The 57671-nt window shown below is 61.8% G+C and carries 46 protein-coding genes (1 of these 46 running past the window's edge); 30 read left to right on the top strand and 16 right to left on the bottom strand.

The window, feature by feature from the left end; all coding sequences use genetic code 11:
• On the bottom strand, nucleotides 1-738 hold the 5' end (the start) of the coding sequence (tssH, locus tag NKJ06_RS16755; protein WP_352634228.1) for a type VI secretion system ATPase TssH. The gene continues 2061 nt to the left of window position 1, outside the view; the window shows 738 of its 2799 coding nt (coding positions 1-738); it begins with the start codon at nucleotides 736-738; its stop codon lies beyond the left edge, outside the window.
• A 311-nt stretch (nucleotides 739-1049) separates the two neighbouring features.
• Here tssH and tssA point away from each other — a divergent pair, with 311 nt between their 5' ends.
• From tssA to NKJ06_RS16665, 18 genes are read left to right on the top strand one after another with little or no spacing between them, the layout of a single operon-like run.
• Nucleotides 1050-2222: a type VI secretion system protein TssA gene (tssA, locus tag NKJ06_RS16750; protein WP_352634226.1), complete on the top strand. Its 1173-nt coding sequence runs from the start codon at nucleotides 1050-1052 to the stop codon at nucleotides 2220-2222.
• 6 nt (nucleotides 2223-2228) lie between these two features.
• Nucleotides 2229-2768: a type VI secretion system contractile sheath small subunit gene (tssB, locus tag NKJ06_RS16745; RefSeq protein WP_352634224.1), complete on the top strand. Its 540-nt coding sequence runs from the start codon at nucleotides 2229-2231 to the stop codon at nucleotides 2766-2768.
• Between the two features lie 3 nt (nucleotides 2769-2771).
• The gene (gene tssC / locus NKJ06_RS16740; protein ID WP_352634222.1) at nucleotides 2772-4277 is read left to right on the top strand and encodes a type VI secretion system contractile sheath large subunit; all 1506 of its coding nucleotides are present in this window, start codon (nucleotides 2772-2774) and stop codon (nucleotides 4275-4277) included.
• 45 nt (nucleotides 4278-4322) lie between these two features.
• Nucleotides 4323-4784 (top strand): Hcp family type VI secretion system effector, encoded by a 462-nt coding sequence (locus NKJ06_RS16735; protein ID WP_023758847.1) that lies wholly within the window; start codon nucleotides 4323-4325, stop codon nucleotides 4782-4784.
• Nucleotides 4771-5526: a type VI secretion system baseplate subunit TssE gene (tssE, locus tag NKJ06_RS16730; RefSeq protein ID WP_352634236.1), complete on the top strand. Its 756-nt coding sequence runs from the start codon at nucleotides 4771-4773 to the stop codon at nucleotides 5524-5526. Before NKJ06_RS16735 ends, tssE begins: the two co-directional genes overlap by 14 nt.
• 1 nt (nucleotide 5527) lies before the next feature.
• On the top strand, nucleotides 5528-7402 hold the full coding sequence (tssF, locus tag NKJ06_RS16725; RefSeq protein ID WP_352810252.1) for a type VI secretion system baseplate subunit TssF: 1875 nt from the start codon (nucleotides 5528-5530) through the stop codon (nucleotides 7400-7402).
• The gene (gene tssG / locus NKJ06_RS16720) at nucleotides 7366-8433 is read left to right on the top strand and encodes a type VI secretion system baseplate subunit TssG (protein ID WP_352810251.1); all 1068 of its coding nucleotides are present in this window, start codon (nucleotides 7366-7368) and stop codon (nucleotides 8431-8433) included. The genes tssF and tssG overlap by 37 nt, the downstream gene beginning before the upstream one ends.
• On the top strand, nucleotides 8430-9902 hold the full coding sequence (tagH, locus tag NKJ06_RS16715; protein ID WP_352634216.1) for a type VI secretion system-associated FHA domain protein TagH: 1473 nt from the start codon (nucleotides 8430-8432) through the stop codon (nucleotides 9900-9902). Before tssG ends, tagH (NKJ06_RS16715) begins: the two co-directional genes overlap by 4 nt.
• A 3-nt stretch (nucleotides 9903-9905) precedes the next feature.
• Nucleotides 9906-10358: a type VI secretion system lipoprotein TssJ gene (tssJ, locus tag NKJ06_RS16710; protein ID WP_352634214.1), complete on the top strand. Its 453-nt coding sequence runs from the start codon at nucleotides 9906-9908 to the stop codon at nucleotides 10356-10358.
• A 39-nt stretch (nucleotides 10359-10397) separates the two neighbouring features.
• Complete coding sequence (gene tssK / locus NKJ06_RS16705) at nucleotides 10398-11732, top strand: type VI secretion system baseplate subunit TssK (RefSeq protein ID WP_352634212.1); 1335 nt, start codon at nucleotides 10398-10400, stop codon at nucleotides 11730-11732.
• 4 nt (nucleotides 11733-11736) lie between these two features.
• Entirely contained in the window at nucleotides 11737-13059 is a 1323-nt protein-coding gene (gene icmH / locus NKJ06_RS16700) for a type IVB secretion system protein IcmH/DotU (protein WP_352634211.1), read from the top strand.
• Nucleotide 13060: 1 nt separating this feature from the next.
• Nucleotides 13061-16597: a type VI secretion system membrane subunit TssM gene (gene tssM / locus NKJ06_RS16695; protein ID WP_352810250.1), complete on the top strand. Its 3537-nt coding sequence runs from the start codon at nucleotides 13061-13063 to the stop codon at nucleotides 16595-16597.
• Nucleotides 16579-17118: a type VI secretion system-associated protein TagF gene (gene tagF, locus NKJ06_RS16690; RefSeq protein WP_352810249.1), complete on the top strand. Its 540-nt coding sequence runs from the start codon at nucleotides 16579-16581 to the stop codon at nucleotides 17116-17118. The genes tssM (NKJ06_RS16695) and tagF overlap by 19 nt, the downstream gene beginning before the upstream one ends.
• 2 nt (nucleotides 17119-17120) lie before the next feature.
• On the top strand, nucleotides 17121-17966 hold the full coding sequence (locus tag NKJ06_RS16685; RefSeq protein ID WP_352634205.1) for a DUF4150 domain-containing protein: 846 nt from the start codon (nucleotides 17121-17123) through the stop codon (nucleotides 17964-17966).
• Nucleotides 17967-17975: 9 nt separating this feature from the next.
• Nucleotides 17976-18410, top strand: coding sequence for a hypothetical protein (locus NKJ06_RS16680; protein ID WP_352634203.1), 435 nt, complete (start codon nucleotides 17976-17978; stop codon nucleotides 18408-18410).
• Nucleotide 18411: 1 nt separating this feature from the next.
• The gene (locus tag NKJ06_RS16675) at nucleotides 18412-18903 is read left to right on the top strand and encodes a hypothetical protein (protein WP_352634202.1); all 492 of its coding nucleotides are present in this window, start codon (nucleotides 18412-18414) and stop codon (nucleotides 18901-18903) included.
• 3 nt (nucleotides 18904-18906) lie between these two features.
• Complete coding sequence (locus NKJ06_RS16670; RefSeq protein ID WP_352634200.1) at nucleotides 18907-19986, top strand: DUF2169 family type VI secretion system accessory protein; 1080 nt, start codon at nucleotides 18907-18909, stop codon at nucleotides 19984-19986.
• An 8-nt stretch (nucleotides 19987-19994) separates the two neighbouring features.
• Nucleotides 19995-21023 carry a hypothetical protein gene (locus NKJ06_RS16665; protein WP_352634198.1) on the top strand — a complete coding sequence of 343 codons (1029 nt, stop codon included), beginning with the start codon at nucleotides 19995-19997 and terminating at the stop codon, nucleotides 21021-21023.
• 2 nt (nucleotides 21024-21025) lie between these two features.
• On the opposite strand, the gene NKJ06_RS16660 is transcribed toward NKJ06_RS16665, so the two are convergent.
• From NKJ06_RS16660 to NKJ06_RS16650, 3 genes are read right to left on the bottom strand one after another with little or no spacing between them, the layout of a single operon-like run.
• Nucleotides 21026-22189, bottom strand: coding sequence for a hypothetical protein (locus NKJ06_RS16660; protein WP_352634196.1), 1164 nt, complete (start codon nucleotides 22187-22189; stop codon nucleotides 21026-21028).
• Nucleotides 22190-22199: 10 nt separating this feature from the next.
• Nucleotides 22200-22625 carry a DUF6484 domain-containing protein gene (locus NKJ06_RS16655; RefSeq protein WP_352634194.1) on the bottom strand — a complete coding sequence of 142 codons (426 nt, stop codon included), beginning with the start codon at nucleotides 22623-22625 and terminating at the stop codon, nucleotides 22200-22202.
• Between the two features lie 7 nt (nucleotides 22626-22632).
• Complete coding sequence (locus NKJ06_RS16650; protein ID WP_352634193.1) at nucleotides 22633-24960, bottom strand: type VI secretion system Vgr family protein; 2328 nt, start codon at nucleotides 24958-24960, stop codon at nucleotides 22633-22635.
• 363 nt (nucleotides 24961-25323) lie between these two features.
• Here NKJ06_RS16650 and tagH (NKJ06_RS16645) point away from each other — a divergent pair, with 363 nt between their 5' ends.
• The 7 genes from tagH (NKJ06_RS16645) to NKJ06_RS16615 all read left to right on the top strand — a co-directional run bounded on the left by tagH (NKJ06_RS16645) (nucleotide 25324) and on the right by NKJ06_RS16615 (nucleotide 38113).
• On the top strand, nucleotides 25324-26379 hold the full coding sequence (gene tagH, locus NKJ06_RS16645) for a type VI secretion system-associated FHA domain protein TagH (RefSeq protein WP_352810248.1): 1056 nt from the start codon (nucleotides 25324-25326) through the stop codon (nucleotides 26377-26379).
• Between the two features lie 401 nt (nucleotides 26380-26780).
• Complete coding sequence (gene tssL / locus NKJ06_RS16640; protein WP_352634192.1) at nucleotides 26781-28286, top strand: type VI secretion system protein TssL, long form; 1506 nt, start codon at nucleotides 26781-26783, stop codon at nucleotides 28284-28286.
• 19 nt (nucleotides 28287-28305) lie between these two features.
• Nucleotides 28306-31878 carry a type VI secretion system membrane subunit TssM gene (tssM, locus tag NKJ06_RS16635; RefSeq protein WP_352634190.1) on the top strand — a complete coding sequence of 1191 codons (3573 nt, stop codon included), beginning with the start codon at nucleotides 28306-28308 and terminating at the stop codon, nucleotides 31876-31878.
• Nucleotides 31879-32046: 168 nt separating this feature from the next.
• Nucleotides 32047-32820, top strand: coding sequence for a PP2C family protein-serine/threonine phosphatase (locus tag NKJ06_RS16630; protein ID WP_352634188.1), 774 nt, complete (start codon nucleotides 32047-32049; stop codon nucleotides 32818-32820).
• Between the two features lie 5 nt (nucleotides 32821-32825).
• Nucleotides 32826-35270 (top strand): serine/threonine-protein kinase, encoded by a 2445-nt coding sequence (locus NKJ06_RS16625; protein ID WP_352810247.1) that lies wholly within the window; start codon nucleotides 32826-32828, stop codon nucleotides 35268-35270.
• 105 nt (nucleotides 35271-35375) lie between these two features.
• Nucleotides 35376-35786, top strand: a complete 411-nt coding sequence (locus tag NKJ06_RS16620; RefSeq protein ID WP_352634184.1) for a DUF1036 domain-containing protein — start codon at nucleotides 35376-35378, stop codon at nucleotides 35784-35786.
• A complete protein-coding gene (locus NKJ06_RS16615; protein ID WP_352810246.1) occupies nucleotides 35783-38113 on the top strand; it encodes a M23 family metallopeptidase in 2331 nt (776 codons plus the stop codon). The genes NKJ06_RS16620 and NKJ06_RS16615 overlap by 4 nt, the downstream gene beginning before the upstream one ends.
• Before the next feature lie 168 nt (nucleotides 38114-38281).
• On the opposite strand, the gene NKJ06_RS16610 is transcribed toward NKJ06_RS16615, so the two are convergent.
• Entirely contained in the window at nucleotides 38282-38818 is a 537-nt protein-coding gene (locus NKJ06_RS16610) for an OmpA family protein (protein WP_352634180.1), read from the bottom strand.
• Between the two features lie 192 nt (nucleotides 38819-39010).
• Here NKJ06_RS16610 and NKJ06_RS16605 point away from each other — a divergent pair, with 192 nt between their 5' ends.
• Nucleotides 39011-39589 carry a DUF6931 family protein gene (locus NKJ06_RS16605; protein WP_352634178.1) on the top strand — a complete coding sequence of 193 codons (579 nt, stop codon included), beginning with the start codon at nucleotides 39011-39013 and terminating at the stop codon, nucleotides 39587-39589.
• A gap of 47 nt (nucleotides 39590-39636) precedes the next feature.
• On the opposite strand, the gene NKJ06_RS16600 is transcribed toward NKJ06_RS16605, so the two are convergent.
• The 4 genes from NKJ06_RS16600 to NKJ06_RS16585 all read right to left on the bottom strand — a co-directional run bounded on the left by NKJ06_RS16600 (nucleotide 39637) and on the right by NKJ06_RS16585 (nucleotide 47006).
• Complete coding sequence (locus tag NKJ06_RS16600; protein WP_352810245.1) at nucleotides 39637-40881, bottom strand: caspase family protein; 1245 nt, start codon at nucleotides 40879-40881, stop codon at nucleotides 39637-39639.
• A 19-nt stretch (nucleotides 40882-40900) separates the two neighbouring features.
• Nucleotides 40901-42010, bottom strand: coding sequence for an OmpA family protein (locus NKJ06_RS16595; protein ID WP_352634173.1), 1110 nt, complete (start codon nucleotides 42008-42010; stop codon nucleotides 40901-40903).
• A 247-nt stretch (nucleotides 42011-42257) separates the two neighbouring features.
• Nucleotides 42258-46052, bottom strand: coding sequence for a beta strand repeat-containing protein (locus NKJ06_RS16590; RefSeq protein ID WP_352810244.1), 3795 nt, complete (start codon nucleotides 46050-46052; stop codon nucleotides 42258-42260).
• A 228-nt stretch (nucleotides 46053-46280) separates the two neighbouring features.
• A complete protein-coding gene (locus tag NKJ06_RS16585; RefSeq protein ID WP_352634171.1) occupies nucleotides 46281-47006 on the bottom strand; it encodes a glycosyltransferase family protein in 726 nt (241 codons plus the stop codon).
• 54 nt (nucleotides 47007-47060) lie between these two features.
• On the opposite strand from NKJ06_RS16585, the gene NKJ06_RS16580 reads away from it, so the two are divergent.
• A complete protein-coding gene (locus NKJ06_RS16580) occupies nucleotides 47061-48650 on the top strand; it encodes a caspase family protein (RefSeq protein WP_352634232.1) in 1590 nt (529 codons plus the stop codon).
• Between the two features lie 185 nt (nucleotides 48651-48835).
• Here the strand turns inward: NKJ06_RS16580 and NKJ06_RS16575 are convergent.
• From NKJ06_RS16575 to NKJ06_RS16565, 3 genes are all read right to left on the bottom strand, one after another.
• A protein-coding gene (locus tag NKJ06_RS16575; RefSeq protein WP_352810242.1) for an IS3 family transposase occupies nucleotides 48836-50025 on the bottom strand; the annotation gives its coding sequence in 2 pieces (ribosomal slippage) (nucleotides 48836-49773 and nucleotides 49773-50025; 1191 coding nt in all).
• A 275-nt stretch (nucleotides 50026-50300) separates the two neighbouring features.
• Entirely contained in the window at nucleotides 50301-51863 is a 1563-nt protein-coding gene (gene guaA / locus NKJ06_RS16570; RefSeq protein ID WP_352629368.1) for a glutamine-hydrolyzing GMP synthase, read from the bottom strand.
• A gap of 55 nt (nucleotides 51864-51918) precedes the next feature.
• Nucleotides 51919-52422, bottom strand: coding sequence for a MarR family winged helix-turn-helix transcriptional regulator (locus tag NKJ06_RS16565; protein ID WP_352629370.1), 504 nt, complete (start codon nucleotides 52420-52422; stop codon nucleotides 51919-51921).
• A gap of 86 nt (nucleotides 52423-52508) precedes the next feature.
• Between NKJ06_RS16565 and NKJ06_RS16560 the strand changes: the two genes are divergently transcribed.
• The gene (locus NKJ06_RS16560; protein WP_352629372.1) at nucleotides 52509-52826 is read left to right on the top strand and encodes a hypothetical protein; all 318 of its coding nucleotides are present in this window, start codon (nucleotides 52509-52511) and stop codon (nucleotides 52824-52826) included.
• Nucleotides 52827-52838: 12 nt separating this feature from the next.
• On the opposite strand, the gene NKJ06_RS16555 is transcribed toward NKJ06_RS16560, so the two are convergent.
• The 3 genes from NKJ06_RS16555 to NKJ06_RS16545 form a co-directional block, all read right to left on the bottom strand.
• The gene (locus NKJ06_RS16555; protein ID WP_352629664.1) at nucleotides 52839-53474 is read right to left on the bottom strand and encodes a 5'-methylthioadenosine/S-adenosylhomocysteine nucleosidase; all 636 of its coding nucleotides are present in this window, start codon (nucleotides 53472-53474) and stop codon (nucleotides 52839-52841) included.
• 4 nt (nucleotides 53475-53478) lie between these two features.
• Nucleotides 53479-53937: a PaaI family thioesterase gene (locus NKJ06_RS16550; protein ID WP_352629374.1), complete on the bottom strand. Its 459-nt coding sequence runs from the start codon at nucleotides 53935-53937 to the stop codon at nucleotides 53479-53481.
• A 140-nt stretch (nucleotides 53938-54077) separates the two neighbouring features.
• Entirely contained in the window at nucleotides 54078-55367 is a 1290-nt protein-coding gene (locus NKJ06_RS16545) for an RsmB/NOP family class I SAM-dependent RNA methyltransferase (protein ID WP_352629376.1), read from the bottom strand.
• 313 nt (nucleotides 55368-55680) lie between these two features.
• Between NKJ06_RS16545 and NKJ06_RS16540 the strand changes: the two genes are divergently transcribed.
• Complete coding sequence (locus NKJ06_RS16540; RefSeq protein ID WP_352629378.1) at nucleotides 55681-56358, top strand: MIP family channel protein; 678 nt, start codon at nucleotides 55681-55683, stop codon at nucleotides 56356-56358.
• Between the two features lie 130 nt (nucleotides 56359-56488).
• Here NKJ06_RS16540 and NKJ06_RS16535 read toward each other — a convergent pair whose 3' ends face one another.
• Entirely contained in the window at nucleotides 56489-57013 is a 525-nt protein-coding gene (locus tag NKJ06_RS16535; protein ID WP_352629380.1) for a DUF8737 domain-containing protein, read from the bottom strand.
• A gap of 103 nt (nucleotides 57014-57116) precedes the next feature.
• On the opposite strand from NKJ06_RS16535, the gene NKJ06_RS16530 reads away from it, so the two are divergent.
• Nucleotides 57117-57671: LysR family transcriptional regulator (locus tag NKJ06_RS16530; RefSeq protein WP_352810241.1), on the top strand; the 555-nt coding region annotated here is incomplete at its 3' end.

The following is a 57671-nucleotide window of genomic DNA, read 5'->3' as shown; positions in this document are numbered from 1 at the left end:
GCCTTCGACGACCGCAGTCTTGCCGACCCCGGCCTCGCCGGTCAGGATCGGGTTGTTTTGCCGGCGCCGCATCAGGATATCGACGATCTGCCTGATCTCCGGATCGCGGCCGACGACCGGATCGATTTTGCTGTCGCGAGCGCGCTGGGTCAGGTCGGTGGCGTATTTCGTCAGCGCCGAATCCCCGCCCAGTGCCCGCTTCGGCGGGGTCTCGGTGGCGGCAGCGGCCGGCGCAGCCCCGGCTTCGAGCGACCCTTCAGTTACGTCGGCAAAGCGCTGGATGACTGCGGCGGCGTCGACCTTGTCAAACTCGCCGCTGATCTTCGACAGCAGGCCTTCCAGCACCGGCGTCTTTAGGCAGGCAAGGAGAACATGTGCGCTACGGACTTCCTCGACGCCGAATTCCAGTGTTGCCAGGTTCCAGGCCTCTTGGATGGCATGAAAGATGTGGTCGGAAAATTCCTCGATCGACGTGGCGCCATAAGGCAGCTTGTCCACCGCGCGGGTCATATCGGCCGTGAGCCGGCTCGCATCCACGCCCGCATCGGCGATTATCATTTGCACATCCGAGCGGTCGGAAAGCACCAGTTGCTCGATGAAGTGGACGAGTTCGACGTAAGGATTGCCGCGCAGCTTGGCGGTGTCGGCGGCGGCCTTGAAGGCGCGCACACCGACAGGATTGAGCTTGCCGACCAGTTCCTTACGCTTGAAGCTCTGCGACGACCGGCGCTGTTCCATCGAACGTGCTCCTGCAATCTGCCAGCCGACAACCTGCCACATAAGCCGCCACTTGACAAAGCGCGTGATGGACGAGGTCTCGATGACCGTTGTGGAGGTCCTGCACCGCCGGCTGCAAACAACCACGGAATTGCGCCCTTGCGCGATGCATTTCTCGTGCGGGATCGGCAATCATGCTACGGATTTCAGCACTCGGGGGCGGTTGCATTTAGCTTCTGTTAATTTTTGAGCAGTCGTTGAATTGTGGTAAAGTGCAGCGGTGTGATAACGTCGGGTCACATCTGGTTTGAGGGCCTTCGCTGGGGGTTGGTGTGATTGATCTCGCACTCTGGCTTACTTCGCTCGACGGTGAGAATCCGTCCGGGGAAGATTTGCGCAACGACCCAGCTTTTCATGAGCTGGAGCGTCTGACGGAAGCCCAGATCAAGGTCGTACACGACGGCAACAACAAGGCCGCCTCGCAAAGCACCATTCCGGTCGACTGGCCTGCGGTGCTCGCAAAAGCCGAGGGATTGCGCGCGCATGGTCGGGACCTGCGCCTGCTCGTCATCGTCACGCGCGCGCTGGCCAATGAAGAAGGGCTGGCCGGGCTCGCGCAGGGCCTGACCCTCATTGCCCGGACCTTCGATCAGCATTGGGAAACCATGCATCCGGCACTGCGGCCCAACGCTTCGCCACGCGATGCCGCCTTGCGCCGTATCAACGCGCTGCTCGACCTGCAGAATGGTCAGGACGGGTTGTTGGCGAACCTGCGGCAAATGACGTTCTTCGCGCCGCGCGCGATCGGCCCGATTCAGGGCAAGGACCTGGAAAAGGGTGCGCTCGACGACCGTGTCATGCTCCAGGAGGCCGCCTCGGGGTTGAATGCGGCGGAGAAGGCCGCGTTGGTCAGTGCGCACGCACAACTCCTGAACCGGGTGCGTGCCGGATGTGCGGCACAGATCGATCAGGCCAATGCGGAGATGATCCAACTCATCGCCGACGCCCGGGCAACGATCGCGGCACTCGATGCGGTCGAGACCGCGCTCAACGCTCGTCTCGGCGGCGGCGGCGCTCCCGTTCCGGACTTAAAACGCTTCCTGCAGCGTTTGCTGACGACGCTCGAACGGAATTCGGCAGCCGGCGCGGTGACGAATGGCGCGGCCACGTCGCCGATGCCGGCGGAACCGGCAACGCCTGCTCGAAACGGTCATGGAGCCGATGCGATGGCAAGTATGGGAAGCTACGCGGACTCGAGCACGGGGCTTCCCGACCGGATCTCCTCGCGCGACGACGTGGTGAAATGCCTCGACCTCGTCGTCGCCTTCTATGACCGCACTGAACCGTCGAGCCCAATTCCGCACCTGGCTCGGCGCGTACGCCGGATGGTGCACATGGATTTCGTTGAACTGATGGAAGATCTCGCCCCGTCTGGGCTGAAGGAATTCAGGCTGCTTGCCGGCGTTCCCGATGCCAAAAAGACGGCTCAGAAGGATGAAAGGTAACAACACATGCCAGCCGAAAGCAAAGCGAAGGTCATCGAACGAAATCGCGCGCCGCGAGTGCAGATCGCCTACGATGTGGAAACCTACGGTAGCCCGACGACGATCGAACTGCCGTTTGTCATGGGCGTGATGGCCGACCTTGCCGGTGCTTCGCAAACCAAGGAAGCGTCAAAGTCGGTGCTGGACCGCTCCTTTGTCGAGACCGACGCAAACCGCTTCCCAAAGTTCATGGAGGCGCTCGGGCCCCGCGTCAAAGCCCGGGTGAAGAACACGCTGCCGCAGGCCGAAGGCCAGGAGCGCGACGAGGAACTGGCGCTCGATCTCACCTTCACCAAAATGGGTGATTTCGCCCCGGACAAAATCGCCGAGCAAGTTCCACAACTGGCCGAGATTCTCAAGATGCGTCGTCAGCTCGAGGAATTGCTCGGCTTCATGGATGGCCGCGTCGATGCTGAAAAGCGCATCGCGCAGCTTCTGAACAACGAACCGCTTCTTGGCAAGATCGCCAGCCAGGCACTGGCCGACGACGACAAGGTTGGGGAATAAATCATGGCCGAACAGCAAAAGACCGCCGCAGTCGCCACCGAGGCCGAGGCCATAGACCTTGGAGAATTCAGCGGACTCCTCGAGAAGGATTTCAAGGTCAAGAAGGACGACAGCGAGAAGTTGCAGCAACTCGTGCGCAATCTCGCGCTCGCGGCGCAGTCCCGTTCCGACACCACGACCATCTCGTCCAATGCGATCAAGTCGATCAAATCGCTGATCGCCGGCATCGACAAGATGCTGACGACCCAGGTCAACGAGATCCTGCACGCGCCGGAAGTGCGTGAAATGGAAGGCACATGGCGTGGCCTCTGGTATCTCGTCAACAACACCGAGACGGATCAGAAGCTGAAGATCCGGGTGATGAACATTTCCAAGGAACAGCTGGCCGATACGCTTGAAGACTATGAAGGCCAGATGTGGGATCAGAGCCCGATCTTCAAGAAAGTCTACACAGACGAGTATTCGATGCTCGGCGGCGAGCCGATCGGCTGCGTGATTGGCGCCTACGAGTTTTCCAACCACCCGCGCGACGTCGGCCTGCTGCGCAACATCTCGGGCATCTGCGCTTCGGCGCACACGCCATTCATCGCGGCCGCTTCGCCGCGCCTGTTCCGCATGGATAGCTGGCAGGAATTGCCGAACCCGCAAGACCTGCAGCAGATCGTTTCCAACCCGGCCTATGCCTCGTGGCAGTCGTTGCGCGAGAGTGAGGACGCTCGCTACATCGGCCTGACCATGCCCCGCGTCCTGGCGCGGCTGCCCTACGGCACCGATACCGTTCCGGTGAAGGGCTTCACCTTCGAGGAAGAGGTGCAGGGCGACCACAACAAATATGTCTGGATGAACGCCGCCTTCCCGATGGGCGTCAACATCAACCGCAGCCACAAGCTGTTTGGCTGGGGCACGCAGATCCGCGGCGTCGAGAATGGCGGCACGGTGCTCAACCTGCCGGTGCACAGCTTCCCGACCGATGATGGCTCGATCGCGATGAAATGTCCGACGGAAGTCGCCATCGACGACCGGCGCGAGGCGGAACTGGCCAAGCTTGGCCTGATGCCCATCCTGCACCGGAAGAATACCGATCTCGCGGCCTTCATCGGGGCACACTCATTGCAGGACGACGAGACGCGAGCGGGGCGGCTGGTCGATCCCGATGCGCAGTCGAACGAGCGGCTGAGCGCCAACCTGCCCTACCTATTCCCGGTCTCGCGCTTTGCGCACTACCTCAAGGCCATCGCGCGCGACAAGGTCGGCTCGTTCAAGGAGCGCTCCGACATGCAGATCTGGTTGACCGAGTGGATCAACCGATACGTGCTGGCCAACCCGGCCTTTGCCGACGACAAGGCGCGCGCCAAGCGCCCGCTTGCCGCCGCCGAGGTTCAGGTGGACAGCGTTGAGGGGCGGCCGGGCTATTACAATGCCCGCTTCTATCTGCGCCCGCATTACCAGCTGGAGGGCATCAACGCCTCGCTCCGACTGGTGTCGGAACTACCGTCCGTTAAGACTTGATTGCAGCAACAACATCCTGGTTTTTGAAAGCGGTGGAGAAACACAATGCCCACGACTACAAAGATTGATGGCTTTCTGAAGGTTCCCGATATCAAAGGCCCCAGCACCCGCGACGGCCACGAAGACGAGATCGAAATTCATGGCGTCGACTACAAGATGGTCGCCCCCTATGATCCGAATTCGATCTCGCGCCGTGGCCGCGTGAACATGGGCATGATCAAGTTCACCAAACACTACGACAAATCCTCGCCCTACCTGAAAAAGGCGTTGTTCGACAACAAGGCCCTTGATGAAGTGGTGTTTTCGGCGCGCCGGACCATCGATGGCGAAAGTAAGGACTATCTGGTCATCACACTGAATGACGCCTTCGTCATGGAATACGACATGTCGCAGGCCGAGGATGAGGAAGACCTGATCCAGGAAGAAGTCAGCTTCGCCTACAAGAAGATCAAGTTCGTCTATGACGGCAATGATGAAGCCGAAATGGATGTCTATGTCGGCAAGTGAGGTTCGGCAGCCCGGCGCGGGCAAGCGGCAGACCACCGGTAGCTTGCGGGCGAAAAGTGAAGCCGTCCAGCCATCGCTTTGGGATCGCCTCGTCAATGACCTGCCGGGTCTGACCTCGGAAATAGAAGGGCTGCGCCATTTCCTGCTCGACGAGCTTGGCGCGGATCGCCTCGACACACTCGTTGCCGGCAGTACGCGGGCCATCGACGCCGATACGGAACTGACACCGGATCAGAAACGCCGTCTGCATCGATTGGCCTTTCAGACCCAGCACCGCGTCGAGATCGAAAGCCGAGGCGTGGTGGTATCGGCCCGGGTGCTCAGGGAAGCGGTACGGCGTGACATCGAGGCACTCTTCAACACGGAGCGCTTCGAGGCCACGCCGCTTCTTTCCGATCTGGAAAATGAACAGGTTTCGGACAATCCACCTTCGCTCGCCGATTTTCCGGAGGTCCGCCGAAGCGTGGTCAATTATGGCGTGCCTTCCTTCTCGGGCCGCTCTTCCCGCGACTTCGATCGCGACGTGCTGGCGCGTGAGATCCGGGCGGTGCTCGCCACCTTCGAGCCTCGCCTCAAGGAAAGCGCAACGAAGGTTACGGTCACTCTTGGCGACAAGACCGTTGGCCTGAAGATCGAGATAGACGCCGTGCTGATCATGACGCCGACGCCCGAACGCATGCGCCTGCGCACCACGATCAATCTCGATAACGGCTTGGCGCGGACCGAAATTAGGGACGCCTGAGATGGATCGAGTCTTCGTCGAATATTACGAGGAGGAACTGACCCATATTCGTGGCCTTGCAGCGGAATTCGCCGACATGCATCCGGCGGTGGCGCGCAACCTTTCCCTCGACACGGTCCCGTGTCCGGACCCATATGTCGAGCGACTGCTGGACGGCGTCGCCTTCCTCGCGGCGCGCACCCGGCTGAAGGTCGACGCCGAGCGCTCGCGATTTTCCCGCAGCGTCCTCGATGTCCTTTATCCCGATCTGGTCACGCCGGCGCCGGCAACGGCGATGGTGGTGCTGAAACCCGGCCAGCAGGTCCAGACCATGCTTGCCGGCCACGTCGTCAAGCGCAAGACGCGGCTGGTCTCCAGCCTGCAGCCCGGCCTGTCGACACGCTGTATTTTCTCCACCGCGCAAGAAATGACCCTGTGGCCGATAGCGATCACTTCGGTCAGCTATTTTCAGGATCGCAGTGCGATGGCGATGGCCGGCATAGGGCCGACCGGCGGCGTGGGCGGCGAGGCGGCACTCCGCATCACGCTGGCCCGGACCGGAAAAGGCAAGCTCGACGAATTGGCCCTAGATCGGCTCGATCTCTATTTTGCCGGGCGCACCAAGGCGCCGCTTCTTTTCGACGCGATTTTCGGCGCCTGTACGGCAGCAGGCGCACGGCCGGAAGGCAAGACCAACCCGTTGTCGTCCTTGCCGGTACCCGAAATGGTCGGCATCAGCGACGAAGAAGCCCTGATGCCGCGTACTCGCCCGACATTCGAAGGATACCGCCTGCTGCGCGAATACTTCATGATGCCCGAGCGTTTTCACTATGCGCGGGTTGCGGGGCTGCAGCCCATCGTGCGCCGATGCGAGGCCGGGCTTGAGATCGTCTTCTTGTTCAGACGTTCGGTGCCCGAACTGGCCGACCTGACACCGGCGGACTTCGAACTTTTCGCGACGCCGATCATCAATCTGTTCGAACGCGAGTGCAACGTCGTCGAAGTCGATGAGCGCAAGACGCGGCAGGTGTTGCATGCGGACCGGACGCGGGCGCGTGACTTCGAAATCTATCGGGTCATCCGCGTCGAGGACGCCGACACGGAAGGCAACGACGCCGAAATCCCCGAACTCTTCAGCCTGGGTCAGAACCGCGGTAGTGGCTGGGTCTATTCAACCGAGCGGCGCCCTCGCCGCGCGACGGAAGAGGAGCGCCGCGACGGCCTGACCCGCACGTCCTACACCGGGGATGACGTTTTCCTGGCCGTATCCCGGCCGCTCGCAAGCCCGGCGAGCCGGCCGCTGAAGCGTCTCGACGTCATGGCCCTTTGCACCAATCGTGATCTGCCGATCCTCGATGACAGTCCGACCTTGACGCTAGAGGCCGGCGACCCGGTCGAAACCGTAAGGCTTCTTGGCGCGCTGCGTCCGCCGCAGCCAGCTATCCCTGCGGCACTGCCGGCTGGGGCCGACGGTGAATCGCGGGCCGACGATCTCGCCTGGCGGCTGGTGGCGCAGCTCGCGCTCAACTTTCTCAGTCTTGCCAAGGAAGGCCGCGGCATCGACCCCCTGCATGCGCTGCTCGACCTCTATGCCGATCGCGGCGATCCGAGCCTTGCCCGCAATGTTCATTCGATCGTGCGTATCGACTCGCAGCCAGTCATCGAACGTCTGCAAATCGATGGGCCGATGTGCTTCGGACGCGGTACCGAAGTGACGTTGCATGTTGATCAATCGGTCCTGGCCGGCCAAAGTACCTTGCTGCTTTCGGCCTTGCTGGCGCGGCTGTTTGCCCGTCACGCCGGGATAAACGGCTTCGTGCGAACCCGCACGCGGCTGCTGCAGAAGCAGGAGGATGTGCTATGGCCGATGACGCCCGGCAATCGCTACCTGATCTAGACAAATCCGGCCCGAACCGGGCCGAAGTTTTATCCGAGACGTTCGACTTTTTCGAACTGCTGCGCCGTCTCGAACAACGGAGCGGTCTGTTCGGCCATTCCGGCCGCCCTGACCGTGAGCCGGCACGGCTTGGCCAGCATGTTCGCCTCGCCTTTTCCGCACGGGACCTGGTTCAATTCCGCGAAGCCAGCGAAAGGGCGCCGGCCCGGGTCACGGTGGCAAATCTCGGTCTGTTGGGACCCGAGGGTCCAATGCCGCTGCATCTGACGCGCTGGGTGCTCGACCGCCTGTCGCAACGCTGGTTCGCCGGCGCCGATGCGCAGCTGACCAGCGACACGACGTTCGTGGACTTCGTCAACATTCTGCAGCACCGTATGATCGCCCTCTACTATCGGGCGTGGGCGGATGCGCATCCGGCCGTACAGGTCGAACGCGCGGTCGGCGGGCGCGTTCGCGCCATGCTTGAAGCCATGGCCGGGATCGGACTTCCCGGCACCCAGGACCCCGATCTCGATACGGTGAAGCTTCGCCAGGCGGCTTCGCTCGCCAATCAGGTCGACGGCCCGGAACGGCTGACGCTGTTCCTGGCCGAAGCGTTCAAGGTGCCGGTACAGATCAAGGAATTCATCGCCGCCTGGATAACAGTACCAACCGGCCTCCAGACCCGTCTTGCAAAGGCCTTTGCAGGGCTCGGCAAGGGGGCGACGATCGGCCCGCGCGTCTTCAGCCGCCAAAGCAGGATTGAACTGCGTGTCGGCCCGTTGGGGTCCGAGGAGTTCAAGGCGTTCCTGCCTGGCGGCCAGCGGCTCAAACTGTTCAAGCAGGCCGTTCGCGATATGGTCGGGGAATCGCTCGACGTCGACCTGCGCATCGTGCTTGCGCGTGAAGCTGTGCCGCCGCCCCGTGTCGGATCGGTTCAGCTCGGGCGGACCGCCTGGCTTGCGCGACCCGCTGAAAGGGGCGATGCTGACGACATGCGGCTGCGGACAATCGTCGGATGGCGGCCGGAAATGACGGGGGTCGCGGCATGAGTCTGCTGCTGACACTGGAGCAAGGGCCACGCACCCAGGCGGTACGGCAGACCCGGCTGGACGAGGGTGAGCTGGTGATCGGCCGCAGCGCGGACGCGGGTTGGCAGATCAACGATCCCGACATGTTCGTTTCGCGAGCGCATTGCAAGATCTCTGGCGGACGAGATGGATATTTCGTCACCGACACGTCGAGCAGCGGATTGTTCATAAACGACTCCGACAGCCCGCTTGGTGCCGGTAAGTCGACGCGCCTCCAAAGCGGCATGCGGCTGAGACTGGGCGACTACATCGTCCATGTCGACCTGCAAACGCCAGCCACTCAAGCACCCGCAGCCGGCCAGCCGGTTCCTGAACGCGCGCCGCCGGCGTCCCGGGCGCCGGTGAGCATCGGCCGCGATGACTTCTTTTCCGCCAAGGTCGAGGAAGAGCCGCGACGGCCACGTCCGGCCGATCTGCCGAACCCGTTCGAGCAGCCGGTTCCGGGCGCATTCGAACGTGCCAACTCCGACCAGCGCAACTCGCCCGGTTTCGATGACCCGTTCAGCCTCGATCCGGTTTCAACGCCCGTGTCGAAAAATCCCGCCCCTTATCGCGAGCCGGACGGCGCGACGAGCCAGGCGGACCCATTCAGCCTCGACCCGGTGCCGTCCTCAAGCCGCGGAGCCGAAGCCGCTCCTGGAAAGCCGTCCGATTTCAATGATGATTTTGGTTTCGGACCAGCCGCGGTGCCCAGTTCGGCGAACGGCGCCAGTTCGACCGGACAGCGCGAGCGCATCGCCAAACGATCCCAATCCGGCAATCCCTGGGATTTGCCGGTGCAGCCGGCGGATGCCCCTCCTCCACCACGTGTGGGCGCTGCTTCCAAAGCCGCCCGCCCGCCAGCAGCGGCGCAGCCGGAGGAGATGGCGCTTCGCGCCGCGTTCCTGCACGGCATGGGTGTCGAGGAAGCCGATTTTCCCGGACGCGACAGCATCGCGGAAATGGAGAAGTTTGGTCGCGAATACCGGCTGATGATGGAAGGCCTGATGCAGCTTCTGCGCAAGCGGGCCGAGGAAAAGGGAAACGCGCGCGTCGCCCAGACCATGGTCGGGGCCTCCGAAGTCAATCCGCTCAAGTTCCTGCCGACGGTCGACGACGCCATCGTGACGCTCATCGCTGAGCGCAGCCCCGGATTTCTCGCCGGCGAAGCGGCAATCGCCGATGCGGTTCGCGATCTCGCGCAACATCACGTGCGCGCCTGGCGAGGCATACAGGCCGCCTTGCGGCGGATGATCGACCGTTTTGACCCGGCAGCGATCGAGGAAGAGCTGAAATCGAATTCCGCGATCGGCACCCTGCTCTCGGGCGGGCGGGGCGCCAAGCTGTGGGAGCTTTACCAGAAACGCCATCGTGAAATCGCAGAGAGCGCGGAAAAAAGCTTCCTTGGCGAAATCGGCGCTGATTTTCGAGATGCATATGAGGAGGAGTGAGACATGATCGATCGACGTGAGTTTGTCGTTGCCCTTGGCGCGACAGGGCTGCTTGCGGCTTGCCAGAGTGGTCCGCCAAAACCATCGGTCATCACCGTCAACATGACCGGCGGCGCCGGCATGAACCCGGGGCCAGGTGGCGGCGACCGGCCGGTGACGGTTCTCGTGATGCGGCTGAAAAGCACCGGCAAATTCAATTCCGCCGACTATTTCGCGCTGCAGGGGGATGCCGGCACGGCGCTGGCAGGCGATCTCATCGGATCCGATCAGATTTCCGTCGGGCCGGGAAAATCCTCATCCAAAACCATCACCGTCGAGCCGGACGCGACGGCGCTGGGCTTCGTTGCACTGATCCGCGAGCCTGGCGGCAGGAACTGGCGGACAACCAAGTCGGTATCGCCTGGATCAAAATTCACGATCAATGTCACGCTTGGCAGCGGCGGCATTTCCGCCTAGCGGCCAGGGCAAGGGGAGCTCAATGCAGAGAGTAGCGGCATGAGCGATGCAAACAGGGTGCTATGGTCCGAAGGGCTTTTCCTGCGGACCCAGCATTTCCAGCAGCAGGATCGCTTCTTCGAGGCGACGGTGCGCGGCGCGTTGCAGGCCGGGCAATTGCATACGTTCGGCTTTCAACAGCTGACGCTGGACCAGGCATCGCTGGAGGCCGGCCAGATTTCGATTCTGTCCGCACGGGGCATCTTTCCGGATGGGACACCTTTTTCCATTCCAGACATGATGGACGCACCGCGCCCCCTGCAGGTCACCCCGGACACGGGCGCCGGGTCGGTGCTGGTCGCCTTGCCGCTGGAGCCTCCCGGCGGTGTCGGCTTCGATCCTGCGCACGCCGCCCCCTCGGGAGCGCGATATCATGGACGGATCGTTTCGGTGCGTGACGCTGTCCAGGGCGGATCAGATCCTGAAGAAATCGAAATTGCCCGTCCGCAAGCGTTGCTGCTGGCGCCCGGCAAGTCGGTCGGTGGCTATACAGCCTTGCCTATAGCTGACCTCAAGGGGGTTCGAGCTGACGGTGGCGTCTCCCTGGACGAGACCTTCCTGCCACCGACATTGGTTACCGGCGCGGTCGCCTGGTATCGGCAATTGCTTCTGGAGGTCGTGACAGGCCTCGATCAGATCGCCGAGGCGCATGGCAAGATGGTCATGGGTGGGCCTGGGCGTAGCGTCGAAGATCTGCTGATGCTCAATCTCGCCAATGCGGCGCGTCCGCGGCTGGCCCACATGCTGGCGCAGGATGTCTTCCATCCGGCCGAGCTTTACCTGGAGCTTGCCGGGCTCGCCGGTTCGATGGCGACATACGGATCGAGCGCACGGCGGTTGGGCGAATTGCCCGCCTACGATCACATGGCGCCAGGCCCCGCCTATTCGGCGCTGGCGGATGCGCTACGCTCGCTCATCCTCAGCCTGCGTTACATCGAGCCGAAATCGCGTGCGCTGCCGGTCATGCGGCATTCGACCAATGTCTGGAAAATCCGCATCGACAATCCGAAGCTGCTGGTGGCCAGCCGGATCGTCATCCGGGTTGGTTCGGAGCTGTCGGAGGACGCGCTGCGCAAGATATTCGTCAATCAGGCGACCGTCGGGTCGGCCGACCAGTTCGAGGGCCTGTGGAAATCGCGTTTGCCCGGTATTCCGCTGAAACCGCTTCATTCCCAGCCGCGCGAGATTCCCTACGATGGCGATCGCTTATGCCTTGAGCTGGACCAGAAAAGTGAGCACTGGGCGTCGCTGCTCGATGCTCCCGGCTTCGTCATCGGCGTTTCGGGCGTGTTGCCAAGCGAGCCGCAGGTGGACTGTTACTCGGTGAACAGGTGAGATCATGAGCCGCGATGATCCGTTCGGACTGTCGGAGGATCGCGAACGCACTCGCATTCGATTGACCGGCGCGCCGATGCCGCGGCCGATGGCGCCGCTCTTGCCCGGCGCCGTGGTGAAACGGTCCCGCACCCATCCGAACGCACTCGTCAACGCATTCGCGCCGCTGCTCGAATTCGCTCCCGAGCTTGAGAGTGCGCTGCCGCCGGACAATCCGGAAGCTTTGCGCACGCGATTGCTCGAAGAACTGGTTCGGGCACGCGACACGGCAATGTCGGGAGGGTCCTCAATGGAGCGGGCGGACCAGGCGGCCTGGGTCGTGGCTGCCTTGCTCGACGACCTGGCTCTGAACACGCCATGGGGCGGTGCCAGCGCTTGGCCGCGGCAGCCGCTCGTGGTCATGCTGCGGGGCGATGTCGATGCCGGCACGCAGTTCTTCACGCGTCTCGACGAACTTGAGCGCCATCCGAACCGGGATCGCGAATTGCTGGAGCTGCAGTATGACTGCATGGCGCTTGGCTTCCGCGGCAAATATCGCGTACCAGGCCGGTCGGGCGACCGCTCGCTCAATGCCGTTCGCGTAGCGGCGGCACGCTTCCTGCGCGATGCCGACGCCGAAGGCGCTCCACTGTCGCCAAACTGGAAAGGCGTGATCGCATCCGACGAGCCGCAGCGCTTCATCGTTCCGATCTGGGTTATGGCGCTCGGCGCGGCGGTTGTCGCCACGGCAATCCATGTCGGGCTCTCGATGGGACTGAGCGGCCAGGCGGTCGAGCTTTCCGCACTTGTTCGCGCGCTGCCGCCACCCGCGCGCGGCGACATCACCCGCACGTCGCCCAAGGTCGATGCCCCGCCGCCAGAGAAGGTGGATTTTGCGCTGTTGCCGGAATTTCAGGCTGGGGCGCCCGCCGATCTCAAATCTGCCCTCAGCGGCACCGAGAGCGTTTCGCTGGCCAAGGTGATCATCCAGGCCTCCAACCCCGAACTGTTCCAGTCGTCGCGGCCGCAACTGACCGAAGGCTTCGAGCCCCTGATCGGGTCGATCGCCAAGGTGATCCTCGCCAATCAGGAGCTGATCGGAAACATCACCGTGGTCGGTCATACCGACAGCGTTCCCCTGCAAAAGACCAATCCGCTGTCGACCAACCAGCGGCTGTCCGAGGCTCGCGCCCAGACGATCGCCGATATGCTGGTCCAGAACGGAGTGCCACGGGACCGCGTCCATTCCGAGGGCCGCGCGGCCACCGATCCAGTGGCCACCGACAGCACGCGCGAGGGGCGGGCGTTGAACCGCCGCGTCGAGGTGCTCGTCGAAAAGAGGTTGTGAGATGTTCATCCTGCGCTTCCTCTGGGCGGTCCTGACATCGCGCTGGCTGTGGACGCTGATCGGCCTCACGCTGCTTTCCCTGGTCATCTGGGTGTTCGGTCCGATCGTCAGGGTCGGTCCCTACGAACCGTTCGCCTCTGACAACGTGCGGATCGTCATCATCGCGCTGCTGGTCATCTTATGGCTGATCTGGCTGATCGTCGCCCAGCGCCGGGCGATCCGCGCCAACCGCATGTTCGTCGCCGAGATTGCCGCGCCCGTGGTGGAAAAGCCGCTCAGCCCCGGCGAAGAGAATGTCGCGGCCGTCGGTGCCAAATTCGCCGAGGTGATGGCCGAACTGAAGCGCCGCAAGCTGGGCGGACGAAAGTTTCTACGCGAAATGCCATGGTATGTGATCGTCGGGCCGCCGGCCACCGGCAAGACCACGGCCTTGCGGCAGTCCGGACTGAACTTTCCGATCGACCTCACCGACGACCTGCAGGGGGTCGGCGGCACGCGCAACTGCGACTGGTTCTTTTCCGAACACGCTGTTCTGATCGACACCGCCGGCCGCTATGTCCAGCAGGAGAGCCAGCCGGATGTGGACGCTGCGGAATGGCTGGGCTTCCTCGACCTTTTGAAGAAGCACCGGGGCCGCCGCGCGCTTAACGGCGTGATCGTCGCGCTTTCGATCGACGTGCTTTCGGAGGGCGATGAAGCCATCAAGGCGCACGGCCGCAAGATCCGCCGCCGGTTGGCCGAACTCAACGACCGGCTCCAAATCCGCCTTCCAGTCTATCTGATGCTGACCAAGGCCGATCTGATCAAGGGTTTCGAGGCTTTCTTCGGCGGCCTGTCCACCGCCTCGCGCGAACAGGTGTGGGGAACGACCTTCGCGCTGGAAGCCCGTGTCGATGCCAAGACCGTCGAACGGGAAATTTCGACGCTGGCGACGGAACTCGAGCGGCGGCTGGTGCCGCGCCTGGAGGATGAGGAAAAACTCGCCGCCCGTGCCGAGATCTTCAGGTTTCCCGCCCAGCTGTCCAGCCTGTCCGAACCGATCCAGGTGCTGATCGAGGCGATGTTCGGCGAAAGCCGGTATGAAGAGGTCGCCTGGCTGCGCGGGCTCTATCTGACATCGGCGACGCAGGAAGGAGCGCCCATCGACCGGCTGACAGCGGCGCTGTCTTCTTCCTTCGGCCTTCCCCCACGGCGGGCCCTGCCCGCGCAAAGGGTCGAGAAACGCAGCTTCTTCCTGAAAAACCTGCTCACCGAAGTCATCTTCAAAGAAGCGGGCCTCGGTACGTTCGACCCGCTGGCGCAACGCCGCCGCGCCTGGATCTGGCGGGGTGCGGCGGCTGGATGTGCGGCAGCGGCCCTGTTGGCCGGTGCGGTGTTCACCTGGTCCTATTACGACAATCGCAATGCCATCTCGGCTCAGGCGGGCCAGTTCGAAGCGCTGCAAATGCCGCTGACCTCCGCCGCCGCAACCCCGGCATCGGTGGAGCAGCCCGCCATGGACGGCGCGCTCGATGCGATGGACGCGGTTGCGAATGCCCGGACGGCACCGCCGGGCGCCGCCCAGGACCTGCTGGGGCCATCGGCCTCGGCGGAACTGACGCGGGCACAGACCGACACCTACGACCACGCGCTGCGCAACATCCTCGAGCCACGCATGGTCGCACTGCTCGAGGCAACTATGTGGCGGCAGATCCGCGACCCGGATTTTATGCTGGGCGCACTGAAGACCTATCGCATGATGACGGGTCTGTCGCAGATGGACCCGGATTTCGCCCAGAACTGGTGGGTGAACAGCCTACCCGAATTCGCCGCCGCGGCACCATTTCCGACCGCCGATGCCGAAGAGCATCAGCTTGCCGGCATCCGCCGGATGACGGTCGACGAAAGCTATGTCGCGCCCGACCAGGCCCTGGTTGCCGAAGCGCTGAAAACCGTGTGCACGATTTCGTTGCCGGCACGCGCCTACAAGCAGTTGCTGGCCGATCCGGCAGTGGCCGGGCTCAAGGAGTGGATCCCGGCGAATTTCGCCGGGCCCAACGGTGGCAAGGTGTTCGCGCGTCGCTCCGCCAAGACGCTTCGCGTCGGCGTTTCGGGGGCGTTCACCTACGCCGGCTTCCATGACGCCGTTCTAGACCGGGTCGAGGATGTGGCAGCTCAGGCGGCCCTGGATCGGGCAGTCTTCGCTGGCGGCTGCTCCGAGAACTCCGAAACCTCCGTATCGGCACTGTCGGAGGACATCCTGAAGCTCTATTACGACGACTATATCGCGCAGTGGGACAGCTTCCTGCGCGATATGAGGCTGGCGCCGTTGACCGATCTCAATGTCGCCAGTGAGAATCTGAAGGATCTCTCCAGCGCCGATTCAGCATTGAAACGCCTGCTCACCGCAGTCGTTCAGGAGACCGACCTTACCCGGTCCGATGAAGCGCCGGCCGACGACAAGGCTGCGGCCAAGGGCGGCTCGAAACTGCTCGGCAAACTCGGCAAGCTTGGCAAGATCGTGAAAACGGGAGCAAAGCTGCTTCCACGTGCGGGCTCAGCCGACGAAGTAGATCTTACCGGCAATCTGGTGGCCGAGCACTTCAAGCCACTCAAGGGTGCAATCGCCGAGGTCGACGGCCAGCCCCCGGCACTCGACGCCGCAGTGGTGGCTCTGACGGCGCTGTCCAACGTGCTGCAGACGGTCACGGCCAATCCCGACCCCCAGGACGCCATCAAGAAGCAGGGCGGCCTCGCCGAGCTGACGGGGGCGGTCGCCAGGCAAGCGCAGATCCTGCCCGACCCGATTGACGACTGGCGCGGCGGTGTCGCCGGCGACACCAGCGGGTTGACACAAAAGGCGGTCACCTCGGAACTGAACGCCATCTGGCGCGCCGACATCCTGCCCTTCTGCCAGGCGGCGCTGACCGACCGCTACCCCTTCAGCCCCGATAGTGCGGTGGACGTCAACGTCCGTGATTTCGCCCGCCTGTTCGGACCGGCCGGGCTGATCGACGGTTTCATTAACGACCACCTGATCAACTATGTCGACATGACCAGCCAACCATGGAAATGGCGCGCCGATTTCGGCCTCGATGCTTCGGCGCTGGCGGCGTTCGAGCAGGCCAGGCACATCCGCGACGATCTGTTTCCCGGTGGGACCGGACCGGTGATGAGCTTCACGCTCGAACCAAAGGATCTATCTCCCAACGTGACGCGCGTCACGCTCAATCTCGATGGCCAGAGCCTCGTCTACTACAACAACGCGACGCGGCCGCAACCGATGACCTGGCCCGGCAAGGACGGCACCGGGGTCATCTCACTCGCCTTCCAGCCGATCGACGGATCGCCCGAAATCCTCCTCAACGAGACCGGCAGCTGGGCCTGGCTGAGGATGCTGCGTAGCGGCCGTTTCGCAGGAACTTCGCTGACTGATGTCTACAGCCTACGCCTGGGCACGAAGGGAATGTGGGCCGATTTCGAGCTCAAGGCGGCAAGCGTCGAAAACCCCTACAACCTGCAAATGTTCAAGAAATTCTCATGTCCGCCGCAGATATGACAACCGGCTTCTTCGGCAAGATCCCGGCGACCGGAGATTTCGTCGCCTGGAACCTGCCGCGCACCTTTATCGACCGCTGGGACCGCTGGATGTCGATGGAATTGCTGGCGCGGCCTGATGAAGGGGAACTCGATTCACGAGTATGGCGCTTCACCGTGCCCGCGGCGATTTTCTGTGAACAGTCTTGCGCAGGCGTCTGGCGCATGAGCGAGGATCGCGTCGGGCGAAGATATCCGTTCGCGATCGTGGCGATAGGGCCGGTACCGGACATGGCCGCCCCATGGTTCGACGAGATTCATGAAATCGCCCGTGCCGCAATCGACCAGGGGTGGCTGGCGGCGGCCATCGAAGGAAAGCTGGCTGCTATAGCAGCGCCGGTTGCGAGTCCGTTGGAGGTCGACTTGGTCTTTTGGAGCGATGACTGGGAAGTGAAGGAATTCAGGTTCCGAGACATTCATGACCTGGCGGCCAATGCGTTGCCGGCAATGCGCGCGGCACCGATGCAGACGGAGATATTCTAGACATGGCGATTACCGTCTTTGCCGAGAAAATGGGACTGTTCCACAAGGGAAGCGGTGGCAAGGGTATAGCGCCCGGTGACGTTTGCCTGTCGCCGCCGCCGCCGCCCGCCGGACCGGTTCCGGTTCCGTATGTCAACATGATGTCGGCATCCGACCTGATCAAAGGAAGCAAATCGTTCAAGGCGGATGGAAACCCGACCGCGTTGGAGAACGCCTCGGAAGTCTCGATGAGCACCGGCAACGAGCCTGCGACGCCCGGCCTTGGCGCAGGTGTGATCACGCACAAGATCAAGGGCAAGGCCGCTTTCATGCTTTGGTCTTTCACCGTCAAGGTGGAGGGCAAAGGGGTTTGCCGCCACGGCGATATGGTGGGTCAGAACGAGGCGAGCGACCCCTGCAATGGGCTCGACGGCGCGGCTTTGGTCTCGCTTCTCGCAGCTATCCCGGCGGACGCCAAGGGTAAGAAATGCCCGCCCTACAAGCGCTCCGAGCATGCGCCCGATATCACCTCCGAACAGGATGACGAAGTTCACGGCGAGGATTGCTGGGAATGCGGCGGGAAATGGCTGCCGTCCGAGGACGACTACAAGACGGCCGGACGCGGCAAGTTCGCAAATCGTGACAAAGCGGCCATGACGCCCGATCACCAACCGCCAATGAAGACCGCATGGGAAAATGGCGCGTGTCATCTGCCTGAACCGCCGCCCGCCGACCCTTCCGGGTTCAAGAAGCATTTCGCCAAGCCCGAATGTGTGAAACCGCATTGCCGGAAATGCGCTTGTTCGCAGGGCGGTAACACGAACGGCATAATTGCCGAACATGCACGAACGCTGGCCAAGATGATGTGAGGAAAGACGATGGACGAAACGCTTCAAGCCATTCAAGCCTCCTACATCAGCGAGCTGAAGAAAGAGATTCCGAGGATTAAAAAGTGGTGGACGAAAAGCCTGAAGGAGAACACGGAAAAGAGTTATCCCGACAAGCTTGTTGTGGACTTCGATCTGCGTTGGCCGTCGGGAATGGGGGGGCATCCACGCCTGATCGAGATCTTCAGGAGATATTTCCTGGCTGCCGAGGCCCGCAATCTGGAATTGGAGGAAGCTGGCAGACGATATGAAGAGAAACCGGTCGTGGAAGAATGGGGAGTCGATACAGAACCGGCGTCGCGTGAAAACGTGCCTCCGATTGACCTTCTCCTCAACGATCTTGCCAGTGAGCACCAAGACCTCCACCGTGTGATGCGAACCATGCAGTTCATTCCAATGGGAATGAAGGATGGAGAAATCGTCTAAAATGGCCCTGGAAACGATTCACAACGTGGAGAAGGGCCTATCCAGGCTCTATTGTTCGCCGACCGACGTCGACACCCTGCTCCGGCAGGGCGCGGCCAAACCTTTGGCCGAAGCAGGCTCAGACCATCGGCAACTCTTCAGCGAATATCTTGAGGGCCTGAGCATAGTCTATCCAATTGCCGCAGAATGGTGGTCGGGCCTGATCGATGCACAGGCGCGTGAAAACAGCCAGGAACGGGACAGCGCGGTGCGGATGGCCTTTTTGCGCCGTGTTGCCGGCCCGGCATCCGATCCTCAGTTCGTTGCGCTGATCCGTGAATTCTGGCTTCGGTGCGTGGCGCTAAACGCGTCCTTGGCCGAAGGCGACAAGGTGCCGCCTCAGGTACTCCTGTTAGGATGGCTCGTGGAAGCAGAGCGCAGCGATTTCGTTTGTCTCGTCACGTGTATGCCCTATTGGCCGATCGGTCTCGACGCGAAGGGAAACTGGTGCTGACCAATGGCGTTCAACGTTTGGCTCGAAAACCGAACACCTTTTGAAGCCGCCACGAACGTTCAGGTCGACCTGAACGGTCAAGAAGTTCTCGTCGCCATCTTCTCGGCAAGCTTTTCCCCGTCGGACAATGGCCAACTTATTGCTGCTGAAGAACAACTTCCTGTCGCGCTCTGCGACACCTGGTTCGGAGACCCGGCATCGTCCTCAACCCGCTATGAGGCCGATATCGTTCCGGTCAAGCCAGCGGCGGAAATTATCATTATTGGCACCGCGCATGCGCCGAATGGAAAGCCGGTCCGCGAGATGCAGGCCGGGTTCATGTTCGCCGGTTTGCGAAAAGTGCTTAATGTCGTTGGCGATCGGATTTATGATGCCGGCAGTTACTCCCAGCCCCGACCATTCAACAGCATGCCTATCGTCTATGAGCGTGCCTATGGCGGGACAATTCCGAACGGTCCGATGGACCGGCGCAATCCATTGGGAGTGGGCTATCGACATGCCGCCTCTGCCGATCCCGAGGTCCGAACGCAAGCCCCCAACATCACGTATCCCGATGAACCATTCACAAGCCCTTCGGATCGGCCACGGCCGGCGGGGTTTGGTCCGCTCGGCCGCTCCTGGTTGCCCCGTCTGCCTCTGGCGGGGACCTATGACGAAGCATGGCTCGCCTCGCAGTGGCCCTTGCCGCCCAAGGATTACGATGTCCGCTACAATCTTTGTACGCCGTCGGACCAGCATTTGCCCGAAATCAGTGGTGGAGAAAATGTCGCGATCGTTGGAATGACGCCAAGCGGGCGCTGGGATTTTCGTATTCCAAAGGTCGTGGCACCGATCAAGCTCATATATGCAGACCGGGTGGAAGAGAGAGTCTTTCGACCAGATACGGTACTGATCGAGCCCAACCTTTCCAGGGTGACGCTCAAGGCACGGCTTGCCATCGTTACACGCCGTAGTGCCAAGCCGCTGTTGCAGATCGCCTTCGGTCATGTGACGCCCGGCTACATTCTTGCTGTGCGCAGGCGCAAGGCTTATGTCCATCCTGGCAAAGGGGCGCCACCGCAGCCCCAAGCCTGGTCGGCATGAAGCGCCCCTTGTATATCGCCGGATGCGGTGCGGTCACGGCGGCTGGACTCGATTCCCGCCAAACCCTGGCCGCCATCCGTGCAAATCTGAGCGCGGTCGAAGTCCAGGGCTTTTTCAATCTTGGTTTGAGCCAGGTGGTTTCACGCATACCGGCGCATCATGAATTGCGAAAGACTCACGCAGCATGGCTGATAAACATGGCCTCCCGTGCCATAGGCGAGGCGCTACGGACCGGCACGGTCGGCTCAGAGGCGACGGCCATCCTTCTTACTCCTCCGGAGAGTTTTCGCGATCACCCAGCATATGCCGACATTCCCGTCTCCGGCTTTCTTGCGGCCATGATCGGGGCGACCGGCAATCGCTTCCATTCCGCCTCACGTGCGATCGATGGCGGCGCGGCCGCCACCTTAAGTCTTCTCGATCAAGCTGTGGAATTGTTGGAACGGCAAGACGTCGGACAGGTTCTGCTTGGCGGCGTCGACAGTCTGATCAACGACGCCGATCTTTCCCGTCTCAGCCAAACTGGCCGCCTCAAGGGTCCGGATAACCCGCAAGGCTTGGTGCCTGGCGAAGCCGCGACTTTTGTCCGACTGACACTAGAGCCGAAGGGAAAGGCTGCCATACAGGCTGCCATCCTTGGGGTTGGCACGGCGCAGGAAGGCGACAGCGTTCTATCGGATCGCTTTAGCCAGGGGCGGGCAATGCTTGGCGCCTTGCGCGACGCGGTGATCGGCTCAAGTCGGTCCGAACCCGACATCAACTTCATCGTCAGCAATGGCAATGGCGAACGCTACAGCGGCTGGGAAATGATGATCGCCCATCCTCGTTTCTACCGTACCCGCCGCGAGATTCTGCCTACCGCCTATCACGCAATGACCGTCGGCGATATCGGGGCTGCCGGCGGAGCGCTGGCTCTGGTGCTCGCGGCCGACAGCTTCTTGAACGACTATGCGCCGGGGCCGACCGCCATCTGTGAGGTGGCCTCCGAAGGGGGACTACGCGCCGCCGCGGTGCTGACCCGGATGAACCGCGGCTGAACTCACATCCAGGCCGGGAAGCGGCGCGTCCTGCGCCAATCGGCCAGAGGCGCGTCCGGCTCGGCGAGTGCTGCGCGCAACGCATCCAGCCGAAGCCTGCGCATCGAATGGAATGGCTCGTGATTGCGCCCACCGCGCGCCTCGTCCCACCATGCCGCCACGCGATCCGCGACCGGAAGCGGGCCGTCCGTCAGGGATTCAAATTCCTTGCCGAGCACGGCCGGGTCTATCGTGAACAGGTCGGTATCATTGAAATCCACATCGAAAAGATCGCGCAGCGCCAGCCCGGCGGCGAAGACAAGCTCTGGCTCACGCATCTTGGCGATCAGCCAAGGCATGACTGACCGGTCGCCAAAGAGGCTGATTGCCGCTGTCGCGATGGCGCGCAAGGCAGGCTGCTTCAGGCGGTCCTGCAACCAGCCCCTGCCGGTCTTCAGCGGCGTCGTCAGAAGGCGCATCTCGATCGCCGCGGGCGCGAGGCTCGGCTCTGCCAGAACGATCCGGTCGAGTACCGGGTGAGCCGAGCGCGCTTCGCCAAGAAGGCAAGCCGCAAGGGCGGCCGTCAGGCGTTCCTTCGGCGTGTCGCCGTCAAGTCCAGCCAGGACTGCCGGAAGAAGATCGCGCCGTTTGAGTCCGCCGGCGAGCCGATACGCACGTCGGCGTACGCCGGCGTCGCGGTTGACCAGCAGATCATCAAGGCGCGCGCCAGGATCAACGCGATGATGCCAGAGCGCCGCGAGACCGAGCCTAGGCAGTAGCGTGTCGCGCGTGTCCAGCCATTCGGCTACGAACGGGCGTAGATTTTCGCGCGGTGCGCGCGCGATTGCGCCGGACAGGCTTGACACGCCAACCTCGCCCAGGCCGGCGACGGCCTCGATCGCCGATGCCACAGCCTCGGCGTCGCCCCAACGCAGCGAGAGCGCGCCGAGGACGAAAAGCTCGCCAGGTTCTGGATAATCGGCGAAATGCGCCTGTGCCGCTTCCCAGCCGGCCTTGCCGGCAGCCATGAGCCCTTCGAGATTGGCTTCGAGACGCTGGTCGATGCGGCCGATGTCCGTCTCATCGAGGATTGGCCCGTCGATTTCCCGACAACGGCGATGCCAGAGGAAAGCCGCATCTCCGGCGTGCTGATCCACTATGGCAGCGATCGTCGCGACGCGATGCATCGGCAATGCCTCAGTTGAGATGCACGGCCCCGCCGCGAATACGGTTGGTCCCACTCGCCTGGCTGGTCAACTGGGTGCCGCGAATGGTGATATGCCCATCCTTTTCCAGGATGATCGACGCCAGGCCGCAGCGCAATTCTATGCGCTGATTGCCAGTTATGGATACCCGTTTGCCGTCCCGGATGATCTGTGGATCCTTGTTCTTGCGCACAGGTTCGACAATGCGGCCGACGACGAGCGGCCGCTGGGGGTCGCCGCCCTCGAAAAGCAAGGCCACTTCCGAGCCGACGGCGGCGGCGTCCAGTTCGGCAAGGCTGCGCGCTGGGATCGCGGTCTGGCGAGGATTGCCGACAAACACAACCAGCGGCGCGCCGTCAGCGAAGCCGATGAGCAGTCCGATGACGACACCGTCAATGCGATCAATCACCCTCATCATCAACCCCTCAATTGTTGTGGATGTTACTTCCCTTGACTTTGACATCGCCCGACGCCTTCACCGTGATGTCGCCGCTGCCTTTGATTGTGATGTCCTTGCCGACGATCGCGATGGTGCCATCTTTCTTCAAGGTGATTGACGCGTCTCCGCAGATAAGTGAAAGCTCATCCTTGGCATTGACCAGCAGCTTCTTGCCGACGTTGATGACGCCATCTTCGCCGATGTCTACCTCGCTCTTCTTTGCGATTTTGAGTGCTCGTCCGCCACCGACTTCCGTAGAGTCATCAGCACCGATCTTGCCGCTGCGGGCCGCGCCGATTTCAAAGTTTTGGGCGGCGCCGACCTTGATGTTCTGATCCGCCCCTATCTGAACATTTTGGGCGGCACCGATCTCCCAACTATCGGACGTCCCGACGCTATGGCTCTGGCTCGAACCGACGCTCACGCTGCGCGTTGCGCCGATCGTATTTGTCTGCGGACCGCCAACTGTGCGGGTCTCGGCGGCACCGACGGAATCAACGCGAGCGGCGCCCACGGTAACAGTCTGGACAATCCCTACCGTCTGCGAATGATTGGCGTCTATATTCTCCGTCGAATTCGACACGACATGGATGGTCTCGTTGGCCATGACCGTCAACGAGCGATTGGCGCCCACCGTCTCGGTGTCGTTCGAGCCTATGTTCGTCGTCTGGTCGACGCCGACCTTGACCGTCTTGTTGTTGCCGACGTCCTCGTCCAGGTTGTGGCCGACGGAGTGCTTGGCGTCGTGGTCGATGCGGTCGGATTGGTCGTGCTGGACCAGCTTGGTGCGGTCATGCTTGATCAGAAGGTGGTGGTCCTTCTGCGCCTGGAAGTTGACCAGTTCGGAGCCGGCCTTGTCCTCGAACATCAGCTCGTTGTAGCCGCCACCGCCTTTGGAGGAGTCCGACTTCCAGCCCGATTGGGTGGCGCTGCCCGGCAGGCCGTAGGGCGGCATCTGCGAGGCGTTGTAGACCCGGCCGGTGATGATCGGCAGGTCCGGGTCGCCTTCAATGAAGTCGACGATCACCTCCTGGCCGATGCGCGGGATCTGGATGAAACCCCAGCCGCTGCCGGCCCAGGTCTGCGAGACCCGCACGAAGCAGGAGCTGTTCTGGTCCTTCTTGCCCAGACGGTCCCAATGGAACTGCACCTTCACCCGCGCGTATTTGTCGGTGAATATTTCCTCGCCGGATGGACCGACCACCGTCGCCGTCTGGGGGCCGCGCATGATCGGCCGTGGCGTGATCCGAGGTGGACGATAGGGCAAGGCGGTCGGCGCCAGGCCGAGGATCACCTTGAAGTTCTCGCTCTCGACGTCGGCATGGGCTCTGTAGCCCGGATCGAACAGCCGGTATTCGGCGCTGACCACCAGATACTCCTGGTTCTGATCCTCGCGCGGAAAGCTATCCAGCTTGAACGTGCAGCCCGAATAGAGGCCGCGCACGGTGCCGACAGCGGCGATGCGCTGGTGCACAGCCTGAATTTCCTCGCGCCGGATCGCGGCCAGGCTGTCGCCCCGGCCCGTTTCGAGATGTGCGCCGGGCTGGCGGTAGTTCTCGCCCGCAGCCTCCTTGTGGCTGAACGGCTGGGCCGACTTGGCCATGAGGTCGGCGCCCGGCTTCGTGAAATCATAGTCGGTGTGGGCATAGGCGCCTGGGCGCACCGAACTGCCTGGAATCCATTCGGTGATGTATTCGACATCACGCCGGGAACCCTGACCTTCAAAGTTATAGAGCACTTTCTCATAGCCCGGCGCAGGCTTCAGCTTACTCATCGCATCGGCCAGGACAAGCGTGTGCTTGCCGTCATCATGCTCGAAGAAATACAGGATGCCTTCATGCTCCAGCAGCCGCTGCACGAAATCCAGATCGGTTTCGTCGTACTGCACGCAATATTCGCGCGGGGGATAGGCCCCTTGCAAGCGCAGATCGAATTCCGCGATACCGTATTTCTTGAAGATGTCCTTGACGATATCGACGACGCTCTTGTTCTGGAAAATACGGCAATCGGTGGTGTTGCCGAGAAACCAGAGCCACGGCCTGATGACCGCCTCATAGTAGGCCAGCCGATCTTCCAGCCGGGTGAGCCGGAACTCGGAGACGATGCCGCTGAACCAGCGTTTCGGGTCGGATTCACCTTCGATCGAGAGCGGCCCGCCCAGCATCTTCAACGGATCGATATCGGCATCGGTGCTCACGAACCCGACCGTGTAGGCAAAACAACGGCTGATCTCATCGCGTCCGACAAGATGCGTGAAGGTCAACAGCTCGGAGCCAACCGGTGTCTTCACAACGGTGGCACGTTCATTTGGCATGGGTCGAGCCCCTCCTGGACGCGGCCGCCAATGTGATGGATTTGAAGTTCCCGCTATACTAACGACATCACGTTCAGGAACTTCTTAAATCCGCCACGCCAGGCCATGTTGAGCCTACCACATGTTTTCCCGCCGGCCAAAGAGGACAGGCGGCGACAGAAACCTAAAGCGTGTCGCGTTTGATCGGATTCATGCGCTGCGCTTAGGATCTTTGTTTCATGCATGTCGTTCTCCCAAAACCGAGGTCACTTTGGGCGACATGCATTAACCAGCCGATTCATAGGCTTGAAACGCTGCTGTCCTGTTTTACCTGCAAGCTGCTAGAATGGTGGAGTATCGATCAACGATCGACGGCGATCTTGGATGTACATCAGTCTGCAAATCAACAATGTCGACGCCTTGCCCGCTGGTGCCTCGACCAGCTACGCGGCGCGTGATCGCGGCTTCGAAATCGGACGCGATGGTTGTGACTGGAGCTTGTCGGACCCCGACAAGTTCATCTCGGGCCGGCACTGCGAGGTTCGATACGAGGCCGGCGCATTCTGGCTGCACGATATCTCGCGCAACGGCACCTTTATCAATGGATCGAGCCAGCGCATGACCAACCCGCATCGGCTGGGCGATGGCGACCGGATGCTGATCGGTCGCTATGTCGTCTTGGTGTCGATCGACGAGGAGCGCGCCACGGCAGGCTACCCCAGCCATGGTCAGACGCAGCGGGACATGCCGGTCGCGACAAGCCGATCGCTGGAATTCGGCGAGGGGCCTTTCTTCGATCCTGCACAGCAACGGTCCGGCCAACACATTCCAGCGCCGACATTCTCGTCGCCCCCCACCCCCCTGCCCTTGATCGGAAACGAGATGCTGCGGGAGATCGCGATCGGAGCCGGCATTTCGCCGGAATTGCTTCAATTGCGCGACCCGCATGAAGTTGCCGCCGAAATTGGCGCGGTCCTGCGGGCGGTGGTCGAGGAACTAACGTTGCTGCTGAAAGCACGCGCGGCCGCGAAAATGCTGGCCAAGAGCACGCAACGAACGATGATCAGCGCCGCCGACAACAATCCGCTGAAGTTCGTTCCAGGAACCGACGACATCCTCGAAATCATGTTCGCCCGTCGCAGGGCCGGCTATCTTGATGCCAGGCGCAGTATCGAAGATGCATTCCGCGATCTCAAGACGCACGAATTCGCTACCTATGCCGCCATGCAAGCCGCGCTCTCCCGGCTGCTTGACGATCTGTCACCCGAGGCGATCGGCAGGAAACTCCCGCCTACGTCGTTTACATCCAAGAAGAGCCAGGCTTGGGACGCCTATGTCGCGACATGGCGGACCATGGAGGAGGCACATGAAAACGGCATGCTGGACATCTTCCTGGCCTATTTCAGCGAGGCCTACGCCAAAGCCGACAAGCAAAAATAGGCGATCCCAGGAAACGCGTGGCACGGCAGTCGCGAAGAAAAGTCTATCCGAAGCCCAGCATCCGGTTCCAATCGACAATTTCTGAGATTACGATCGCATGCGACAGTTCGCCAAGCGGGTAAGACTCATTGACCTGGGGGTCTGCGGCAAATGTCATGCTACGGCGGGATAGCGTTCTCTAGAGCGGTTCACCGTTTCACGGAAACGGCGAACCGCTCTATCTCTTTGTTTTGTCGCAATTTCGGCCGGAAAACCGTTTCACACTTTTCCTGGAATTTCTTTTGCCAACCTTCCGAACACGGCCACGGCCGGCCGGGGCTGCCTTTCCTTTACCTGACCAGAAACCGTCTTGCGCCTGTCTTGCCCAATCGCGGGTACCCCGTCTGCACGGACGATCGGCGATGAGTTCGAAGGACGACCCCTTCGGCCCGGCGGGCAAAACCGTCATTCGCGCAAATCCGCGGCGCACGCAAAAATCGCCGCCAGCTCCTGAGCAACCCGTCGCGGACGGAGACCAACCCTCTAGGGCCAAGGATTCAACCGTGTTCGATCCTGGTGTCGTGCGGCCGCCGGGCTGGGCATCCGGAACCGTCATCTATCAAGGTCCAGCCTTGGGTACCGCGGCAGGCACCAGCTCTTCCGCCGCCGCGCCAAAGCCAGCCATCGAGCAGGCGATGCTGCTCGGCGCCGCCGACATCGTCAAATACACCGCGGCAAACCCTATTCTCGCCGCGGCGGCACCTTTGCTGATGCTGCTCGGGCAGCTCAGGCTCATGCCGGTCGAAAGACAGGCGGAGCCACTGGCGGAGCATGTCACCGAGGCGATTGAAAAATTCGACCGGACAGTGGAGAAGTCAGGCGTTGCCGAAGAGGATGCGCGGATTGCGAAATTCGCCCTCTGCGAAACCGTCGACGATCTCATCGGCAACCTGCCCTGGCCCAGGAGTGACGACTGGGCGCAACACAGCATGCTGGGGCAGTTCTTCCACACCGAGCGCACCGGCGCAGGTTTCTACGAAGCATTGAACAAGATACTGGCCAATCCCGAGACGCACTACGATCTGCTCGAACTGATGCATGCCTGCCTGTCGCTGGGTTTCGAGGGCCAGTATCGAGGCGTGAAGCGCGAAGACAACAATCTCGAGCGCGTTCGACGCGACGTCTACGAGACGCTTCGCTACTTCAGAGCGCATGCGGGTGAAGACATCTCGCCGCACTGGCAGGGCCTGGCGGCGACGATGGCACAGTCATCGGCCCGCCTGCCACTTTGGGTCGTCGCGGCGGCGGCGTCGGTGCTGCTGACAGCGGCGTTCTTCGCATTGCGGGTCTTTATCACCAATGAAGGCGACGCCGCCGCGGGTGAATTGCTGGCACTCAACCCATCGACGTCAGTTGCCATCGAGCGCGCCAGCGTGGCGCCATTGGCCGAGCCGGCGAAAGTCACCCCACCCACGGCCACCGTGCAGATCGACCGTATTCGTGCGGCGCTGGCCAAGGACGTCGAAGGCGGCGGGCTGACCATCGGCACGAAAGGCGACTTCATCGTGGTGGAAATCAACAATCTGCTGCTGTTCCAGTCCGGCAGGGCCGAGACGAAGCCGGAATTCCAGCCCATTGCCACCGACATCGCCGCGGCTCTGGAGCACGAGCCTGGACCAATCCGGATCGTCGGCCACACGGATAATGTCAAACCGCGAAAGTCGAGCGCCTTCAAATCCAACTTCGACCTTTCCGTCGCCCGGGCGAAGGCCGTGCAAGCGTTGATGGCAGCGAAATTCAGCGATCCCTCGCGACTGACGGTCGATGGCAAGGGCGAGGACGAACCGGTCGCCGACAATGCGACGCCGGAAGGCCGCGCCAAGAACCGCCGTGTCGATGTGATGATCCCCAGGGAGGAAACATTGTGACGGCCCGTTGGAAGCACCCATGACGCGTTGGCTGCTGCGGATATTCAGCGTGACCGCGCTGGGCGGCTTCGCGGCGGCGGTGTGGTTTGCCGGCCCCTCAATCCGGTTCGCCGATAGCCGGCCGCTCGGACCTGCCTGGCTACGCGCGACGATCATTGGTGTAATCGTGGCGACGCTGGCGCTTTTTTACGGGCTGCGTTTCTGGCAGGCGAGGAAGGCGCAAAAAGCGCTCGAAACCGTCATTGCGCACAATGACGACCGTGATGATAATGATGCGCGGGTGCTCGAAGCCCGCATGAATGAGGCCGTGGCGGCGCTCAAACGGTCGAGCGGCAAGCGCAACTTCCTCTACGAGATCCCCTGGTACGTCGTCATAGGCCCGCCGGGTGCCGGCAAGACAACGGCACTGGTCAATTCGGGTCTGAATTTTCCGCTTGCCGGTTCGGGGGACGCCCAACCGGTGGCTGGCATTGGCGGAACACGTGCCTGCGACTGGTGGTTCACCGACCAGGCCGTGCTGATCGACACCGCAGGACGCTACACGACGCAGGACTCTAATGCCGAGAGCGACAAGAAGAGCTGGCTCGCATTCCTGTCGCTGCTCAAGAGATACCGCACCAGACAACCGATAAACGGCGTTATCCTGGCCATCAGCCTTGCCGATCTGATGAGCTTCGACGATCAGCAGCTTGATGCCCACGTCACCGAGATACGCAGCCGGCTGAGGGAAATCCACGAGACGCTGAAAATCCAGTTTCCAGTCTATCTGCTTTTCACCAAGACCGATCTTGTCTCCGGATTCATGGATTACTTCGGCGGTTTCGACGAGTCGCGCAGGCGCAAGGTATGGGGCGCGACATTCCAGACCGCGGAGCGCGACAGGAACATGGCCGCCGGGGCCCCTGCCGAATTCGATGCGCTGGCAAAACGACTGGTGGACGAGATGGCCGACCGCCTCCAAGAAGAGGCTGATCCGGTCACGCGCATCTCCATCTTCGGTTTTCCCGCACAGTTCGGCGCGCTGAGGAGTCGAATTACCAATTTTGTCGCTAGCCTGTTCGATCCGACCCGAAGCCAGGTGAATGTCAGCCTGCGTGGACTGTATTTTTCGTCAGGCACGCAAGAGGGAACGCCTATCGATCAGGTGCTGGGCGCGATCAGCCGCAATTTCGGCGGCAATTCCCGCCCGCACTTTTCCGGAACTGGCAAAAGCTTCTTTTTGCATGATCTGCTGACGGACGTCATTTTTGCCGAATCCGGATGGGTTTCGTATGACAAATCGGCTGCAAGGCGTGCGGCGATCGCCAGACTTTGCGGCCTCGGCGCAATGACGCTGATCGCTGCCGCCGCACTGGGTACGCTCGCCCTGAGCTTTGCGGCCAACCGATCGCTGATAGCCTCCACAACTCTTGCCATGGGCCAGTATCGCGAGACGGCGGCCCCATTGCTCAAGACGGCCACGGTTACCGATGTCGACCTTGAAAACGTCATCGGCCCGCTCGACCAGTTACGCGATCTGCCGGCCGGGTTCGAAACCGGTGACCTGCCGACACCGATCGAAGAGACGTTCGGCCTCAGTCAGCGTGAGAGACTTCTTTCGGCGTCCAAAACGGCCTATCGGCAGGCGCTGGAACGAATGTTCCGATCGCGCCTGCTGATCCAGGCCGAGCGGACGATCCAGGCCAAGATGGCCGATCCCGTCGCGCTCTACGAACCGTTGAAAATCTATCTGATGCTTGGCGGCAAGGCACCGAAGGTCGATGACGCTTTGATCGTTTCCTGGATCAAGCAAGATTGGGAGCAGAACCGATATCCAGGCGAAAACAATCGCGAAGGACGCGACCAGCTCGAAAAGCACCTGCGCGCCATGCTGGCATTGGACGACGCCTACGATCCCGTCTTCGAACTCAACCAGCCGCTTGTTGAAGCCGCTCAACGTTCTCTCGGGCGTATGAGCCTTGCCGATCGAGCTTCGGCTTTGATCAAGTCGGCGATATACGCAGCGGTGTTGGACGATTTTTCCGTGTCCCAGAAAGGTGGGCCGGAAGCGCAGTTGCTGTTCGAGCGCATCGATGGCAGCGATCTGTCAGGGCTTCGTGTTCCCGGAATCTACACCCATTCCGGCTTCAACACCTTCTATCTCCAGCAACTTTCGCGCATTGCGCAGATGCTTGTCGACGAGCAGTGGGTTCTCGGCGGCGGCGGCGAACAAGGCGACATCAATCAGCAACTGCTCAAGCTCGGCCCCGAACTTCTCGATCGCTACGGGAAGGAGTTCGCGGCCGCGTGGAACGGCGTTCTCGACCAGTTGAAATTCAAGGCGATGCTGACGGACAAGCCGCACTACATCGCGCTTTCAGCCGCTGCCTCCCCAAGCTCACCGATGAACCAGCTCTTTGCGGCGATCGCCAACGAAACAGCTCTGACGCGGGACCTAGGTGACGGCAACAGCCCCGGCACCGAGATCGAAGCAGGCACGGCTCAGAACCCGCCGCGCAACGCCGCGGATCTGGCCAAGGGCCTGGCCCGCATCGGCATACAAATTGCCAACGGCAAATCGCAAAGCCGCGCCGGCACGGGGGCCACCGACGCACGGAACCTCAATCCAGGTGCAAACATCGAAGCGCAATTCAGACCATTCCAGGCCCTGGTGAACGGCCCTGCCGGACACCGCCCAATCGACGCCCTGACCCAGAACTTCAGCGATATCTATCAGAGCCTGCAACTGGCGGCCGAAGTTCCTTCGCAGACGGAGCGCGTCAATTCGAACCTGCAGCTGCAGATAGCCACGCTTCGCGCCAATGTCTCACGCCTGCCCAAGCAACTCGGCCGGATGGTCAACGCGACGGCGGATGAGTTCGAAGAGAATGTCGCCGAAACCTCGGTGACCAACTTGAACCAGATACTCGACCAGACGGTGACGGCCCCCTGTGAAGCCGCGATCAACGGCCGTTATCCCTTCGCCGGGGACGCCACCGAGGATGTTGCGGTGGCGGATTTCGCGAAATTGTTCGCCCCGGGCGGCTTGCTGGACCGGTTCTTCGCACAAAATCTCGCATCGCTGATCGACATGACCGGCCGGGACTGGAGCTGGAAACAGGATGCGCGCTTTGGACGCGACCTGTCGAAGTCGACCCTGAAAGACTTCCAGCTGGCCGCGGAAATCCGCAGCGCGTTCTTTCCATCGGGCGGTTCGGTGCCTTCGGTCAGCATCACTTTCACACCATTCTCACTGAATGGCGATGCCGATACGGCGATACTCGATGCCGATGGCCAGATCGTCCAGAGCAACCAGACGGGCAACGCACCAAGCGCGGTCACATGGCCGGGCGGTACGGCTTCCGCGTCCGCGTCCGCCAGCCTAAGCCTGACGCCGGAAATGCCAGGCCGCGAATCCGCCATCAAGTTCGAAGGGCCGTGGGCCCTGAAACGGCTTCTGGACAGGGCTGCCGTCACCGGCGACGACAGCAACATGCAAGCACGCTTCGTGATCGGCGGACGCGACGTTAGCTATACGCTCCAGACAGGCTCAGGCTCCAACCCCTTCTTCCTCCCCGCGCTTTCCGGGTTCAGCTGTCCCAAGGCGTTTTGAGATGGGGTTGATCTGCTGAGCATGGTGCCGATCCGCAGACCACATACGGTCAAACCTTGGTTTTCCTTAGTTTTCGATACTTTAATGTTCGAGCCTGTGGCAAAGTGGCGCGAGCGAGCGTCCAAAGGTGCGCCGCAGAAGGACGCTTGAAAAGCGCTTGGTGGCAAATTGAATACTGTCGCCCTTCCCATTGAAAGCTTCGGCGTGAGCCACAAAGGCCTTGTCCGTGAGCTCAATGAAGACAGCTATCTGGTCGAGCCACAAACTGGCCTCTGGGTGGTAGCCGACGGAATGGGTGGACATGACGCCGGAGAGGTCGCTTCAGCCAGTATCGTCGATCATCTGACAACGATCGGCATCGCGAGCTCGGCACCCGATCTTCGGGCGCGCTTCGAGGACAGGCTGAGCAGGGCCAATGCCGAGATCCGCGGCATATCCGAATCTCGCGGCATAACCATCGGTTCCACCGTTGCCGCCCTGCTGGCGATGGACGGGCGGTTTGCCTGCCTGTGGGCGGGTGACAGCCGCGTCTATCTAATCCGCAACGCCTCGATCTCGCAGATATCAAGAGACCACACCGAAGTTCAGGAGCTCATCGACCGGGGTATCATCAGCGCAGCCGAAGCGCGCACCTGGCCGCGCCGCAATGTCATCACGCAAGCGATCGGCGTCAGCGACGAGATTGTCATCGATTTCCAGCAAGGCGAAATCATGCCTGGGGACATTTTTGTGTTGAGCACGGATGGGCTGACGGCGCATGTCACCGACGCCGAGATCGAGGCGGCGACGGTTTCGGCGACACCTCAGGCAGCCTGCGAGAACCTGCTCGACATGGTGCTGGCGCGCGGCGGAACGGACAACGTGACGATCGTGCTTGTGAAGATCGGAGACCGGCGCGATGGCCAATCGCCTCGTCCAGATCCGCATAGAGCGGAGGCTTGAGGCTGATGGGCGCCGACGATAAGACGCGAATATCGGGTGGTATGGCCAACACCGCCGTAGGCACGCAACTCAGCGGCATCTACGAACTCGACGAGCGGATCGCATTCGGTGGCATGGGCGAGGTCTACCGTGGCCATAATATCCAGACCGGTGACCAGGTCGCGATCAAGATCGTCTTGCCCGAGTTCGCCCGTGACCAGACGATCTTGTCGCTGTTCCGCAAGGAGGCATTGATCCTCAATCACCTGTCGCATGACGCGGTCGTGCGGTACCACGTCTTCACGATCGATCCCGGGATCGGCCGTCCCTACCTTGCCATGGAATTCGTCGACGGCGAGTCGCTGTTCGACATCATGCGACGTGGCGCGATGCCGACGGCAGATGTGCGCAAGCTCTGCCACCGCCTCGCTTCCGGCTTAAGCGCCGTCCATCAAGCTGGAGCAATACACCGCGACCTCTCCCCGGATAACATCATCCTGCCCGGCGGCCGGGTCGACCGCGCGAAGATCATCGATTTCGGTATCGCACGGTCGGCGAGCGTGGGCGGTGAGACCCTGATCGGCGGAAAGTTCGCGGGAAAGTACAATTATGTTTCACCCGAACAACTTGGGCTCTACAGCGGCGACGTCAGTGAGCAATCCGACATCTACAGCCTGGGGCTGGTGCTGGTTGCCGCTTTGCGCGGCAAGCCGATCGACATGAGCGGATCGCAGTTCGAGGTCATCGAAAAGCGCCGGACCGTGCCTGATCTCTCCGACATCGACGATGATTTTCGTGACATTGTTGAAGCCATGCTGCAACCGGATCCGCGAGACCGGCCGGCCAGCATGGCGGACATCGCCAGAATGACGCGTGGCGAAGACGAAGGAACGATGCCGCCGACGTCCATCACACCACGCAACCGACCGGTCTTGCCGCCAGCGGAGCAAACCCTTGCTCCTGATCCTAAGGGTCAGCCTCAGCCATCCAATGTCGCGGGACACGACGCGCCGCTGGCGACGGGCACGGGCGAGCGCTTTGTCCCGCATGTCCGGCCCGCGCATTTGACCGCACCGCAGCCATCCCCGGCCGTCGGTCCTCCGCGCGCGATCAAGGCGGATGTGCTCGCAAAACCCGCAAAGACCCGGATCGTCGCCATCGCCGCCTTGGCGACGCTTGCTGTCGCCTCCGGCGCAGGGCTATATCTGAGCGGCTTCATGACGCCTGCGACGCCGACCGTCGATAAGATATCGCTTTCCGCACCAGAGCCATCAAAGCCCGCGCCAGAGCTGTCAAAGCCGCCCCCGGCGGACACCGCCGCGAACGCCCCCGAGCCGGCAAAGGCAGTTCCGCCCGCGCAACCGGAGGCCGGCGCACCGCCGGCTGAAAATCAGCAAGATGCAGCGGCAGCTCAAAAGCCGCAGCCGGCCAAGCCCGCCGAAGTTCCCTCGCAGACCGAGGCACCCCCGAAGCCAACTACGGACGTGCAGCCGCCGCCCGAAAAGGCATCACCGGCAATCCAGCCCGATGCGGTGGCCAGCGACAGCCAGACGTCGGCGGCGCCACCCGTCACGACCGCTCCAGCGCCGTCAGCAGCCGAGAGCGTCTCGACGCCGCCGCCGGCCAAGCCAGAGGTTGTCGAGAGCCAAAAGCCCGAGCTACAGACCAACCAGCCGGCACCGCCCAAGGCGCCCACGCCGGCGCCTGAACCCGCCGCAAGCCAGACGGATACCGCGAACGCCGAGAGTCAAAAGGCCGCACTACCGGAAGCCAACCAGCCCGACCAGCCTGTCGTCGCGTTGAACGTGCCCAAACCAGGGGTTCCCGCGGCCGTCGACGACATCGCGGAACGGGTCTCCTGGGTTCGCGACTTCGGCGGCGGCGATTGTTTCTATGCGACCATGACGTCGGCAACCGACAAGGCCGCCGCGATCGAGGGATTTGGAACGGCGGTCCAGCCATTCGAACGGATGCTGGGCGATTTCCAGGCAAAATTCCATGTCGAACCGGACATCAGCGTCCGTCTCATCGAGCCGAGCCAATGCGAAGTCACCAATTTTCTGCGTTTTCTGGGGCAGACTGGGGCCGACAAGCCGCAGCTTGTTCTCGACCGGACATCGGTGCCGAACGGTACGCCGGTCAGCGGCACGCTGGTGACACGCGGCGGGCTCGTTTCCAGCGTGCTGCTGATCGATCACAAAGGCATGGTGTTCAATCTCGACGACCGCATCGTCGTAGAACCGGGCAAGGCTACTTTCAGCATCCCGATTGGCCTCGGCGCGGCCGACAAAGCCGCCGGAAAGGCCGTGCCGCAGATCATAATGGTGATCACGGGCCTCCATGATATTCAGGCGGCCGCGTTCTCCACGCCGACACCCGCCGCGGTGCTGCTCCCCAAAATTCTTGAAGAAATTGAGACCGATGGGTCTCGGTTCTCGGCCACCGCCCAGTATTTCCGGCTCGGCGGATAGCATGGACGCCCGATGGAACTCCGCCGCTCGCGTTCGCCCCGTTCGTCTGCCGACCTGCCCATAGAGCATGATCCGCTTCGAGTCCTGGGTGCCCTGACACGCCACATGAAGCTTGCAGTCATGGCGGGCGCCGCGCTGCTGGCCGTGCTGTCATCCAGCGAAGCGCGCGCCGAATTCACGGTCTGCAATCAGACACTCGACGTCGTCAATCTCGCCGTCGGCCAGAAGGTCGACAATGCGGACCAGACCGATGGCTGGTGGACCATCGGCGCCAATCAATGCGTGAACGTCATCCGCGAGGAACTGACGAACCGCTACATCTACATCTATGCCACGGACGTGTTCGGTCATGCGATCCTCACCGGATCGACAGAAATGTGCATCGAGCGGCGCCGTTTCTCGATACGCGGCATCGATGAATGCTGGCAGCGCGGCCATATCGCGGCGCAATTTCTCGAAGTCGATACGCTCGAGCAGGTCCGCTGGACCTTCTTCCTGACCGGAAGCAATCCGTGACGCACAATATCGACACGAGCTTCAGGCAGAAAAAGCAGGCACGCGCCGCCCTTCGCAGGCGCGCGCTTTGGCGCAGGCTTATTGCCGGTCTCGCGGTGGTTCTCCTGCTTTCGATCGCCGCCGGTTTCTACCTCACCGCGGACTATTGGTCGTTCGGCGACGAAGATGAGGAGTTGCACGCAGTCGAGGGAGTGGATGATGTGCCGGCCGATGCATCCGTCTATGTGCCGGCCATCATCGACCTTGCCGGGGATCCAATGTGGATCACCCTGGCGCCCGATGCCGGCGCCGCAACGAAAGGCCGAACGATGCCGCGCCCGGCGGAACTCGATCAGGCCGGCGTTTCTCCCCAGATCGAAATTCTGTCCGACGTCATGCTTAGCGCCAGCGAAAAATTCATGACGACGATACCGTCGACGCAGGAGGATTTCGCATTCTTCCAGGCGCAAAGAAAGACCTCTACCGCGCCATCCGGCGATCTCCAGAACGATCTTGAGCCATCACCCACCGCAGAGGAACCCGCGGCGGCTCCGGACCAGAAGGCGGACGCCGACGATCCCGAAGCCGGCTGGGGCGAGACAATCGACGCGGGCGATGCAGCCCTTCCCGCATTCCAGAAGACCCAGATCGAAAACAACACCAGCGTTGCGGTCGTCACGAATGATTATCAGCGGTTCGAGGCGACCGAGGACATGTTCGTGAAGACCCTCAACGACCGCAGCCTGGACAGCGTTGTGCTCGATGCGCATTTCTCCGCCGACGATGCCAAGCTGGCAGGCGAGGCCATGAAGGCGCTTTTCAATCGGGACAGTCTGGAACCGGGTTATGTCGTTGCCATGCGCGGTTTCAGGCCGAGCCGCGGTGCGACCACGATGTCCCTCATGCAGGTTTCAATCTACGCCAGGAACGTGTTCGTCGGCACGCTGACGCGCGACGCCGCCGGCGCGTTCGTGTCGGGCGTCGATCCCTGGGTCCGCGAAGACCTGTTCAATTATTCGGGCGCACAGGCGGAAGGCACGCACAAAAGGCAATACCGTCTGCTCGACGCGATCTACTCGACGGCGGCCCGCAACAATGTCCCGACCGGCGTGATCGGCGAAGCGATCATGTATCTCTCGAGAGGACAGGATCTGGACGCCTTTGCAAGCGAGAACCAGCGCCTCGTGCTGATCTATTCGCAGACGCCGCGCGGCAAGGACGAAGGTGCCGGGCGGGTGCTGTATGTGGGTGTCCAGGGCAGCGAAAAGAGCCTCGACTGTTTCGTCTTCCAGCAGAGCGACGGCCAGTTTGCGTGCGTCACCGGTGACGATCAGGTTCGCTCGCTGACGGTAACCAACGGCATGGTCACACCGGTCAACGGGGTCATGACCTCCACCTTCGGGCCACGCAAGCATCCAATCCTCGGGACCGTTCGCATCCACAAGGGCGTCGATTGGGCGGCTCCCGTGGGCACGCCGGTCGCAGCGGCCTTCGATGGCGAGATCACCTTCCAAGGCGATGGCGGCAACTATGGCAATCTGGTGAAGATTTCGCACGGAAACGGGCGCGAGACGCGCTATGCGCATATGCAGAAATTTGCAATCCAGGCGGGCGTCGGCACCAAGGTGAAAGCCGGCGACATCATTGGATACATCGGCACCACCGGCCTTTCGACCGGGCCTCACCTGCATTTCGAACTTTATCAGAATGGCGAGGCGATCGACCCGCTGGGCAGGGTTACCGCGATCGCTTCGGACGATTCCGCTGTCGAAACGCTCACCGACCGCATCGTTCATGTCGAAAGTGGCGGCAGCGCTCGCGCCAAGAACCCAAATTCTTCAGCGACCGGCGCCGGCCAGTTCATAACCAAGACCTGGATCAGGATGATGAGCACCTACCGCCCGGAGCTTGCGCGCACGCTGTCGACTGCCGACCTGCTCGCTCTGCGCTACGACGCCACGATCTCGCGCGAGATGGTGCGCAATCTGGCGCGCGAAGGCGAGGTCTATCTTCGGGCGCGCGGTCACCAGATCACAGCCGGACGGCTCTATCTCTGTCATTTCCTGGGGATGGAAGGCGCGCATCAGGTGCTGTCGGCGACAGGTTCGGCGCAACTGAGCGCCGTGCTGGGTTCGGCCGTCATCCAGGCCAACCCGTTTCTCACCGGCAAGACAGCCAGCTATGTGGTGGACTGGGCCGAAAGGAAAATGGGTCAAAAGCTGAGCCGCATGGCGACCGACGCCAGCCCGCAGACAACAACCGCGCAGATCCGCCAGACATCGCCGGAGTTCGAAAAATACAAACAGGCCGTCACCGCCCTCATAGGCTCGATTCAGAATACGCTTTGAACCTGGCCGCGCGGCATGAGTGTCTCAGACTGTTGATGTTCCCCATCCCGGTTCCATCGGGATGGAACAGGCTTCAGAGCGGTTCACCGTTTCACGGAAACGCCGAACCGCGCACTCTCTTTGTTTAACGCAATTCCGGACGGAAAACCGTTCACACTTTTACCGGCTTTATTGCGTCTTTATCCGCATTTCCACGCGGCGGTTCACGGGATCGTACGGGTTTGGGCTGCGCGGATTTTTTTCGCCCATGCCGATCGCATTGATGCGCGCGGTCTCAATCCCGCTGGCTGTCAGGAAGGTCGCCACCGATTGCGCCCGTCGCTGCGACAGGCCTTCGTTGTAATGCACGGTGCCGGTGGCGTCAGTGTAGCCTTCGACGACGAAGTTGAACGTGCGCAGCCGATTGTCCTTCAGGGCCTTGGCGAATTCGGTGAGTTCAGCGCGCGCAGTCGTGTCGAGCTCGGCCGAATCCAGCCCGAAATTGATTAGCATGTCGAGGCTGGATTTTCCTGCTGGCGCGTCATTTGCCTTGGTCTTGCTTTTGCACTCCTCCTCGGAGCCGACACAAATTCCTCGCGACTTGCCGAGATCGGCCGCACCGGCAAAAAACTTCACAATGTCTTCTGATTTCTGAACGGGGTCGGCGGAAGCGTGGGTCGAGAAAAAAACGACCGCCAACACAAAAGCTGAACTGCTCCACTGCATAGCGGCTCCTCCTATTTGAGCAATCCGAGTTCGATGATCGCGATCATACCAAAATCCAAGGCAACTGTCTGTCGACAAAACACTGAGGGCACGACAATGCCGAGAGTTGTCGGCGCGTCACAGTATGAGACTTGACCCGCGCCGCGCCTGAGGCTTGAGTGGCCAAAGCTCCTCGATGAAAGCGTGGCGGTCATGGTCAATGTGCTCCGGTTCAAAACGGCACGGGATCTTTTCATGGCCTGTCCTGCTGTTGCCCGGGACATGAGAGCCCTTCCAACCGACCAGCGCTCGATCGAGTTCTGCCGCGACCTCCTCGCCGGGCGTATTCCCGAGGAAGCGATTACATTTTGTGCTTACCTGCTTCCAGAGCGGGCCGCGGTCTGGTGGGCCCATGAATGCCTGAGCCACCTGACCGACCTGTTCGATGAGACCGATCACGATTTGCTCGCGCTTGTCCGCGACTGGGTGGGTGAACCGGACAGCCTGCACCACCGGGCAGCAGTCAGTGCGGCCGCGGCGACGCAGCCAGCGACACCGGTCGGCTGGATTGTCCTGGCCGCGGGATGGCGTGACAGTGATTCGGCCAAGGCCGCGACGATGGTATCGGCCCTGCAACCATTTCCTGCCGCCCATGCGGTCAATGCCGGGATTCTGACCGGACTGGCACGTGTCGCGCTCGCCGACCGGTTTGCCGTTCTTTCGGCCTTTGTCGAAATGGGCATCCAGATGGCCGAGATCGAGGCGCTGCGCCAATCAGCGGATGCGTATTAAAGCATTCACCCCGGCACAAACCGGATGGATGCCATCAATGCCCTGCCTTACTTGCAGCCACCTTGAGCCCATTTGGCCAGCGCCACCTTGAAGCGTGTTCCGAGCGGATGCTGCAGGCGCAAAACAGAGACATCGTTGGAGGCGAAATTTTTCGCCTGTTCGCACAGCCGGGCCTCGTTCCACTGATGGCAGCCGTCGCAGTGCTTGCCTTCCCATACCGACTTGTCGAGCCCCTCCACCGGACTGAAGCGTGGCTTGCCCTTGATGAGCTCGGCAATGCTCTTGCCGTCGATTTCCAGATCGCCAAAATCTATGGGGTGGTCGAAAAAGATGGGGTCGTCCGAGGCAAGCTTCGGTATCTTCTGACGAAGCACATTGAGCGCGAGTTGGGCGTCGTCACCGGGGCCGGCCGGATTTGCCGTGGCGTTGCGCCCATCCGAGCCGCCTTCCGATTGCGGAGCGCTCGCCTCGCCGACGATCAGCGGCGCGTTGAGATCGATCTTGTGCAGGACGACCTCGGTGGTCAGCGAGACATTGGTCCAGGGGCGCTGTTTGCCGGCGGTTGCCTTGAAGACATCGGCGGTAACGCGGTTCATCGCTTCGGTGATGGAAACATTCGTTTCGCCCATATGCGCGAGCAGCGCCGAAGCAAACGGCGAATGTTCGCCCGACCCGTCATAGGCGACCCGATCAGGACTGGTGGCGAACGCGACAAGCGTGCCCGCGCCACCATTCTCGATCGGAATTTCGGCAAGGCCGCTCCTTGCTCCCTTGACGCCGGCGGTCTTTGCCAACACATCGGCAAGCGGATTGTCACGGCAGGCGTCGAGGAAAATCAGCCTTATGCTGGTCTCGCGTGACATTTGCCGCAAGATGAAATCCACGGGCACCGCCTCGAAGTCGAGCGAGGTCTCGTCCTCAAGTGCTGCATCGATCGGAAGAAGGTAGTTGCTGCCTGAAACCTGCAACCCATGGCCGGCGTAGAAGAACAGGGCGATGTCGGCGCCGCGAACCTGCTTGGCGAACTGCGCAATCGTCGTCTGGGTCTGCAGTTTGGTCAGGTCGAAGCCGGAAACGACTTCAAAGTTCAGGTTCTTCAGGCGTTCGGCCATGGCCTGGGCATCGCGTACCGGATTGGTCAGCGCCGGGGCATGCTGATACTGGGAGTTGCCAAGGACCAACGCGACACGGCGTTCGGCATTGGCGGCCGACAAAGTCAAAAGTAATGCCAGTGCTGCAAGCCCGATGCCGCACATAAGGCCACCACAACGGGCGATCAGATCGAAACCCACCGGGACAACGGATCCTTCCTCAGTTGACGAGCTTGGTGGCGGAAAACTCGATCCGCCGATTGAGCGCCTTGTTCTTCGGCGTGTCGTTGGCGGCAACCGGCCGCTCCTCGCCGTAGCCGGTCGCCGCGATCTGCGTGCGAGGAATGCCCGCGGCGACAATGGCATCGGCAACCGCCTCAGCCCTCCGCTCCGACAAGCGCTTGTTCTCGACAGGCGATCCATCGGAATCGGTATGTCCGGAAACCTCGACCTTCAGGCCCGGGCACTTGCCAACGACACCGACGACCTCCGCGAGCAGCGGGCGGCTTTGGCTGTCGAGCCGCGCGCTCGCCGTTCGAAAGTATATAGCCCCGGTGCGCGACAGCACCGCAAACCGGTTGAGGCACTCCTCGTCGCTGAAGTTCGTCTTCGCGGCATCCGTGGCGACGGGTCCGACGTCAGCGGTCTTCGCCGCAACAGGCTGGACAGCAGCCGGCTTGCTGCCGTCAGCGATGAACACGAAATCGAACGACACCGATGCGGTCGGAACAATGTTGGTCACATTGGCGGCCTGCTGGAGTTTGTCGACATTCGGCAGCAGCCCGAAGTCCTCCACATGCACGGCGACAGGAGCCTCCGAAGCGACCGACACCATGTTGTCGCTGATCATGGTCACCACGACGTTTGCCTCAAGGTTCTTGTCGACCCCGTGCAGGTTGAGACGAAACGGAAGCACCGCCTTCACACGTCGCTTGGTCGGCAGGTCGGCAAACGCCGCGGGATCGACCTTCGCGGTCAGTTCCGCGGACGGAAACTTGAATGTCTCGAAGAAAAGGAACCGCATGCGGACATTGCGAAGATCGACCCCCGTATCGACCGAATTGAGATCGAAGGTGACTTTGGCGTCACCCGCCGCAGTAAGGCTGCCAGAAATGTTCCTGATCTTGTTGGTTTCGACGATCGTGTTCTTCTTGACCGACTGATAGGTGAGCACCGACGCGGTGGGATCGAGCGTCCAGTTCGCCTGTGCGTTCGCGGTTCCCAGTCCCGGCAAAAGCAGCACGGACAGCGCAACGATCAAGCCAAGTGCGTTTATGGCGAGCCGACTGCTCGAACGTGTTTTCCAGCAGAATCCGACGACTTCGAACATGGAACCCCCCTGCCTAGAGCAGTTCACGCTTTCACGGAAACGGCGAACCGCTTTCTGTATGTTTTCGCCGCGATTCCGGACGGAAAACCGTTTCACACTTTTCCTGGAATTGCTCTACGACAACAGACTTCCGTCTCGACATCACGACCATGCGGTGCCGATGGAGAGCATAGAACACTTGCTCTCGCTTGGCGAGCGTCTCGGCTGGAGTGCTTGGCCAGTCCATAATCCGGCCACGCCACACTGGCTAGAAGGCGATCTTCAGTCCAAACTTGGCGCCGATGGTGGTACTGTCTGAAGACGCCTTGCCACGGACTTCGCCGTTGACGGTGGTCGAGTCCGACACCTTCAGGTTAAAGCCGGTCGACAGCGCGGCGGAAAAATCGGCATCGTCGAAGGCGACCTTCCTGGTGTCGATTTCGGTGGTGTTCTTGTAACCGAAACGCTGCTGCAATTCGGCCCGCGCATAGGGGCTGAACACCATGCCGTTGCTTAGCTTGTAATCGCCGTAGATGCCGGGCTCGAGCTTGATCGCGCCAAAAGAAAGCTGGCTCTTGCCGAACTCATTGCCGCCGCTGTCTGTATAGGGATCGCCGCGGAACGAAACGCCAAGCAGGCCGCCGCGCAGGTCGAAACGGGTACGTTCGCCCAGCATGAAGATGTGGCCGACCGATCCCGTGACCGCATAGCCCTTGGTGTCATAGCTGCCGGTGGTGCCGAGCACGCCGTTCGTCACGTCGCTTCCGCCGATGAAGCCGGAGGCGGAGACCAACGCATAGTCGACGCTCTTGCGAAACAACACGTAGCCGCCGAACATGCCAGCCTTGTTGGTGCCTTCGCCGATGGCGTCAAATCCCTGGAACGCGCCGAGGTTGACATCGGTCGAGGCGTAGCCGGCGAAAATGCCGATGTTCAGGCCATACTCATTGTCGAACTGGAAGTGTTTGGCGGCATTGAAATCCAGACTGATGGCGGCCGAAAAATCATTGGCATCGAAGCTCGGGCCGGGGCCATTCAAACCGCCGCCGGCGATGTTGTAGCCGTGATGCTCGGTATGGGCGAACTGGCCGGAGGCAAAGACGCCGAAGCTCGCCGAAACCGGCACCATTCCAGATCCCGATCCGGGCGAGAGATGGAGATCGGAATCGAGCGCGTCGCGGTTTATGCCGTAAAGAGCGTCGATTGCCACGGCGACCGCGCCGGCGTTGGTGGCGCTGGTGGGCGACGCCGCAATGCCGAAATTGGCTGGCGTAGCACGCAGGAACAAGCCGCCATTCGGGCCGGTTACGACCTGATAGGTGAAAAGCGAACCCGGTGTGCCGGGAACACCTGCGACGCTGAACGTCCCGGTGACCGGACCGTTCGTCGAAACAATGAGCGGGATGTCGGTCGCCTGGGTGAATTGCGGCGTGCCGAGCAGGTTGACGATGATTGTGTTGACGCCGGTGGCCGAGAACGCGCCGGCGACCAGTTGATCCGACTGCACCGTCTGCTGGTTGATGTCGAGGCCGATGCGGGCGCCGTTGAGGGTGAGGCCGCCGAGCGTCAACACGTCGTTGGCGGCACCGTCCGTCATGTCGATCAGCGAATTCGTCGCGATGATCGAACCCGGCATGGTGACGTTGCCGTTGATGAACAACGTCGAGCCGTTGCCGAGGTTGAGCTGATTGATGCCTTGCGTGCCGCCGCTGAAGCGCAGCGTGGAATTGTCGGCCGAGAAATTGTCGAAGCCCGTAAAGTTCTGGCTCTTGCCGCCGGCCGCGAGATCGGTGTCGGCGACAGTGCCATTGGCATTCGTTCCACTAAACAGCACGCCATCCCTCAGATTGAGCGGATCGACCGTGCCGATACCGTCGATGACGAGCGTGTCGGGCCCGAGGCCAGTGATGTCACCGCCGATCGTGCCGCCGGACAGATGGACATGCTCGGCTTCGATGCCGCCAGTAATGGTGCCGCCGATGACCGAGACGTTGTCGAAGCCGGCGCCGCCGCTGACGTTGCCGCCAACCGTGCCGGCGGAGACCGTGACGGTGTCGTTGCCGTCATCGCCGGAGACGTTCCCGGTGACGGCGCCGCCTCTGACCGTCATGGTGTCGTTGCCATCGTCGCCAGTGACCGAACCGCCGACCATGCCGCCGGACATGTTGAACGTGTCGTTGCCATCTTCCAATGCTACGGTACCACTCGGCACGACAACCGCGAAGACGCCGAGGCCATTGCCCTGAATGTTGGCGGTACCCGAAATCGTGACGCTGTCGTTGAGGTCGCCGGCGAACAGCGATCCGGTGACCGTGCCGCCGCTGATCGCATAGGTATTGCCGCCGCCTTCCCCGAAAACAGATCCGTTGACCGTGCCGCCGCTCATGTCGAACGTATTGACCCCGGTACCGAGATCGACCTGGGTCGGCACGGCGGCTGTGCCAATGGTGCCGCCCGAGATGCTGATATGGTCATCACCGTCATTGCCGGAAACCGGCCCGGCGATCGTTCCGCCGCTGATGGTGATCGTATCGTTGCCTAGGTCACCGATGATTTCATCTGTGAGAATGCCGCCGGATACGAAAATCTGGTCGTTGCCGTCATTGCCTTCGATGAAACCATTTATCGTGCCGCCGCGGAAATCGATCGTGTCGTTGCCGGCGCCGCCACTCACGGCGCCGCCGAGTGTGCCGCCGGTCATCAGGAAGCTGTCGTCGCCATCCTCCAGGCCGACAGAATCGGTGCCGTCCCCACTCTCGCCAAGGTCGATGCCGATACTGGCGTTGCCTGAGACCGTGACGTTGTCGTTCTGGCTGCCGGCGAAAATCGAACCGTCAATCCTACCGCCGCTCACGTCATAGTTGTTGCCGCCACCTTCGCCGAATACCGAACCGGTTATGTGACCTGCGGTCATGTTGAAAATATCGGCGCCGTCGGCGAGATCGACGCGGCCCGGCGCCGTGGTTGTCCCGATGGTTCCGCCGTTGATGTTGACGGTGTCGTTGCCATCGTTGCCGAATATATTGCCGCCGATGGTGGCTTTGCCGCCGACCGTTATGGTATCGTTTCCGATATCTCCATCGATATCGAAATCGACTGTGGCATCGCCGCTGATCGTGATCCGGTCGTCGCCTGCGTTTCCTGTCACGTAGCTATGGATCGTGCCACCACTAATATCCAGTGTGTCGTTGCCACCGTCACCGCTCAGACTAACGTCGAGGATGCCACCGGTCATGGTGAACTGGTCGTCGCCGTCGCCAAGCCCGACGGCACTCCCTCCTTCCGAATCGCCGGCAACTATGGCGCCACTCTTGACCGTGACGATGTCGGCGCCGCCATTGGTGAAAACAGATCCGGCGATAATGCCGCCGTCGCCATCGGCGACGCTTGCATCGTCGCCTATGGTGATGGTGTCGATGCCATCTCCGCTGATGACTGAACCGTCGATTACACCGCCGGTCATCTGCAGCGAATTTACGCCTTCACCAAGGTCGATGCCCAGAATGCTGCCGCTGCGGATGATGACCGTGTCATCGCCAGCCCCGGTTTCGAGATTGGCATCGACCTGCGGCGCAAACGGCTCGCCGTTGAAAACCCCATCGGACATCTCAAACTTGTCGTTGCCGCCAAGGAGCTGGAGGGTCCCTGCTCCCGGCTGCAAGGAGGTCGTTACCGACGACGTTACCGGCGGCAGGCCACTTACGTTAGGCGTAGGCGTACTGTTGTTCAGGATGCCGCCAAAGATGTTTACAAGGTCGTCGCCATTGCCGTCGTAATCATTGACGACGACGGTCGACGAGCTGTTGTCTTGCCCTTGATAACCCTCGAACCCTGTCGCGAATACGCCGCTGACGTCCTGGACAATCCCAGCTGTGTTGCAGTCGACCCTGACCGACGTCGTTTCGAACGTCGTTACAGCCGAGATGCCCGAGCCGACCGTTGTAGCGCTACCGCTCGCCGTAGCGGAGCAGGCTGCCGCGCCAGATATTTGGAACGTGGACGCTGCCGCTAACGCAAACAACGAAACACCCGCCAACTGATAGGCCTCGCGCGGCACTCTCATTCGACCCCACCTTACGAGAAATCGATACCGTCACAAAATAAGGCAAACTAAAGTAAGGTCACCGACCCATCTGATGGGGCTCGTTGACTTGCTTGACAGTGTACGCGGCGCGCTGCTCTGCGGCAATGGTTAGGCGTTCGCCTCAGGCCACTATAAGGCCATCTGTGGCGACAAGGTCACTCTCGAAAACTCGGATCGAACTGCTCGCACACCCGTTCAAAGGAACATTTAGAGGTCAGAATAGGCTGCCGAAACGGTCAGGTCTCCCGCATGAGCAACCTTGCGGTCGTAGCTTGCCCATATTTCGCCGCCACACTGCTGCGCCCAGCGGTGACAGAAAGAAAAATCGGTAGGCAAATCCACGTCCGGCGTCACGATCTTTGAAAACGGAGTCAGAAAGCTCTTGAACTGTGGGGCGTATTTGTTGTTTCTGTAGCGCGATCGGTTCACCGTTTCGGGCAGTTTCTCGATTATCCTGGTAACGCAGTCGCGGGAAACTAAAAAGATACCCGTGCCACATAGCGATACCCGGACAAAGCCGCCCATCTCCTGCCGGGGTTCGATGATGGTTCCGACGAACTCCAGACTCCGTGCAAGAGCCTTGTCGAAGGGCAGTGTCGACAGCGAGTGGAGTTTTCGGAGATCGATCCGGCGCCGGGGATACAAGGTGCCGACCACCGGCTTGTCCAGCGCCAGCATCGCAGCGATGAGATCGGGCGAAAAGCCCATGTCGCTGTCGATCATCAGGATGTGACTGCAATCCGGCTTGTTGTAGTAGAAATTCGTCAGCAGATAGTTCCGGGAAAACGGGATATCCGTGTACTCGATTTCCGACAACGTGAAAGCGTAGCTGGACAGGCTGTTGTGGGTCAGGGCCGCGAAGAGGCTGCGGACGAACACGCTTTTGTAGGCTGCTCCGTAAACCGGCAGCGCAAGGTTGATCTTGATTGGCATCGTATCCTCCACAGTCCAGTGACTGCATACAAATCCCTTTTTCCTATCTTTGACATGATACTTGGTATAAAAATCTGCTGGCCTTTGGCGGCACGGAGTCCAAACGCCCAGGCTGTGTTTGCGTGTGGTGCGTTCGAAGGCTGCAAGACCAGGATTGACGCAGGCTGGAACGAGCATGCCGATATGACCCATCGCCACGGATTCTTCTTGTGCATCCCGCTGCTCGTGCTTTTCGTGATCCTGAGCACGGTCGGCGTTCGCGCCGCGGTCGAGCAGAACGCCTCGCCACAGCCGCGCAACCGGCTGGCGATCATCATCGGCAACACGAACTACCAGAGCAAGCGTCTCGAGCACCTCGCCAATGCGGTGAACGATGCGACGAAACTGTCCGACAGCCTGAAGCGGCTGAATTTTGAGGTTCTGACCGGAACTGATCTCACCACCGATGGATTCGCCAAGCTTTTCCACGACGCCGAGGCCAAGCTGCCCGAAAGCAGCGCCGTGCTGATCTTCTACGCCGGCCACGGCATGCAGGTGCAAGGCGAAAACTACCTGCTGCCGATCGATACGCCCGATCCGGAAAACCTGGACAAGCTGACGGCGCACGCCGTCAAGCTGAACGATGTGATCGCCAAATTCGCCAGTCGCGACCGTCAGACCTTCATCTTCCTTGATGCCTGCCGCAACAATCCGCTGGGTAGCGGCGTCAACATCTCCAACGGTCTGGCGCAGGTCGAGGTCGGCGAAAACACGTTTGTCGCCTTCGCGACCCAGCCCGGCAACGTCACTGTCGACGGTACCGGTGAAAACAGCCCGTTCACCACGGCGCTTCTGAAAAATGTCGAAATCCCCGGCTTGAGCATTTCGGACATGATGATCCGCGTCCGCAACGAGACGGAGGCGCTCACCGTCGGCCGCCAGGTCCCGTGGGACCAGTCGAACCTGCGTGAACAATTCTATTTCACAGAACAACAAATGCTCGATCCGGCGCAGTTGAGCGCCAGCCTGTCGCGCATCCTGTCCGATCCCGAGGCCAAGAAGAAGCTGCAGATCGAGCTCGCCTCCAACGACCTGCAGACCGCCGTGCTGATCGTCGGGCAGACGTTGCGGTCGGTCGAGATTCCTGCACCGTCAGGCGGTTCAGCAGAGCCGGTCGGCACTCAGGTCGCCAATCTGTCTCCAACTGAAAGCGTTGCAGTCGCTCGCCAGAGCGTCGTCTCCGGCCTCGAAACCTTGATTGTCGGCGCATCGGCGGGCGAAGCGCAAAAAGACAAGACGGGCGATCTTGCACGCAGCATCCAGACGGAACTTCGTCGCCTGGGTTGCTACCGGATGCAGGTTGATGGCGATTGGGGCACGGGCTCCATCCGCGCCCTCACCGACTATTACAAAAATACCAAACAGGTCGCATCGACGACCGAGCCGACCGTCGGACTGCTCGGCGATCTGTTTCTGCGCTCCGGCAGAATCTGCAAGCAGCCGGTCATCGTAAGGGCCAAGCCGGCTAAAGTAGCGTCGGATGACGGCCCCTCGCGAACCAGTCCCAGCCGCAAGGCTGCGAAACGCTCACAGGCCGCCCCGCAACGCCCCGCAGCGCCCCCGCCGGACATTGGTGCGGGCATAGGCATTGGTGGCGTGTTTTAGGATGCGGGCAGTCAGGCGCGCTTCCTTACCGCCCTTGTTGTGGGAAGCCGCCACGCTCCTGAGCGCAGCGGTTATGACGCAAAGGCATCGGAGCATTTGAAGGACCGCTATAGGGAGCGGATCAAACCGGGGGAGCGCGACCGTATCTTCTTTGATCATTGTCTGATTGACCTGCCACTGAACTGTCATCCAGCTGCGATTAGAGCCTCGACCGTTTTTGTTACGCCTTGTGGCGCGGGTTGAGCAACCGGCGGAGGCGCGGAGCCTTCCATCAGCACAGCGTCGGAGCCGGTTGCGGTAATGACCTCGGCATAGGCTGCCGGGGTCTGGTAGCCGAGCGAGGAATGTGGCCTGGCGGTGTTGAAGTCCTCCCTCCATTCGGCGATGGCGCTTCGGGCGTGGTCGAGACCGAAGAACAGGCTCTCGTTCAACAGCTCGTCGCGCATGCGACCGTTGAAGGATTCGACATAACCATTCTGCATCGGCTTGCCCGGCGCGATGTAATGCCATTCGATCGCGTGATCCTTCGACCATGCGAGGATGGCGTTCGACGTGAACTCGGTGCCGTGGTCGGAGACGATCATGCCCGGCTTGCCGCGGTGGGTGATCAGTTCCGTCAGTTCACGGGCAACCCGACGGCCGGAGATCGAGGTGTCCGGGATCGCGGCCAGGCATTCGCGCGTCACGTCGTCGACGATGTTGAGCACGCGGAACCTCCGGCCGCAGGCGAACTGGTCATGCACGAAATCCAGCGACCAGCGCGCGTTCGGCTTTGCCTCGACTAGGATTGGCGCCCGCGTGCCGACCGCTCGCCGCCTTGCCCGGCGCTTGCGCACCGTCAGGCCTTCCTCGCGGTAAAGACGGTAGATACGGTTGACCCCAGATGCCTCGCCCTCCCGCCGCAGAAGGACGAACAGGCGTCGATAGCCGAAACGCCGGCGCTCGTTGGCGAGGTCACGCAGCCGACTACGCAGCTCCGTCTCTGGCGGTCGGCGAGACTGGTAGCGGATCATCTTGCGATCGGCGCCGACGAAGGAACAGGCCCGACGCTCCGATAGGCCCATGACGGCCTGCAGATGAGCGACGGCTTCGCGCTTGGCGGCGGGCCCTACCATTTTTTTGACAGAAGCTCGCGCAATGCCGAGGCTTCCAGCATCTGGTCGGCGAGCAGCTTCTTCAGCCTGGCGTTCTCGTCTTCCAGAGCCTTCAGCCGCTTGGCGTCAGAGACGTCCATCCCGCCATACTTGGCCTTCCAGTTATACAGCGTCGCCTCCGAGACCCCGTGCTTACGGGCAAGATCGCCCGCCTTCGCACCCGCCTCATGCTCGCGCAGAACCGCGATGATCTGCTCTTCCGTAAACCGCTTTCTCTTCATCAGTCCGTCCTTCAATCAAGGCCCGGACTCTAATCTCAGATGGAGGAAATTCTCAGTGGCAGGTCATGATGAACAGGCCTGTGTGGGTCTGGCCGGCGAGCGTATAGGTTCCGGCCAGAGTTCCGTCGGGCATCATCATAAAACTGACGTCCGCGCCATTCGGGAGGCGCCCAAGCTTCAACGTAGTCGCTGATTGTCCCTGAAAGGATTTATTTTTTTTCAGTACGTTACGTCGCAGATTGGCGTATTTTCGGCAGCGTTTGGGCAGGTCTGAATCACTCCCACTCGATTGTTCCCGGCGGCTTCGAGGTTACGTCGTAGACGACGCGGTTGATGCCGCGGACTTCGTTGATGATGCGGGTGGCGGCCGCACCGAGGAAGGCCATGTCGTAGTGGTAGAAATCCGCCGTCATGCCGTCGACCGAGGTGACGGCGCGCAAAGCGCAGACGAATTCGTAGGTGCGGCCGTCGCCCATTACGCCAACCGTCTGCACCGGCAACAGCACGGCGAAGGCCTGCCAGATGGCGTCGTAGAGGCCGGCCTTGCGGATCTCGTCGAGATAGATGGCGTCTGCCTCGCGCAGGATCTCCAGCTTTTCGCGGGTGATGCCACCGGGGCAGCGGATGGCGAGACCCGGACCTGGGAATGGATGCCGGCCGATGAAGCTCTCGGGCAGACCGAGCTCCTTGCCGAGCGCCCTCACCTCGTCTTTGAACAGTTCGCGCAGGGGCTCGACCAGCTGCATGTTCATGCGCGCGGGCAGGCCGCCGACATTGTGATGCGACTTGATCGTCACCGACGGGCCGCCGGTGAAGGAAACGCTTTCGATGACGTCGGGATAGAGTGTGCCCTGCGCCAGGAATTCGGCGCCGCCGAGTTTCTTGGCCTCCTCCTCGAACACCTCGATGAACAGCCGGCCGATGGTCTTGCGCTTTTTCTCCGGGTCCGACTCGCCCTCCAGGGCGCCGATGAAGCGGTCCGATGCGTTCACCAGAATGAGCGGCAAATTGTAGTGCTCGCGGAACATCGCCACCACGCCCGCGGCCTCGTCCTTGCGCATCAGGCCGTGGTCGACAAGTATGCAGGTCAGCTGGTCGCCGACCGCTTCATGGATCAGCAGTGCCGCGACCGAGGAGTCGACGCCGCCCGACAACGCGCAAATGACCTTGCCCTTGCCGACCTGCTTGCGAATGGCCTCGACGGCGTGCTCGCGGTAGGCACGCATGGTCCAGTCGCCCTCGATGCCGGCGATGTTGTGGACGAAGTTGCGCAGCAGTCGGGCGCCATCGGGCGTATGCACCACCTCGGGGTGGAACATGATGCCGTACATCTTGCGCTCGATGTTGCCGAAGATGGCGAAGGGCGAGCCTTCCGACTTGCCGAACACTTCGAACCCCTGGGGCAAGGAGATGACGCGGTCGCCATGGCTCATCCACACCTGGTGGCGCTGGCCGGGTGCCCACAGGCCCTCGAACAGCGGGCTGTCCTTTTCGATCTCGACGAAGGCGCGGCCGAACTCGCGATGGTCGGAGCTTTCGGCGACGCCGCCCATCTGCACGCACATGGCCATCTGACCATAGCAGATGCCAAGCACCGGCACGCCGGCGTCGAAGACGATCTGCGGCGCGCGCGGGCTGCCGATGTCGCCGGTCGAAGCCGGGCCGCCGGACAGGATGACGGCTTTCGGATTGATGCGCTTGAATGCCGCTTCGGCCGACTGGAACGGCACGATCTCGGAAAACACGCCGGCCTCGCGGATGCGGCGGGCGATGAGCTGGGTAAACTGGCTGCCGAAATCGACAATCAGGATGGTGTGGGGATGATTGGCTGTTTTCATGGCGAGCGTTTAGAGAAAGAAATGAGTCGGCGCAATGGGTTGCGAGGCCTGGCTGTCACTTCGATTCCACGACTTCACCTTCAGCGCCAGCGTCTTCATCCATTGCAGCAGCCCCTCCGGCCGCAAGCGCCCGCAGAGCACCCATCAGCGCAGTGAACCGCTCCTCGCCGATGCGACCGACATAGCGGCGCTCGATCTCCATCTTGATACGATCGCCGTCTCGCAAGGCATCCAGCCCCTTGCGGGTGTAGCGCACCAGCTTGCCGCGGCCATCTTGCGGATCAGCCAGACGCTCGACGATGCCTTCCGCCTCGAGGCCGTCGAGCAGTTGTTGGATCGCCTGCTTGGAGATTGCCGAGCGTTCAATCAAGGCCGACTGGCGCATGCCAGCCCTGGTGATGTGTCCAAGCAGTCCGGCGCGCGCTTCGGTGAACCAGCCGTGACCGGCGGCCCGCATCGCCGCGGCGAATTCGGCCTGCCAGGCACGGCTTGCCTGCCATAGCCGCCAGCCGACGTGATCGGGCAGCGCTTCGGCTTTTTCGTCAAGCTCCTTGACCATTCACTCCAGGCTCCATATAGTCAAGATACTTGACGATGCTCATGCCGTCGAGGCTATTTCGAACTCAAGCATGTGGACAGGGAACCATGACAATTCTCGACAAGAACACGCTGGCCGTTATCATGATTGGCACCACGCATGTCATCGACATGGGCGGCAAGGACGCCTTCATCCACTACGAAAACGAAAACCGGGCGCATATGCTGCTGCCGGATGGTACCCTTTTCCATGGGCTTTGGACGCTGCTCGACGATGGCTACAAAGTCGAATGGAAGGACGGTCCCACCGGCTCCTGGAAACTCGATCATTCGCCGGGAGCAATCGACTATGTCGATGCAAACGGCGCCGTGCGCGGGCGTATTTCGCGCATCGATTTCGGCGATCCAGCGAGCTTGGCGGCTTGATCCGATCTGCGGTCAGGCGCCGAGCAGACCGTCGCCGATTGCCTGTTCCAGCAGCCCGACCGCCCCGGCGAGCTTCTCGTCGATGACATGCAGATATTCGGTCCAGTCGTTGACGTGCCTGAGATCCGCCGCGCCGTCGGAAATGCCGCGCAGCCCGACCAGCGCGATGTCGAACAGCTGGCAGGCGCGCAGGCAAGCGAAGGTTTCCATGTCGACCATGTCGGCGGCGATCGCGTCATAGGCCGCGCCAGTAACGATCGCGCCGCCGGTCGACAGCGTCGCTTCCTTGATTCCAGGAATTCGCAGGGGCAGCGGCACCGTCACCGGCAGATCGAGAAACGGGGTCGCCCCTTTCTCGAAACCGAGCGGCGAGGCGTCGATGTCGCGATAGCTGACCGAGACCGCCTGGTAGATCTCGGTCTGCTCCAGCGTCCGGCTGCCGGCCGAGCCGAGCGACACGACGAGGTCCGGCAGCGCCTTCCGCGACTTCAGCCAGGAGAGTTCGGCGCCGAGCCTGACGCCGGCCTCGACCGGCCCGACGCCTGTCATCAATGGCGTGAACAGCCGCTTGAGGTGCGGGCCGTATTCGGCCTGCGCCGCCATGACGAAGAGGACGTCCTTGCCGCCTAGCCGCGCAACATTGCCCATCGGATCAGCCTTCGATGCCGTCACGCCCGACCACCGTCATCATCGTTCCGGTCATGGTGGCAATCAGCTTGGCCTCGCCGTCGGCGGCGAAGGCATAGGCCTGGCCGTCGGCGACGATGATGGTGCGGCCGGGTTTGGTCACCGAGCCGCGGAACAGGAAGCGCTCGCCCCGGCCGGGCGCCAGCAGATTGACCTTGAATTCGATCGTCAGCACGCCGGAGTTTTCCGGCATCAGCGAAAACGCCGCATAGCCGCAGGCCGAGTCCAGCGCGATCGAAATCACGCCTGCGTGGAGGAAGCCGTGCTGCTGGGTGAGTGCTACCGAATAGGGCATCTCGATCTCGATGATGCCGGGCGTCACCAGCGTCAGTTCGGCGCCGATCGTGGCCATCGCGTTCTGGCGCGCGAAGGAGGTCCTGACGCGGTCTTCATAGTCCGGGGCGGGTACGATCTTTGCTGCCATGGCCGCTGCTTTCCTTTATGCGGATAAGCTTATTGCAGAGGCATGGGTGGCAGGCAAATGCTTTTGCTGCACTGCAACAATCAGTCTCGTCTGCCGGCTAGGGATACGCATTCATCAGGGATTGGCGATATCCAATGGGTTCAAGCCGACCTGCGCAACGCACAGAAGTAAAACCCGTCGGTGCCGCTCAGCGCCGGCGACAGCGAAATGTCCCCTTTGGCGCCGATGCGTGCGGCTGCCTCATGACCGGGAAAACAGCTGTCCCAAAGCGCGCGATGATCGACCGGGACAAAACCGCTGTTGCGGTCCCGGAAGGCCGCGACCTGCTCGCCATTCTCCTCAGGGAAGACCGAGCAAGTGATGTAGACCAGCAGGCCGCCGGGTCTGACATAGGCCTTGGCGGCATCGAGAATCGCCGACTGTTCGCCCTTGCGGGCATCGAGCTGTCTTTGCGTCAGCCGCCATTTGGCGTCGGGACGGCGCCGCCAGGTGCCGCTGCCGGTGCAGGGCGCGTCGACCAGCACGATGTCCATGTGGTTGCCGAGCGGGGCGAGTTCGGCCGGCTTGGTGACGATCTGGACATTGCGGTTTTCCGAACGACGGATGCGGTCGAAGATCGGCGCCAGCCGCGCCTTTTCGGCGTCGTGGGCAAAGACCTGGCCTGTATTGCCCATCGAAGCCGACAGCGCCAGCGTCTTGCCGCCGGCGCCGGCGCAGAAATCCAGCACCTGCATGCCGGCTTCGGCTCCGGCAAGGGCAGCTACCACTTGCGAGCCTTCGTCCTGCACCTCGAACCAGCCTTTCTGGAAGGCCGGCTCGGCCTGCACGTTCGGGTGCCTGCCGTCGCCGTCGATCGGCGGAATGCGGATACCCTGCGGGGCGATTGCCGCGGGTTTCGCGCCGGTTCCCGACAGTTCGGCCAGCACCTTGTCGCGATTGGCCTGCAAGGTGTTGACCCTGAGGTCCAGTGGCGGGCGTGTCGCAAGCGCAGCGCCCTCGTCGACCCAAATGGGGCCGAAGGCCTGTTCGAAAAGCGGTTCGCACCAATCCGGTATGTCGGCCCGCACCGCGTCCGGCGCACCGGCGAGCCGGTGCCCGGCGATTGCCTGAAGCTCGTCGGCAGTCAGCAGCGGCGGTGCGAACTTGTCGCCATCGAGCGCGTCGTTGAGCGATTGTGCGGTCTGGCCCCATTCGAGCAGCAGCGCGCCAAAGCCGATGGCGCGCGGCGTGTCCTCGCCCAGCAGCCAGCCGGCGGAACGCTTGTGGCGCAAGGCGTCATAGACGATGTTGCCGATCGCCGCGCGGTCACCGCCGCCGGCGAAGCGATGCGACAGGCCCCAATCCTTCAGCGCGTCCGCCACCGGCCGGTGGCGCCGGCCGATGTCTTCAAGCACTTCGATGGCCGCAGCCAGCCGTCCGCCCAGTCGCATTCGTCATTCCATCATATCGAGCACATCTCAGCCTGCTCTTAGAGCTTTTCACGCCTGGATTGAACCCCGCTTCCGTCTGGCGACGATGAGGCAATCCAAACTCTGGCCAGCCACCCCGTCAGTAAACGCCCTCGGCCGGCAGCAGCAGATCGACCAGTAGATGAAAGGTCTCTAATGTTCGTGACTGGCGACTGCAAGCACGGCATGTGGCGCAACCGCTCTGCTTCCCAAGTTTTTCCGTTGAGAATACTCTTGGCGCCATGATTCGCGGCGCAGAAAAGGCGGACCGGCGGATCGCTACGAGGAGAGGGCAATGAAAACTTATCTGGCGGAAGTTCTAGGCACATTTCTATTGGTATTCATCGGTACGGCTTCTGTGGTGACAGGCGGCTTCGGCGGTGCGCTGCCGCTTGGCCAGGAAGGCATCGGTCTGGCGTTCGGCATCGGCCTCATTGCTGCGGCCTACGCGATCGGCCCGATTTCGGGCGCACATCTCAATCCGGCGGTGACGCTCGGCGTCTTCCTTGCCGGCCGGCTGCCGGCCAAGGACGTCATCCCCTATTGGATCGCGCAGGTCATCGGCGCCATCCTCGCCTCGCTGGCGTTGTGGATAATCGTCTCCGGCCAGGTCGGCGGACACACCGGCGGCTTCGGCGCCAATGGCTGGGACGTGGCCAAATGGGGCGTCAGCTCGGCGTTCCTGTGGGAAGTGATCGGCACCTTCACCTTCGTCACCGTGATCCTCGGCGTCACGGCTGAAAAGCACTCGACGGCGTTCGCCGGGCTGGTCATCGGCCTGACGCTGGCAGGATTGCATTTCGCCATCATCCCGGTGACCGGCACGTCGCTCAATCCGGCCCGCTCGATCGGCCCTGCGCTGTTTTCGGGCACTGCCGCGATCGGCCAGCTCTGGCTGTTCATCGTCGCACCGTTGATCGGCGGCGCCATCGCCGGCGTCGTCGCCAAGGCTCGAATCTTCGAGAAGGACTGAGCTTCGAAAGCCTGAATGAGGAAAAGGGCGCGGGCCAGTCCCGCGCCTTTTACTTTGGTGGATGATATTTTCGTCAAAGGCATAGCCGGGCCGGTCGTCGTTAGGACCCGAAAACGGACCTCCGGATGCCCTATGAAGCAGTCGCACCGTCTGCGATGGCGCGAGTCGTGTTCTGGTGAGGACGCGCCAAAAAATAGAATGCGGCTACGTGCGTGATCATCAGCAGCGGTACGTAGATGATCGGGATCGCATAGGCGGCGCCAAGTTGCTCCGCGTGTGCAGGAAGGCCTACCTGGATGGCGTGGTAATAGTCGACGACGAGCTCGACTGTGCCTACGAGATTGAAGGTGACGACGAACGGCCAGAAGAGCCGAGGCAGCCTCACCGTGAGCAGCGCCAGCATCGCCAGCAGCCCTGTTGCAAAGTCACCGTAGGCGGCGAACACGGCGAAGTGGGCTGGGAGATCGGGGCTGACGACGCCCGCCAGGATGAAAACGAGCCCGAAGAAGCGGAAGCTGTGCAGAGTGGCGATGGCCCGCTGCGCCGCGACCCGGTCCATTGAGTTCAGCCACGGCAGACCGTAGGCGCCGAAGCAGAGCAGCCACGCGACGTAGCCTAGAACGAGATGGGTTTGGAACAGAATTTCCGTGGACATTTTTAACCTCCTGTCGGCAGCTGGTTCACGCGACCTCCCAGTTTCAGCCGGTTACCTAAGCCAGCTTCCATAATTCGACCATCCGGTGTAATCACAACAACCTATGAAGCAGAACTACACAGTCCGGCATGGTGCGCTGGAGGGCATCGAGGTGTTCCTGGCCGTCGCCAGGCGCCGTAACTTCCGCCGTGCGGCCGCGGATCTCGGTGTGACGCCGTCCGCCGTGAGCCAGGCGGTGCGCACGCTGGAAGCCCGCATGGGTGCGGCGCTGTTCGTGCGCACGACGCGAAGCGTCGGTTTGACCGAGGCTGGCCAGCGGTTCCTCGAACGTGCAGGCCCTGCCTTCGAGGAACTCGTCGCGGCAGGCGAGGCCGCGCGCGATGTTGGTCAACGGCCGACCGGGCTGCTGCGCCTGTCCGTACCCCGCGCCGTCGTGCCGTTGATCCTGGAGCCGATGATCGCGTCGTTCTGCCGAACCTATCCCGAGATCGAACTGGAGATCGCCGCGAGCGACGAGATGGTCGATCTCGCGACCGGCGGGTTCGATGCCGGCATCCGCCTCGGCCAGTTCATCGCACCCGACATGATCGCGGTGCGGCTGCCGCCATCGTTCCCGTTCCTGGTCGTCGGCCGCCCGGACGATCTCGAGCCCCATGGC

The organism is Mesorhizobium sp. M0293, assembly GCF_040321735.1.
In the GTDB taxonomy this organism is placed as follows: Bacteria; Pseudomonadota; Alphaproteobacteria; order Rhizobiales; family Rhizobiaceae; genus Mesorhizobium.
This window is presented reverse-complemented; position numbering and strand designations above follow the sequence as displayed.

What these genes read in the sequence shown, in the direction of transcription:
- tssF (WP_352810252.1), top strand. Translation starts at nt 5,528, where the DNA reads ATGGATCGAGTCTTCGTCGAATATTACGAGGAGGAACTGACCCATATT.
- tssG (WP_352810251.1), top strand. Translation starts at nt 7,366, where the DNA reads ATGGCCGATGACGCCCGGCAATCGCTACCTGATCTAGACAAATCCGGC.
- tagH (WP_352810248.1), top strand. Translation starts at nt 25,324, where the DNA reads ATGTACATCAGTCTGCAAATCAACAATGTCGACGCCTTGCCCGCTGGT.
- NKJ06_RS16605 (WP_352634178.1), top strand. Translation starts at nt 39,011, where the DNA reads ATGGTCAATGTGCTCCGGTTCAAAACGGCACGGGATCTTTTCATGGCC.
- tssL (WP_352634192.1), top strand. Translation starts at nt 26,781, where the DNA reads ATGAGTTCGAAGGACGACCCCTTCGGCCCGGCGGGCAAAACCGTCATT.
- NKJ06_RS16625 (WP_352810247.1), top strand. Translation starts at nt 32,826, where the DNA reads ATGGGCGCCGACGATAAGACGCGAATATCGGGTGGTATGGCCAACACC.
- NKJ06_RS16620 (WP_352634184.1), top strand. Translation starts at nt 35,376, where the DNA reads ATGAAGCTTGCAGTCATGGCGGGCGCCGCGCTGCTGGCCGTGCTGTCA.
- NKJ06_RS16540 (WP_352629378.1), top strand. Translation starts at nt 55,681, where the DNA reads ATGAAAACTTATCTGGCGGAAGTTCTAGGCACATTTCTATTGGTATTC.
- tagH (WP_352634216.1), top strand. Translation starts at nt 8,430, where the DNA reads ATGAGTCTGCTGCTGACACTGGAGCAAGGGCCACGCACCCAGGCGGTA.
- NKJ06_RS16595 (WP_352634173.1), bottom strand. Translation starts at nt 42,010, where the DNA reads ATGTTCGAAGTCGTCGGATTCTGCTGGAAAACACGTTCGAGCAGTCGG.
- NKJ06_RS16585 (WP_352634171.1), bottom strand. Translation starts at nt 47,006, where the DNA reads ATGCCAATCAAGATCAACCTTGCGCTGCCGGTTTACGGAGCAGCCTAC.
- tagF (WP_352810249.1), top strand. Translation starts at nt 16,579, where the DNA reads ATGTCCGCCGCAGATATGACAACCGGCTTCTTCGGCAAGATCCCGGCG.
- NKJ06_RS16675 (WP_352634202.1), top strand. Translation starts at nt 18,412, where the DNA reads ATGGCCCTGGAAACGATTCACAACGTGGAGAAGGGCCTATCCAGGCTC.
- tssE (WP_352634236.1), top strand. Translation starts at nt 4,771, where the DNA reads ATGTCGGCAAGTGAGGTTCGGCAGCCCGGCGCGGGCAAGCGGCAGACC.
- tssJ (WP_352634214.1), top strand. Translation starts at nt 9,906, where the DNA reads ATGATCGATCGACGTGAGTTTGTCGTTGCCCTTGGCGCGACAGGGCTG.
- tssM (WP_352810250.1), top strand. Translation starts at nt 13,061, where the DNA reads ATGTTCATCCTGCGCTTCCTCTGGGCGGTCCTGACATCGCGCTGGCTG.
- tssC (WP_352634222.1), top strand. Translation starts at nt 2,772, where the DNA reads ATGGCCGAACAGCAAAAGACCGCCGCAGTCGCCACCGAGGCCGAGGCC.
- NKJ06_RS16580 (WP_352634232.1), top strand. Translation starts at nt 47,061, where the DNA reads ATGATACTTGGTATAAAAATCTGCTGGCCTTTGGCGGCACGGAGTCCA.
- tssK (WP_352634212.1), top strand. Translation starts at nt 10,398, where the DNA reads ATGAGCGATGCAAACAGGGTGCTATGGTCCGAAGGGCTTTTCCTGCGG.
- NKJ06_RS16655 (WP_352634194.1), bottom strand. Translation starts at nt 22,625, where the DNA reads ATGATGAGGGTGATTGATCGCATTGACGGTGTCGTCATCGGACTGCTC.
- NKJ06_RS16680 (WP_352634203.1), top strand. Translation starts at nt 17,976, where the DNA reads ATGGACGAAACGCTTCAAGCCATTCAAGCCTCCTACATCAGCGAGCTG.
- NKJ06_RS16555 (WP_352629664.1), bottom strand. Translation starts at nt 53,474, where the DNA reads ATGGGCAATGTTGCGCGGCTAGGCGGCAAGGACGTCCTCTTCGTCATG.
- NKJ06_RS16650 (WP_352634193.1), bottom strand. Translation starts at nt 24,960, where the DNA reads ATGCCAAATGAACGTGCCACCGTTGTGAAGACACCGGTTGGCTCCGAG.
- NKJ06_RS16545 (WP_352629376.1), bottom strand. Translation starts at nt 55,367, where the DNA reads ATGCGACTGGGCGGACGGCTGGCTGCGGCCATCGAAGTGCTTGAAGAC.
- NKJ06_RS16610 (WP_352634180.1), bottom strand. Translation starts at nt 38,818, where the DNA reads ATGCAGTGGAGCAGTTCAGCTTTTGTGTTGGCGGTCGTTTTTTTCTCG.
- tssB (WP_352634224.1), top strand. Translation starts at nt 2,229, where the DNA reads ATGCCAGCCGAAAGCAAAGCGAAGGTCATCGAACGAAATCGCGCGCCG.
- NKJ06_RS16590 (WP_352810244.1), bottom strand. Translation starts at nt 46,052, where the DNA reads ATGAGAGTGCCGCGCGAGGCCTATCAGTTGGCGGGTGTTTCGTTGTTT.
- NKJ06_RS16685 (WP_352634205.1), top strand. Translation starts at nt 17,121, where the DNA reads ATGGCGATTACCGTCTTTGCCGAGAAAATGGGACTGTTCCACAAGGGA.
- NKJ06_RS16670 (WP_352634200.1), top strand. Translation starts at nt 18,907, where the DNA reads ATGGCGTTCAACGTTTGGCTCGAAAACCGAACACCTTTTGAAGCCGCC.
- NKJ06_RS16735 (WP_023758847.1), top strand. Translation starts at nt 4,323, where the DNA reads ATGCCCACGACTACAAAGATTGATGGCTTTCTGAAGGTTCCCGATATC.
- NKJ06_RS16535 (WP_352629380.1), bottom strand. Translation starts at nt 57,013, where the DNA reads ATGTCCACGGAAATTCTGTTCCAAACCCATCTCGTTCTAGGCTACGTC.
- tssM (WP_352634190.1), top strand. Translation starts at nt 28,306, where the DNA reads ATGACGCGTTGGCTGCTGCGGATATTCAGCGTGACCGCGCTGGGCGGC.
- NKJ06_RS16565 (WP_352629370.1), bottom strand. Translation starts at nt 52,422, where the DNA reads ATGGTCAAGGAGCTTGACGAAAAAGCCGAAGCGCTGCCCGATCACGTC.
- NKJ06_RS16660 (WP_352634196.1), bottom strand. Translation starts at nt 22,189, where the DNA reads ATGCATCGCGTCGCGACGATCGCTGCCATAGTGGATCAGCACGCCGGA.
- icmH (WP_352634211.1), top strand. Translation starts at nt 11,737, where the DNA reads ATGAGCCGCGATGATCCGTTCGGACTGTCGGAGGATCGCGAACGCACT.
- NKJ06_RS16560 (WP_352629372.1), top strand. Translation starts at nt 52,509, where the DNA reads ATGACAATTCTCGACAAGAACACGCTGGCCGTTATCATGATTGGCACC.
- NKJ06_RS16550 (WP_352629374.1), bottom strand. Translation starts at nt 53,937, where the DNA reads ATGGCAGCAAAGATCGTACCCGCCCCGGACTATGAAGACCGCGTCAGG.
- guaA (WP_352629368.1), bottom strand. Translation starts at nt 51,863, where the DNA reads ATGAAAACAGCCAATCATCCCCACACCATCCTGATTGTCGATTTCGGC.